Raw genomic sequence first — 57,671 nt, forward strand, 5'->3', positions numbered from 1 at the left:
CCTCGGTGGCGATCGACAGCGCCGTGTCGTGGCCGAAGGTGACGTCGGTGCAGTCGATGTCGTTGTCGATGGTCTTGGGCACGCCGACCACCGGCACGCCCTCCTCGGCCAGCCAGCTGGCCGCGGTGAGGGTGCCTTCGCCGCCGATCGGGATCAGGGCCTCGATGCCGTTGTCGTCGAGGGTCTGCTGGATGCGTGGCAGCCCGGCGCGCAGAACGTCGGGATTGGTGCGGGCGGTACCGAGCATGGTGCCGCCCTTGGTGAGCAGCCGGTCGGTGCGGTCGTCGTTGTGGATGCGGATCTTGCGGTCCTCGAGTAGGCCTCGCCAACCGTCCTGGAATCCGACGATCGCGTCGCCGTAGCGGCCGTTCGCGGTTCGGACCACCGCCCGGATCACCGCGTTCAGCCCTGGACAGTCTCCGCCTCCGGTCAAGACTCCGATGCGCATGGCGTTCATCTTGCCCCACCAGCGCGGATCAGGGGCAGTGGCCTCCGGCGAGCTCGTCGAGGTGGCCCGAGAGCAGGGTCGCCATCTTGTCGAGCATGGTCATACCGTCGGCGAAAGCGCCCGAATCGGGTTTGGCCGCAAAGGCAACCGCGATGCGGCCCGAGGGCGAATCGATCAGCCCGAACTGACGGACCAGGTACTTTCCGGACGTATCCGGCCCCCACCCGCCCTTGAACTCGGCGCTGGTGAATGCCCCGAGGCCCCAGCGGTGGCTGACGATGATCTGCTGCATCAAACCGACCACCCGCTCACTCTGCGGCAGGCACGGCAGCTGGGCGGCGAACCGGACCTGATCGGCCAGCGCCCACTCGGCCTGGCCGTAGATGGAGGCGTCGGAGCGGGTACGCACGGTCGGCACGGTGGTCGTGGCGTCGCCGCCTTCGCGCAGGACCCCTTCCACCGCGGCGGCCGCGTCGGCGTTGTCGCCGAAGGTCGACCACAGCGCGTCGGCGGCGGCGTTGTCGGAGGCGGTGATGGCGGCGTTCACCGACGAGTTGTAGGCGCTGCTGCGACGCGAGACCGCGATGGCGAGCGGCACCTTGATCGTCGACCAGGCCGGGCCGGTCGTCCAGTCGCCGAAGGTGACCATCTTCGTCCCGGCGACCGGCATGATCGCCATTCCCACGGACCCCCGGATGCCGCGCTGCAGATCGGCGAAGTCGGCGGCCAGGCTGCCGGGCACCGCGACGGAGACCTCAGCTGTCACCGGCCCGCCCGGCAACGTTGCCGGAGTTCTGGTGGTGACCTGCGGTGCGGCGGGGCTGCTGTCGGAACCACAGCCCGCGGTGACCAATACGGCAACGCCCAGCAGTGCTGACAGCGCCACCCGTATCGGGTGGCGTCGGTTGTTCGTCATGATGTGAAGCATTTTCGTTTGTGAACTCCCCCGGGCTTTCGGTGCTGGGTAGCCGTGTCCGACACCGTACTGGGCTGTATGGCCCAACGCCCACTTCGTCCGTAAACCGTCAGGTCACACGGTTTTCACCCGAGTAGATGTTCATCGATTCGCCACGGACGAATCCCAGTAACGTCGATCCGGACTCCACGGCGAGGTCGACGGCGAGGGCACTCGGCGCCGATACCGCGGCCAGGATCGGGATGCCCGCCATCACGGCCTTCTGGACCAATTCGAAGGAGGCTCGGCTGCTCACCACCAGCACCAGGTCATGCCCGGGGATCCGGTTCTCGCGCACCGCCCAGCCGATCACCTTGTCGACGGCGTTGTGCCTGCCGATGTCCTCGCGCAGGGCGAGCAGGGTGCCGTCGGTCGTGAACAGGCCCGCCGCGTGCAGGCCGCCGGTGGCGTCGAAGAGTTTCTGGCCTTCGCGCAGCAGGCCGGGCATCCGCGTCAGCACCTCGGTCCCGACGGCCGGGACCGCGGGCGGCAGCGGGAAGCGGGTGTGGGTGCGCACCTCGTCGAGGGCGCTCTTGCCGCACAGGCCGCAGCCGCCGGTGGTGACGAGGTTGCGCGGGTGCAGCGGTACGGGATCGCGCAGCCGCACGTCGAGCACGTTGTAGGTGTTGCGGCCCTCGCTGTCGGTGCCCGCGCAGTAGCGGGCGGTGACGATGTCGTCGGCGGTGCCGATGATGTTCTCACCGAGCAGGAAGCCGTGCACCAGGTCGATGTCGTTGCCCGGTGTCCGCATGGTGACCGAGAGCGACTGCCCGTCGACCCTGATCTCGAGCGGTTCCTCGACTGCGAGGGTGTCGGGGCGCTCGACCCGCCCGGCCGGTGACAGCCGGACGGTTTTGCGTCGTGCGGTGACTCTGCTCATCAGGTGTGCCGATCAGTCGGTGACGAGTGGTGCTCGTCGTCGCCGGAACGACGGTAGGCGAACCGGCCGGGTCTAGTCGTCTTCGTCGTCGGCGGCCTTGTTGCGTGCCCGCGCGATCTCGAGCGCCCGCTCGGCCGTCGCCTGGTCCGGGTACGGCCCCATCCGGTCGCCGTACCAGCAGGACTTGCCCTGCTCGGCCTTGTGATGCTTGAGGCAGTAGTACCACTGGTCGTCATCAGCCATACCGACAGTATGCAACGATTCGCATATCTGCGTCCGCAGGTCGGCGCGGCGTGGTGCCGAGCCGGTGGTCAGTACACGTAGACGACCGCGTTCTCGCCGCCGGTGCAGGTGACGAGTTTGCCCGCCGGCGTGCAGGTCATCGTGTAGGTGCGTCCGGTCACCGGGCTGGTCGCCACCACCTCGCGGGCACCGCTCGCGCTGCCACCGCCCGCGTACGCCTCGCGGACCGCCTGCGCGAACGGGCAGCTGGTGACGGTGTTGCCGACCGCCGCCTTACTGAAACTGCCACTGCCCGAACCGGAATCGCACGGTTGCGCCCCCGCGGGCAGGGTGACCGGGCCTGCCGAGGTGGTCGGGGCGGCCGTGGTCGCCCGTGGTGCGGTGGTGCCGGTCGGTCCGGCGGGCACCAGCGAGGTCGACGGCGCGCCCGCGGTGTCGGTGGAGTCGGTGGCCGCCATCAGCCGCCAGCCGATCGCCCCGCCGATGGCGACGACGATGACGGCGAGCACGCCGACGAGGATCGGCAGCAGCATGGATCGGCGGTTCGAGTCCTGGTGGGACCAGGCGGGTTCCGGGGCATAGGCCGGTTCGGGACCGTAGGGGCCGTCGTTGTCGCGGTAGGCGTGGTCGCCGTAGGCCTGCTGGTCGTCGTACTGGGAGTAGGCGGCCTGATCGTTGTACGGATTCGCCGGGTCGACGGCATTGTGCGCACCGAAGGGCGCTGCGCCACCACGGTATTGGTGGGTGGGCTGGGAACGCTGCGGGTCCGGGTCGTCGAACCCGTAGTGCTCGGTCGGAGCGGAGCGGCGCGCCTCCGGGCCACCGGGGTAGTGCTCGGTGGGTGCGGAGCGTGGGGCGTCCGGGTAGTGCCGGGTCTGCGCGGACCGCTGGTCGCCGATGTTCGCCGGGTCGAATTGTTCGGTGGGCGAGCTGAATTGATCGTTCTGCCCGTAGTGCTCGGTGGGCGCCGACCGCCGATGCTCCGGACCGAACACCTCGGTGGGCGGGGCGAAGTGGTTGCCGCTGCTCGGCTGGGCCGGGTCTCGACGGTCGTCGGGCCGATCTTCTCGCTGGTCGTCGGCGGACCGTGGGTCGTACTGCTCGGTCGGCGGACCGAAGGCATCGGGACGCCGCGAAGCCGAGTCCTCGTCGGCCGGGAACCGGTCACCACCGTCCGGACCGAACCGATCACCACCGTGCGCCGAACTCGCCTCCGCCGCATACGGACCGAACGGATTGGCTGCGCCAGCGGACCGGGAATCCGGTGTGTGACCAGGCCCCGGGAATCGCTCGTCGTCGAATTGCCCGGCAGCAGGGCCGAATCGATCCGCATCGAACTTCTGAGTCGCGGGCGCGGGCGTGTTCGCGCCCGGTCGCGGCCCGTACGGCTGACCCGGACGTGGTTCCGGGCCGTTCTCAGCACCGAAAGGTTCTGCGGGAGAGCCGAATCCGGGGTTGCGCGCGGGCAGGTCGGTGCCGGGCAGCGGGTTCGGTCCGGTGCCACCGGGGACCGGCGGGGAGACCAACCGGGCGGATGGAGCCGGACGGTCACCCGGGTTCTGACGGGAACCGAGATCAGCGGGCGGCTGCCCACCCGGCGCCGGGTACTCCCCGGAGTAGCGCTGGGTCGGGGCACTGCGTGGCGGCACCAGCGGGCCACGCTGGGCGTCGCCGGGACCACCGAATTGCGGCACAGGCGAGGAGGTTTCGCCGGGACGACCGCCGCCGTATGCGGGACCGCCGGGACGACCGCCGCCGTATGCGGGACCGCCGGGATGAGAGCCGCCGGGTTGCGGGACCGGCGACGAAGTCTCGCCCGGCAGACCACCGCCATACGCGGGACCACCGGGATGAGAGCCCCTCGCGGCGCCGGGTTGCGGTACAGGCGAAGAAGTTTCACCCGGCCGACCACCGCCGTACGCCAGACCACCGGGATGAGCACCGCCCGGTTGCGGTACAGGCGAGGAAGTTTCGCCCGGCCGACCGACGCCGTACGCGAGGCCGCCGGGGTGCGGGGCGCTGGGTTGCGGGACGGGCGAGGAGGTTTCGCCCGCTTGGTTGTCGCCGTAGAGGTGGGCGTCGGGGAACGGGCGCATCCGTGGGAGCCCCTGGTCGGGGGTGTAGGCGGGAGGTGGTGTGGGGACGACCGGTTCGGGGGTGGCGTCGTCGGCCGGGAGGGGCGCGAAGTAGGTGTCGGCGGGGTGGATTTCGGTGGGGCCGGTGGGCTGGATGACGGCGGGGATGGACACCTCGCCGCTTCCCTCGACCGGAACGCGGTGGAAGCCCGCGGTGTCGGTGCGTGCCTCGGGCGGGCGGATGATCAGCGTCGGCTGGGCGCCGGTCGCGGAGGTCTGGCTGCGGGAGGTCTCGATGCCGCCGGTCGCGGTCACCGCACCGACCACCCGGAACTCCCCCGTCGGCGTCGGCTTGGGCTGCTCCTGCGCCTCGTCGTCCCGCTCGCGCGGCACGTTCGAGCCACGGCCCGTGCCTGGTCTTGCGGCGGCATCGGTGCCCCGCGCCCCGGTTCCTGGCGCGGCCGCAGCGGCACCACCGATGATTCCGCCTGCGGCATTACCGAATCCGGCCGCCGCGGGCACCCCGTGGCCGGGCGCGTTGACCGGCCCACGGCCGACGATCGGCGCAGATCCGGGTGCGCTGGCCAAGGCCTGCCTGGCGGCCGACGCCAGCGCACCGGCACTCGGGTACCGCTCGGCGGGATCCTTCGCCATCCCGACGGCGATGACGTCGTCGAATGCGGCGGGCAATCCGGCGATCACGGTGCTCGGGCGCGGCGGTTCCTCGGTCAGGTGGGAGCGGATGAGCACGCTCATGCTCGCGCTGGGGAAAGGGGATGCGCCGGTGAGGCATTCGTGCAGCACGCAGGCCAGCGAGTAGATGTCGGCGCGGTGCGAGATGGGGGCGGCGTCGAACCGTTCGGGCGCCATGTAGATGTAGGAGCCCATGGCCATGCCGGCCTGGGTGAGCGCGCTGTCGCCTTCGGTGTGGGCGATGCCGAAGTCGGCGAGGTAGGCGAAGTCGGCGGGGGTGACGAGGATGTTGGCCGGTTTCACGTCGCGGTGCACGAGCCCGCCCGCGTGCGCGGCGTCGAGGGCGGCGGCGATCTGCTCGACCACGGCGACCGCGCGTTCCGGGTGCAGCGGCCCCCCGGCGCGCAGCACGCTCCGCAGGTCGGTGCCGGGCACCAGCCGCATGTCGATGAACAGCACCCCGTCGATGACGCCCCAGTCGTGGATCGGGATGACGTGCGGTTCGGCCAGTTTCGCCGCGGCCTGGGATTCGCGCCGGAACCGGACCTGGTAGGCGGGGTCCTGGGCGAGTTCGGCGGCCAGCAACTTCAGGGCGACTACCCGGTCCTTGCCGGTGTCGTAGGCCTCGTAGACCTCCCCCATGCCGCCTTTGCCCAGCATCGACCGCAACTCGTACGGGCCGAATCTGCTCCCCGTCCGTGACCCAGGTGCCTGCACCGGTGTCCGCCTCCCACGTCTTGCGGGCCGTGGGACCCGCGTCTCAGAACGACGATTCTCCCGGTGTCACTATGCCGTGGTCAAACGCGAACACGATGGCGGCGGCGCGATCGCGCAGGTCGAGCTTGCCGAATATGTGTCCGACATGGCTTTTCACAGTTACTTCCGAGATGCCCAGTTCGGTGGCGATCTCGCCGTTGACCCGGCCGCGTCCGATCAGTTCGAGCACCTCGTACTCGCGGGCGGTGAGGTCGCCGAGGCGGCGGTCGGTGCGGGTACCGGTGTGTTTCACGGTCCGGTAGGCGGTGAGCACCCGACCGGTTACCGACGGATCGAGCCAGGCGCCGCCCGCCGCGACGGTACGGACGGCGCGGATGAGGTCCTCGGCGGGCGAGTCCTTGAGGAGGAAGCCCGCCGCACCCGCGCGCAGGGCGCCCGACAGCAGTTGGTCGTCGTCGAAGGTGGTCAGGACGAGGACCGGTGGCGCGTCGGACCGCGCGCGCAGCAAACGGGTCGCATCGATGCCGCCGACCCGTTTCATGCGCAGGTCCATCAGCACCACGTCGGGCCGTTCGGCGGCGACGGCGGCCGCCACCTCGTCACCGTCGGCGCATTCACTGACGACGAACCCGTCGCGACGGCGCAGGATGCGGCGCAGTCCACCGCGCACCAGTTCCTGGTCGTCGACGACGAGCACGGAGACGGGGTTGTCGATCGGCGCGGCGGCCGTCACTGGTCCTCCTGGGTTTTCGGCCGGAGCAAGCCGGGCAGCATGGTGGACAGTGTTCCGCAGGAGCCCGATTTCAGCGGAAACTGGGCGTGCACGGTCCAGCCGTCGTCGTCGATTCCGGCCCTGATGGTTCCGCCGAGCAGTTCGGTGCGTTTGCGCATGCCGCGCAAGCCCATTCCGGTGCCGAGGCGTGGTGGCGGGCCGAGAGGCAGGGCATTGCGCACCTCGAGGGCGGCGAGTTCCGGTGTCACGTCGAGCCGCACCGTCGCCGCGGCACCCGGTGCGTGTTTGGCGACATTGGCCAGCGATTCCTGCCCGATGCGGTACAGCGCGTGGCCCACCGCGCCGGTAACGACCGACAGCTCGCCTGTGCGCTGGTAATCGACGGTGAGCCCGGCGCGCCGGAAGTCACCGACCAGTTCGTCGATATCGGCGGCGCCGGGTTCCGGCTTCGGCTGGGCGGGGCTGGTGTCGAGCATGCCGACGGTGCGACGGATATCGGCCATGGCCTGGCGGCCGAGGCGTTCCGCGTCGACGAGCGCCTCCACCGCCTCGGTGACGTCCTCGTCGGTTTGCAGCGCGCGGCGCGCGGCGGTGAGGTGCAGCAGGGTGATCGAGAGCGAATGGGCGATCACGTCGTGTACTTCGCGCGCGATCCTGCGTCGTTCCTCGTCGGCGGCCTGACCGGCTCGGATGGCCTGGTTCTCGCGTTCCTGGTACAGGAACCGGCGCTGGTACTGCAGCATCATCCCGACGAAGGTGCCGAGCACGATGCCGAGCACGTACATCGGCAGACCTTCCAGCCGTTCGCCACCCCACTCCAGATGTCCGGCCAGGTCGAAGGCGATCAGTTCGGCGATCGCGAGCAGGGTGAAACCGAGCGTCATCCCCCGGGTCGTCACCGCGGCCACCTCGCCCGCGACGACGACGAGGACGAAGGGGGCGAAGTCGGCGGGGACGGGTTGCAGCAGGAACAGCGCGCAGGCCAGCAGCCCGCTGGACTTCAGCAGGACGGGATAGGGCTTGATGTCGAACAGCGCGTACAGCGGGACCGGCAGGAACGCCGCGAACATGGCGAGCAGCGGCAGCACGGTCGGGAAGTACTCGTGGCGCTGGATGATCGCGGCGCCGGTGACCGCGAGCAATGCCACGTCGGCCGACACGATCAGGGCGGGCGGATAGTCGTAGGGCAGCGAGGCGAGCCGCGTCCGCACGGACTCGGTGAACCGGTGCGCCACCGCGCGCAGCCGGGCCGTCGGCCTCGGCCGCCGTGCCGCAACGGTGTCGATCACCTCCATCCTGTCAGGCTAGCCGCCTGGGCAGCCTGCGACATCGTGCCGGGAACGGTCGGCGTCTCCTACCTGGGTAGGAGGAGAAGTCGCGTCTGCGGCACGACGAATCGCCGCGTCGCGCTCCGTAGCGTTGGCTGCACCCGCTCACGGAAGGTGAAGTTCATGACCTGGACCGAGCTGCATCAACGCACCGACATCGTGCACACCGTTCTCGCCAGGGCGCAGGTCGACCCGAACGACCCGGGTCTCTTCGCCGGTCTGCCGGATCTGGACCGTCTCTTCGGCGGCGTCGACGGCCTGCTCCGGGCGCTGGCGAACCGCTGGGACAACCACCTGCGCGTCAAAGTCGAGCAGGCCGAGTTCGACGGCAAAACCCTGGTCGAGGCCTATCTCGAGCTCGCGGCCGAACAGCCCGCGCTGCGTGCTCTTCTCGACGCGCACACCGCGATCGGGCAGACTACCCGCGACCGCGCCCTGGCGCGCTGAGACCCGCCACCCGAATACCCTTGGGGGACAACACATGACCGATAACGGCACACCGCAACCTCCGATGCTGGAATTGACCGGCGTCGTCAAGCGGTATCGCGTAGGTGACCAGCAGGTCCGCGCGCTCGACGACGTGAGCTTGCGCATCGAGACCGGGCAGTTCACCTCGATCATCGGTCCGTCCGGCTCGGGCAAGTCCACCCTGCTGCACCTGCTCGGCGCACTCGACCGGCCCGACGAGGGTTCGATTCGCTTCCGCGGCACCGAGATCGGCGATCTCGACGAAGACCGGCAGGCCGCGTTCCGGCTCGAGCAGGTGGGTTTCGTCTTCCAGTTCTTCAACCTGCTGCCCACGCTGTCGGCCTGGGAGAACGTGGCCGTGCCGAAACTGCTGGACGGCACCGGATTACGCAAGGCCAAGCCACGCGCGCTGGAACTGCTCGACCTCGTCGGGCTCGGTGACCGCGCGCAGCACCGACCCGCCGAGCTCTCAGGCGGCCAGATGCAGCGGGTGGCGGTCGCGCGCGCACTCATCATGGACCCGCCGCTGATCCTGGCCGACGAACCCACGGGCAACCTGGACTCCAAGACCGGTGAGTCGATCCTTGGCCTGCTCGGTGACATCACCGCGCAGGGCAATTCGGTGGTGATGGTCACCCACGACATGGGTGCCGTTGCCTACTGCGATCGCGTGATCACGTTGCGCGACGGGCAGATCGGGGCCGACGACCAGGTGCCCACGCGGGTGCGCGCATGATCGCGGCGCTGGATCGATTGCGGCTGTTCAATCTCGGTGACCTCGTCCGGCACCCGGGCCGCACCGTCATGTCGACCGCGGTGATGGCGGTCTCGGCGGCGCTGCTGGTCGCGGTGCTGAGCATCTCCGGTTCGGTGACCGGGTCGGTCGACCGGCTCACCAAGGGGCTGGCGGGTAACGCGGTCCTCGAGATCACCGGGATCACCGACGCGGGCTTCGAACAGGCTCTGCTGCCTGCCATTTCGGCCACACCAGGCGTAGCGACCGCGGCCCCGATGCTGCGCGGCACGCTCGGAGCGGGCCCCGACCGGATGCTGCTGATCGGCGCCGATCAGACCATCGGCGCGCTCGGCAGCGACCTGACCGGGCCGATGTCGCAGTACACCACCAAGCTCGTCAGCACGCCACGCGGTGTATTGGTCGGTGCGACAACCGGTTACCGCGAAGGTGACTCGATCCCGATCGGTGGCGGTACGGCGACGGTCGCGGCGGTGCTGGACCCAGCGGCCACCGATCGCCTCAACGGCGGCCACATCGTCGCCGCGCCGTTGCCACTGGCCCAGTTCCTCACCGACCGGGTCGGCAGGCTCGATTCGGTGCAGATCATGGCGAAGCCCGGCACCGATGTCGACGAACTGCGCGCGGCCCTCACCGCGGCGGTCGACGGGCGGGCGGTGGTCGCCGAACCGAGTCTGCGGACCGCGCAGGCCGGTGGCGCCATCCAGATCATGCGGTACTCGACGCTGATGTCCTCGGCGGCGGCGCTGATCGTGGCGGCGTTCCTGATCTACAACGCGATGAGTATGGCTGTGGCACAACGCAGACCGATGTTGTCGCTGCTGCGCGCGATCGGTGGCCAGCGTGGGCCGATGGTGCGCGACCTGCTCGTGGAGGCGGCCCTGCTCGGGCTCGTCGGCGGCGCGATCGGGTCCGCGATCGGTGCGGTGATGGGGCGGTTCTCGATCGGGCAACTTCCCGCCGCGATGGTGCAGTCGGTAGAGGCGCGGACCGAGTTCATGGTCCCGAATTACGCGGTGCCCGTCGCGATCACCGCGTGCGTGGTGGCCACCGTCTTGGCGGCGGCCATCGCGGCGCGGCAGGTGTACCGGGTCGCGCCGGTCGAGGCGCTCGCCCCGGTCGAGGCGGGCGATGTCGCCGCCGCGGGGCGCGGGCTGCGGTGGGTCGCGCTGATCGGCGGTCTCGCCCTCGTCGGCGCGGCCATCGCGCTGGCCTACATCGATCTCGGCCGGCTCTCGCTGGCGGCGATCACTGTGTCGTTCACCGCCACGGTGGTGTTGTGCTTCGCCGCGACCGGGCCGATCGTGCGGGCGGCCGGGTCGATCGCCCGCTGGTTCGGTGCGCCAGGCGCGCTCGGGGCGACCACGTTGGAACGCGCGCCGCGGCGCGTGTGGGCCACGGCGATGACGGTGACGATCGGGGTGGCGGCAGTGGTCGCACTGGGTGGCGCGTCACGGAACATGGTCGATTCGGCGACCGCCTCGTTCCAGAGTCTCGGTGAGGCCGACCTGTATGTGAGTCCGAGCCCGGCCGAGGAGTTCCCCACCGGACCCGTCCTCCCCTCGGATCTGTCGGACAAGGTCACCGCCGTGCCGGGGGTCGAGTATGTGAGCCCGGGGCAGATGGCGTTCGCGACCATCGGCAGTGGGCGGGTGATGTTGCAGGGGTACCCGCCCAGGGTCGAGGACAGCAGGCTCGGCGCTGTCGACCCGGCCGTGATCGACCGGATGGCCCGTGGGGAAGGTGTGGTCGTCACCCGTGATGTGGCCCGTTCGCTCGATCTCGAGGTCGGCGATCGGATCACCATGCCCACCCCGTCGGGTGAACACACAGCCACTGTGCTGCAGGTGATTCCGTACTTCACCGCCGTCTCGGGTGTGGTGATGATGAGCCTGGATCAGATGCGGGAGTGGTATCAGCGGCCTGGCGAGACCGTGCTGGCGGTGCACTTCGAACCGGGTGCGGACTCGGCGGCGGTGCAGGCGGCGGTACGGGCGGTGGTGCCCGAGCAGATCCATGTCGACACCGGTGCCGCCCAGGTCGCGGCGGTCTCGTCCAGTGTGGAGCAGGGTGCGGCGATGAGCACGATGATCCTGTGGATCGTGGTGCTGGTGGCCACGGTGGCACTGTTGAACACGCTGATGCTGTCGGTGCTGGAGCGGCGCCGGGAACTCGGCGTGCTGCGTGCCATGGGCACCAATCGCAAGTTCCTGCTGCGCTCGGTCCTCGCCGAGGCGGCGGGGATCGGGATCGTCGGTGCGGCGATCGGCATGGTCACCGGTGCGGCGGTCCAGTACCTGGGCACCGTGGCGATCGGGCACGCCATGACCATCGACATCGCCTACGCGCCGAGCCCGCTGCTCATCGTCTACGGCATCGTCGCGCTGGGGCTCGCGCTACTCGGCTCCATCCCACCCGCCGTGCGCGCGTCCCGCATGCCGATCGTCGCGGCGCTGGCCGTCGACTGAGGTCACAGCGGCACCTCCGCCCACCAGGCGATCACCTCGTCCTGGGCGGAGGGCCGCGGTGCGCCGCCGGTCCCGCTGCTGCCCCGGCGGCTCACCACGACGAGATAGTTGTCGCGGTCCGGGTCGCCGGGGAAGCCGATCACCTGGTGCGCGGTCTGGACGCGGCTGGTGGCCGGATCGGGCACCACCCAGCGCCGCACCGTCACCGGCACACCGTCCTTCTCCGCCCCGAAGCGGACGGCGGCGGGGAATGCGTCCATGGCGGAGCGGGCCTGCGCGGAGTTCGCGTACTCGAGGACGAGATAGCTCACGGCACCGAGCCCGTTGTCCACCCGCTCACACTGCCACCCCGCGCTGATCGGGTTCCACTGCAGCGCAGGCTCTTTCCACTCCAATTCGCTCACCTGCCGAACCCCGACACAATTCGCCCCGCGATACCCCTGCCCCTCGATCCCCGTGCCCTGCGGAACCAGCGTCGGGAACACCCGCCTGCTTGCCAGGAACGAATCGGTCGCCTCGGCCACGGCACTCGACGGCCCCGTCACCACCCCTCCGATGGCCCCCTCGTCGTCGTCTCCATCCGGCAGGACCACCACGACCAGCGCCAGAACCACCGTCACCAACACCACAACCAGCGCCGCGAGCACCACCCACCCGAGCCGCTGCAACCCCGACACCGGCCGAGACACCGCCGACTGCCGACGATAGGGAACCGGCCAAGGATGCCGTCCTTGCGGCGGCCGTCCAGGACCGCCCATTCCCGGCCCTCCCCCCGGCGGTTGCATCGGCGTCCCTGCCGACGCGACCGGTGTGGCCGCGACCTGCGAAGGCACCGCCCGGACATCGTGCCCGCGCTCACCGCCACCCGAACCATCCCGGTGCGCACCGAAATCCGGGACGTCGGAGCCTTCTCCGCCCTGCGCCGCCTCCCCAGCAGCCGGGGGCGACGCCACGTTCGCACCACCGTCCGGCCCCGGCACGCCGCCGAGCGCAAACGGCCGGTCCACCGCCGCGGCACCTGTTACGGGGTCGCCGGCAGGGGAAGCACCATGATCCGACTCATCTCTCAGATCCGGCGCAACGGAATCGCCCCGATCGGGCAGTTCTTCAGCGCCGCCATCGGTGTCCGACTCGGCATCGGCGTTGTGTTCCCCAGCACCCGAAACCGCTGAAGCGTCAGGCATATCGACGTGCGTGCGTGCGTTCCCGACTTCCGCGCTGCCGGCTGCTGGGGTTTCACTTCCGGTCGACGTCGGCCGCGCGCTCGCCGCCGCTCCATCTCCCCAGGCGGTTTCTGCGCGCGGGGCCGCCGGCTCGGCAGCTTCCACAGCCGAACTGGCGGCACTTTCTCCGTCGGCCTCGGTGACCGGCGAGTCCGCTTCCGCACCGCCGGTCGTCGTGTGCGTCGCACCACCCGCTGCTCCCGGTGCGCTGTCCCGCCTAGTCGCGGCCATGCCAGGAACAGCAGTGACTTCCGTTTGTGCCGAGGTATTTTCGGAGTCCGAGCGATCCTGGTTCGGCATACCGAGGACATCGGTCGCAGCGGTGCTCGACACCTCCTCTGCGACGGGTTCGGCGGGCACGACTGCACTGCCGACCGACGACGAACCGTCTGCCGCAGCGGCTTTCGCTGCACCCGGAGCACCACCCGGCGGTGGCGCCGGCTGCTGCTGAGCGGGCTGGGCTGGTGACTGCTCGACCGGAGGCTGCTGCGCGACAGACTGAGCCGGTGGTCGCTGGGCAGACGGTTGGGCCGCAGGCTGGTGAGACACAGGCGGCGCGAGCAGTTGAGGCGGCGGCTGAGGCGCGAGCTGCTGTGCGGGCGGTTGAACCCCAGGCTGTTGTGGAAGCGGCGGCGGGGCCAGACCCTGCTGCACCGGCGGTTGAGCCACAGGCTGCTGTACCGGCGGCTGGCCGACGTAGGGCTGCCCGGCGGGCGGGCCGGCCGGTGCCACTGGAGGTGCCGCCGGGTGCCAATGCGGTTGGGGGGCAGCGGGTAACGGTGGCGCATAACCAGGGGCCGGCATGGATGCCAGCTGCCCCGGGACAGGTTGCGGCGAGTACGACGCAGGAAGAACAGGCGGCTTGGTCGACGTGAGGGCCCGGCGGGCCGCCTTGGCGAAAGCGGTGCACGACTCGTAGCGGGCCGCGGGATGTTTGGCCATGGCGGCGGCGAGAACCGCGTCCATGGCGGGAGGTAGGCCCGTTCGGCGCAGGGCGAGCGGGGGTGGCGGTGCGTAGAGAGTGCCCTGGATGATCTCGTTGGGGTCGGGTGAGTCGAAGGGTGCCAGGCCGGTGAACAGCCAATACAGGGTGCAGGCCAGGGAGTACTGGTCGGAGCGGTGATCGAGCTCGGCGCCGGTCATCTGTTCAGGCGAGGCGTAGGCCAGAGTGGCGGTGAACATGCCCTGCTGGGTGAGGTGGGTGGAGTCGGCGCGCAGACGGGCGATCCCGAAGTCGGTGAGGAATACCCGCTCCCCCTGCCCGCCGCCGGATCGCGCCAGCAAGATGTTGGCCGGTTTCACGTCCCGGTGCAGCACGCCGTGCCCGTGCGCGTAATCCAGTGCGTCGGCGACACCTTCGATGATCTGCACCGCGCGCTGCGGTGGCAGAGTACGCGGATCGACGGTGGCCGCGTCGATCCCGTCGACGTACTGCATGCTGATCCACAGCTGTTCGTCCTCCGCGCCCCGATCGAACACGGTGACGATGCCGGGATGATCCAGCGCCGCGGCCAGATCCGCTTCCCGCTCGAACCTGGCCCGAATCCGCGCGTCCGCGAACAGATCCCGGTTGAGCAGCTTCAACGCGGTCAGCCGGTCCAGGCGCGGGTGCCGGGCCAGATACACCGTCCCCATACCGCCCTGGCCAAGCATCCGTTCGATGGTGAACCCGGCGAACACATCACCGATCTCGTGCACCACGACCCCCTTTCAGCGCCCGTCGCCGGACAGCGCGACCGTCCCGGCATATGCGAAACTTATTGGCATACGCCCGAGATCGTCCGGGCGCGCTAGACGAGTAGTTTGCACCGCCGGAGCACAGCGCCCCCGCGCAACCGGTGGTGGGGAGGGTTTTCAGGTGGCTGGCTCTACTGTGAAGGCTGCCTGTCGCGGTCTCGTGTCCGGTGTGCTGTTGATGTCGGCGGCGCTGACCGGCTCGTGCGCGGTGCCCGGCAACCCGACCGCCGCGACGGCGCCGACGGTCCAGCGCGACGAAGGCGAGGCCTGGCGTCCCGGCCAGTCGGTGATCCTGCCCGACTCGCTCGCCGCCGAATTCACCCAGCTGCAGGCGACCCTGCCCGGCCAGGTGGGGATGGCGTTGATGCCGGTCGGCGGCGGACGGATGACGATCTACGGCGACTGGACCACCGGCATCGCCTGGTCCACCATCAAGGTTCCGCTCGCCGTCGCCGCCCTGCGGCACGACCACGACCAGTCCATCTTCGAGATGGTGCAGGCCGCGATCACGGTGTCGGACAACGACGCCGCCTACGGCCTGTGGCAGTCCCTCGGCGACGGCACGGCGGCGGCCGAGGCGGTGCAGCAGGTGCTCGACGAGGCCGGTGAGGTGAACACCGACAAGCCGGGGATGCGTACCGAACTCGACTACACGGCCTTCGGTGTCACCGAATGGTCGCTGGCCAACCAGGTGCGCTTCGCCTCCAAGCTGCCGTGTCTGCCCGACACCGAGGTCGTGATGCGGTTGATGGGTGAGATCACCCCCGAGCAGGGCTGGGGTCTCGGCCTGCTCGACCACGCGGAGTTCAAGGGCGGCTGGGGTCCCGACGACGACACCGGCATGTACACGGTCCGCCAGTTCGGGCTGATCCCCGTCGGCAGCGGCCAATTGGCGGTCGCCCTTGCCGCCCAGGCGGATTCGGGCAGCTTCGAGGACACCACGGCCCTGCTCGACCGGATGGCGCTGCTGCTGGCACGTCATCTGCCCGACCTGCGGGGCGGAGTGTGCCCGCGCTGAGCGGGCCCGCTCAGCCGGGAACGACCAGACCGGATTCATAGGCGAGGACGACCGCTTGGGCCCGGTCGCGCAGGCCGAGCTTGGAAAAGACTTTGGACACATGCGTTTTCACGGTCTGCTCGGCCACGAACAGTTCGCTCGCGATCTCGGTGTTGGACAGGCCCTTGGCCACCAGCTCGAGTACTTCGCGTTCACGCGGTGTCAGCGTCGACAGGGCGGGTGAGGGCGCGGTGCGCACGGTATTGCGCCGCCGGGTCACGTCCGCGATCAAGCGGCGGGTGATCGTCGGTGCGAGCAGGGCCTGTCCGTCGGCGACCACCCGCACCGCGCGCACCAGTTCCTCGGCGGGTGCGTCCTTGAGCAGGAATCCGCTGGCGCCGAGGCTCAGTGCCTCGTACACGTAGTCGTCGATGTCGAAGGTCGTGAGCATGAGCACCCGCACGGGCGGGTCGAAACCGGCGGCGAGGATGGCGCGGGCGGCGTCGAGCCCGTTCATCTCGGGCATGCGCACATCCATCAGCACGACGTCGGGGCGAAGCCGTTTGGCTTCGGCGACCGCCACGTTGCCGTCGGGGGCGTCGCCGACGACGCTGATGTCGGGTTGGGCACCGAGCAGAGCACCGAAGCCCTGCCGGACCATCGCCTGGTCGTCGGCGATCAAGACGGTAATAGCCACGCGACCACCTTACGGGGTCGGCAGCGTCACCGAGACCTCGAATCCGCCGGTCGCAGTGGGTCCGGCGAGCAGTTGGCCGCCGACCGCCGCCACCCGGGTGCGCATGCCGTCGATGCCGTGACCGCCGCCCGTGCTCTTGCTCGGCACACCGGTGGCGGGGTCGTTGTGGACCGTCACCGTCACCGACCCCGGCACCACGCCGACCGCGACGCGCACGGGTGCACCGGGTGCGTGCCGCGCGCAGTTGGCCATCGATTCCTGGACGACGCGGTACACGACCAGCCCGGTGGTCTCGGGCACGGCCGACAGGTCACCGTCGACGGTCCACTCGACGGGCAGACCGGCACGCGCGGCCGACTCGCACAGCGCGGGCACGTCGGCGGCGCGCGGTTGCGGTGCGTGTTCGGGCAGCTGCCCGTCGCTGCGCAGCACCCCGAGCATGCCGCGGATCTCGTTGAGCGCGGTGCGCGCGGTGGCGCCGATGGATTCGAATTCCGCCGCGGCGGCCGGGTGCAGATCGGTGATCCGGTAGGGCGCGGTCTGGGCCTGCACCACCACCATCGACATGTGGTGGGCGACCACATCGTGCAGGTCGCGGGCGATGCGCGCCTTCTCCTCGAGGATGGCGCGGCGCGCGCGTTCCACCTCGGTCACCTCGGCCTGTTCCTCGAGTTTGGCCCGCGAGGTGCCGAGGGTCTGCAGCAGGTAGCCGAGCAGCGCGAGCGCACCGAACCCGACCGGCCACCCCCACAGCGGACCGTCGGCCGAACCGGGCATGGTCGTGGCGAACAGCATCGATTGCCCCGCCCACGCGACGACCACCACGGGCAGCGGCGCGCGCAACGCCACCGCGAACAGCAGCACGAACAGCACGATGACGTGCACCACCTGGAACGGCAGGTCGCTGTCGGCGGTCGGCGAGATCACCAGCGAGATGAGCAGCGCCGACCCCGCGGAGACGGCCCAGCCGAGGGCGGGGTTGAGCCGGACGAGCAGGAGCGGGAACACCGCGAGCCCCGAGATCAGCGGTGCGACAGCGGCGGGCACCTGGTGGGTGACGAACAGCGTGGGCCACGCGATGCTGTACAGAATGAGCGCTACCAGCACGGTCGCCAGGTCGAACCAGGTGGTCGCGTCGATCCGGCGCACGGTGGTACGCAGTTGTCCGGTCATGGTCCTGAGCCTAGGAAACCGGTCACCGACCCACCTCATACCCACGAACCAACTGCGACCCCCTACCCTGGTGTGACCCCGGCGCCGGGACACCACCCGCGCGCCTCGTGAAACCGGTCCACAGCGGGATGCCCGCCGTACGACCCGCTCCTTACTGTCGGAGGCCATGAAAACCCCGCTTCGCCCGGCACCCGCCGCTCGCCGTGCCCGTGCCACAGGTTCCGCGTCGCCCGCCGACACCACCACTCCCCATCGCCGCCGCAGCGGCATCGCGCTGTGCACCGCCGGGCTCGCGATGGCCTCCGCGGTCGTGATGTCGGCACCGGGTGCGATGGGTACCACCCCGGGCAGCGGGGTCGAGAACGCGGCCGCCACCGCCGTGGTGCGCTCCCTCACCGACGACGACCCGGACGCGCCCGCGCTGATCCCCCGCGATTTCGGTTTCAAGTTCGGGTACGACCCGGCCGAGCAGGACGGCATGCTGGTGAACCCGAACGGCGGCTGCTCCTCCCCGGTGACCTTGCCGGGCGAGTTCGAGGCCGCCTGCAAGGCCCACGACCTCGGCTACGACATGCTGCGCTACGCCGAACGGGTCGACGAGCCACTCGGCCCGTGGGCACGGCGCTCGGTGGACGCGGCCCTGAACCGGCGCATCCACGCCGCCTGTGAGCTGCGCGACGACGAGTTCTCCCGCGCGCGCTGCGGTGTGATGGCCGATATCGCCTTCACCGCCGTCGACGTGAACTCGCGCAGGCAGGACTACGCCGCACCGGTGGTGGAGAACGTCTTCGCCGAGACCGACCCCGCCGACCGGCCCAACCTGTGGCCGTTGGCGCGCACGGTGCTGGGGTTGTTCGCGGTGACGGCCGCCTGCGCGGTGATCATCGACGCGCTGCGCAAACGTCGCCGCGTGATCTGACCGCATTGCCGATTTCTAGAACTTGTTCTAGCTTTCACGCATGACTCTGGTGATCGACGAGACGGTCGAGATCGATGCCCCCGCCGCGAAAGTCTGGCAGGTGCTCACCGATTTCGCACACTACGGCGAGTGGAATACCTTCTGCTACGAGGCCTCGAGCACCCTGGTGCCCGGCGAGCCGATCGACATGATGGTGAATCTCGGCGGCAACAAGCGCGCCCAGCGCGAGTGGATCCGCACCCACACGCCCGGCGTCGAGTTCAGCTACGCGATGAAGCCGGTGCCGCTGGGCGCGCTGCACAGCCTGCGCTCGCACACCGTGGTGCCGCTCGGCGAGGACCGCTGCCGCTACGAATCGCGCTTCACCCTGGCCGGCTGGCTCAGCCCCGTGGTCACCTTGGCGCTCGGCAAGCACCTGCGTGCCGGGTTCAATGCCATGACGGCCGGGGTCGCCGCTCGCGCCGTCTCGTAACGTCGCCCGCGCGCTGGACTCGGCGCGATGACCGCCCGGCCGCGAACCGGCCTCGCTGCCCTCGCCTACGAAAAGCGGGGCCCGTCAAGGATTCTCATCCTCGACGAGCCCCGCTCGGTACGAACTCTCAGACCGCGCCCGGGGTGGGCAGCGGACCACGGGCCGCCTCGTAGGCCGCACCGACCCGGTACAGGCGGTCGTCGGCCAGCGCGGGCGCCATGATCTGCAGACCCACCGGCAGGTTGTCGTCGGCCGACAGCCCCGACGGCACCGACATGCCGGGGTGCCCGGCGAGGTTGGTCGGCAGGGTGCACAGGTCCGACAGGTACATGGCGAGCGGGTCGCCGACCTTCTCGCCCAGCTTCCACGGGGTGAACGGGCTGGTCGGCGAGACGAGCACGTCGACCTGTTCGTACGCGGCGTCGAAGTCGCGCGCGATCATGGTGCGCACCTTCAGAGCCTGGCCGTAGTAGGCGTCGTAGTAGCCGGCCGACAGCGCGTAGGTGCCGATGATGATGCGGCGCTTGACCTCCGGGCCGAATCCGGCCTCACGGGTCAGCGACATCACCTGGTCGGCGCTGTGGCTGCCGTCGTCACCGACGCGCAGGCCGTAGCGCATGGCATCGAAGCGCGCCAGGTTCGACGACACCTCCGACGGCATCACCAGGTAGTACGAGGACAGCGCGTACTCGAAGCTCGGGCACGACACCTCGATCACCTCGGCGCCCAGTTCCTTCAACACCGCGACGGCGGCGTCGAAGGAGGCGATCACGCCGGGTTGGTAACTGTCGGAATGCAATTCGCGCACCACACCCACGCGCACACCGGTCAGGTCACCGTTAGCGCCCTGGCGCGCGGCCTCGACCACCGGGGCGACCGGCACCTTGCGCGAGGTGGAGTCGCGCGGGTCGTGCCCGGCGATCACCTCGTGCAGCAGCGCGGTGTCGAGCACGGTGCGACCACACGGTCCACCCTGGTCGAGCGACGACGCGCACGCGACCAGGCCGTACCGCGACACGGTGCCGTAGGTCGGTTTGACGCCCACGGTCGCGGTGACCGCGGCGGGCTGACGGATCGACCCACCGGTATCGGTGCCGATGGCCAGCGGCGCCTGGAACGAGGCCAGCGCGGCCGCCGAACCACCGCCGGAACCGCCCGGGATGCGGGTGGTGTCCCACGGGTTGCGGGTGGGACCGTACGCGGAGTTCTCGGTGGACGAACCCATGGCGAACTCGTCCATGTTGGTCTTGCCGAGAATCGGGATGCCTGCCGCGCGCAACCGGGTGGTCACGGTGGCGTCATAGGGCGACATCCACCCCTCGAGCACCTTCGACGCACACGTGGTCGGCATGTCGGTGGTGGTGAAAACATCCTTGAGCGCCAACGGAACTCCCGCCAGCGGCGAGGCGGGCTGCTCCCCCGCGGCGATCGCGGCGTCCACCACGGCGGCCGCGGCCAGCGCCTGCTCGCTCGCGACATGCAGGAAGGCGTTGAGCTCGCCGTCGACCTTGCCGATGCGGTCCAGGTGCGCCTGGGTGACCTCGGTGGAGGACACCTCGCCGCCGTGGATCTTGCTCGCCAGCTCGGCCGCCGACAGTTGAGTCAGCTCGCTCATTCGCCCTCTCCCAGAATCTGCGGGACCAGGAAACGCTGTTCTTCCACGGCGGGCGCCTGGTCCAGCGCCTGCTCGGGGGTGAGGCCGGGCACGACTACGTCGGGCCTGGTCACATTGGTCGTCGGGTTCGGCGATGCGGTGGCGGGGACGTCGGCGGCGACCTCGGAGATGGTCCGGACATGGCTGAGGATCGAATCCAGCTGACCGGCGAACTGGTCGAGTTCGGCGTCGGTCAACGCCAGCCGGGACAGCCGGGCGAGGTGAGCGACCTCGTCGCGGGAGATTGCGGGCACCGCGGGACCCCTTTCGGCTTCGGGTGGGAAGAACTTCCGGTACAGCCTAACGAGGTGGGCGAACAGCCCCGGACGCACCCGCCTCGCACGAAAGTTCGCCCTCCTCGGCTCGATGGGGTCATACTCGAGTCGAGATCCCCCGGTTGGGGGTGTAAGTATTGCTTCACCGGGTATTCGTTCTCGAACAGCCTCGGCCGTCAAGGAAAGGAACGCACGTGTCATACCTGCTCCGCGTGCAACTTCCGGATCGACCGGGAAGCCTCGGTTCCCTCGCATTGGCACTCGGCGGAGTGGGCGCGGACATCCTCTCGCTCGACGTCGTCGAGCGCGGCGCGGGATTCGCCATCGACGATCTGGTCGTCGAAGTGCCAACCGGCGCACTGCCCGACACCCTCATCACCGCCGCCGAATCCGTGCGCGATGTGAGTGTCGACTCCATCCGCCCGTACTCCGGCGTCCTCGACACCCATCGCGAACTCGAGCTGATCGATCAGGTCGCCGGCGCGCGCGACGACCGCATGCAGGTCCTCGTCGACGGGGTGCCACGGGTGTTACGGGCGGGCTGGTCGACCATCATCGCACTCGGCCCCTCGGGCGCCTACCGGGTGGTCGGCAGCCCGAGTGCCCCTGAGACACAAGCGGGTTCGGCTCCGTGGATGCCCATCGAGAAGCCGATGTGGCTCGACGGCGAAGCCGAATGGGTGCCGCAGATCTGGCGCGACATGGACACCAAGCTGGCGGCCGCACCGCTCGGCGGGTCAGGTAAGGCGCTGCTGCTCGGTCGCCCGGGCGGCCCCGATTTCCGCCCGTCCGAGGTCGCGCGGCTCGGCTACCTCGCGGGCATCGTGGCGACCGTGCTCAACTGAGCGCCAACCGCATCACGAACAGCGGCAGCCCGTCGTCGGTGCTCCAATTGCGTTCGGGCACAGCGACGAAGCCGAGACGCTCGTAGATGCGATGCGCGTCGACCATGGTGGACATGGTCGTCAGCGCCACCGCCTCGTAGCCGCCCGCCTTCGCCTCCTCGATCACGGTGCGCACCAACGCCGTTCCCACCCCGAGGCCACGCGCCCGCTTCGACACCGCGAGCATCCGGAACTCGAGTTCGCCGGGGCGGGCGATCTCGGCGTAGGGACTGCCTGGTTCGGCGATGGTGAGCGAACCGACGACCTGCCCTTCGTGCAGGGCGACGAGCACCTGTGCGTGCGCGGCCCGGTGCGCCGCGTCACCCAGTTCCCGCGTGTAGTCGTTGTCGGCGGGCACGTACCCGTCGCCGACGTACACGTCGACGGTGAGGGCGGAGATGGCGTCGTATTCGTCGGGCTGCGCGGTCCGGATCTGCGGACCGCTCACTGTTGCGTGGTTGTTGCCGTGCATTCCCGCATGATCGCACCCGGGCGGCTGTGAGCTTCGACGCACCCGTCCCGGCTACCGGGACCGTCTCAGCTACCGAGATATGGGCGCAGGCCCGGGTGCTGTGCGGACCAGCGGTCGGGGTTGCGCGGTGAGTAGACCACATCGAGCTGGTCGCCGATCGACGGCCACTGCGTCGCGTCCCACGCGAACCGCCCGTACACGACCTTCGCGGGCACCGACGGGCCGGTGATGGTTCCGGTGATGGTCACGTAGTGCTCGCCGGTCATGGCGGGCAGCGGGCTCACCCCGGTCACCGACAGCGACCCGTGCTCGACCTGAACTCCGCCACCGCCGCCACGCCTGGTCAGGAGGGCGCCGATCATGACCACGAGCATCGTCACCATGGCCGCCGCCATCACCACTTCGAGCATGACCCCATGGTAGGCCGACTACAGACCGACGAGTTCGCTGACGCCCTGCGTCCGCCGCACCTGCCACACCGCCGTCCTGGTGCGCTGGGACCGGCCGTTGTTACGGTCGATGAGCGCGCGATTCGCGGTGGTGTAGATCAGCTGGGCGCCGCGGGCGTTGGTCTCCGGGTTCTGGAACAGCTGCACCAGACGGTCGGTCTCCTCCACCGGCAGGCCCGCACCGAGATCGTCGACGGCGAGGACACCGCCGGTGTCGAGCGCCTCGAGCATCGCGGGCAGCACCCGCAGCAGTGCGCGGGTCGCGGTCGATTCGTCGGCCAGGTCGAACGCGATGTCGATGCCTTCGTGCACCAGGCTCAGGCCGGGGCCGCGCCGGTCGACCATGCGGCGGTACAGGGTGTCACGGGCGGCACGCAGCGTGCTCAGCTCCCGTTCCACCAGCACGGCATCGGCGCCACCCTGGTCGAGTTTTGCTGTGAGCGAGGCGATTCCGGCATCCATGTCACGCAGGTAGTCGGCGTACATCGGGTCGTGCTCGGCGATCAGCAGATCCTCGATACCCAGATCGGCTGTGCGCAACAGCATCAGCAGGCGCGCGGCGTTGTCGGGCGAACGAGAGATGTGGCTGCCGAGCTCGTACGCCAACGCCTCCACACCGATATCACCCTGCTGCACTTGCAGATTCGCCGCGAACCAGCGATAGGCGGGTACCAGGGCCTCCGCGTACAACTGACCGGCCAGGCTCAGCAGCAACGCGTTCGGCCGCAGCAACGGCACCAGCGCCGTCACCCCGTACCGGGCCGCCTCGAACATCGGGCCGATCTTGACCTGATCCCCGTTGCGCTCGAACACGATTCGCTTCCGCGAACGCGGATGGGTGTAGAGCCACTCGGCGATCACATCGGCACTGTCGAGGCGGAAGCCGTAGGTATACGGAACGCCCTCCGCCACGAAGCCGGCCACGAATTCGGTCGGCCGGTCGGCGAATCCGAGATGCGGCCGACGCACCGGACCCGCGTACGGATCCCACCCGCTCACCGAATTCAAGACGGCATCACGCATCTGCGCGAGCGCGTCGACCACACTCGTCTTCCCCGACGCCGCGACGCCGTACACCGCCGTCACCGGCACCGCGAGCGGTCCACCGGCCCCCTTGGTCAGCCGCAATTGCTGCGCCTCGGCCAAAGACCCATGATTGGCCACCTGAAAACTCCGCAACAAGTGCTCTTCCGCCTCTCTATTCCGCCTCCCCGAGAATCTAGGCCAGATTCAGGTGGGGGGAGACTCCCGTTGGCGGCCAGACCATGTAGCAGGTCACCGTCGCCCGTCCCCGGTGAGTTACCCATGTTCTCACCTGTCTCTCGACGCGGCAGTCGATGCCCGAGGCCTCGAACAGACGTCAGAAGAACTGCGTGGACCGACGGTAGCAGGCGTCATCGGCACCCCTGGGCGGCTGAGAGTCGCTGGGTCTCGGGGAAGTGTCCAGGTTTGCGATCGTGTGCATGTCGCGCGCGGGGGTGTGGGTCTGGCGTAGTCTGGCCGAAAATCGGTGAGAGGCGGAGCTGCAGTGATGATTCGTGGGCTGGTTGTTGCGGCGTTGGGGGCCGGGGCCGTGGTTCCGGTGCTGATGGTGGGTGCGCCGACCGCGGCGGCCGATCCCTGTCCGGACGGGACCGCACGGGTGTTCCTGGGAAACTCGACGAACAGTTGCCAGGGGGCCGGGACCGTCAGCTACACCGAGGCGCCGGTGTCGAAGGTCTGCTCGATGACCGGTAGCGACGTCGTCGTCGACATCGAAGGCAACTCGAAGAAGACGCACCGGCACGTGGAGCTCACCAACGGCCAGTGCGCCCAGTTCGACATCCGCACGCAGATGGCGAACACGGTCACCGTCACCCCGAGCTGAGCTGAACCCGGCCCGGGGGTCGCTACTCGGCTTCTGATTCGGCCGGGGCGCTGACCGCTTCCGGCCCTTGCTCGAGCAGCAGGCGGAAACCGTCCTCGTCGAGGATCGGGACACCCAGTTCTTCGGCCTTGGCCGCCTTGGAACCGGGCGAATCGCCGATCACGACGAACGCGGTCTTCTTCGACACCGAGCTCGCCGCCTTGCCGCCGCGGACCAGGATCGCCTCCTTGGCACCGTCGCGGGTGAAGGTCTGCAGCGAGCCGGTGACCACGATCGACAACCCCTCTAGGGTGCGTTCGATCGAGGCGTCGCGCTCGTCCTCCATGCGCACACCGGCGGCCCGCCACTTGTCGACGATGGCGCGATGCCAGTCGACGGTGAACCACTCCACCACGGCCGCGGCGATCGTCGGGCCCACACCGTCGGTCGACGAAAGTTCTTCCCCCGTCGCGGATTCGATGCGCTCGAGGCTGCCGAACTCGGCGGCCAGCGCGCGGGCGGCGGTCGGGCCGACGTGCCGGATGGACAACGCGACCAGCACCCGCCACAGCGGCCGGTCCTTCACCGCCTGCAGGTTTTCCAGCAGCCGCCTGCCGTTGGCGGACAAGCCGCCTTCCTTGTTGGTGAACAGCGGAACCGACAGCAGTTTCTGCTCGTCGAGATCGAACAGATCACCTTCGTCGGTGATGGCGCCGGAGCGCAGCAACGCGTCGGCCGCTTTGTCGCCGAGCGCCTCGATGTCGAAGGCGCCGCGCCCGGCGAGATGGAACACTCGCTCGCGCAGCTGAGCGGGGCAGAACTGCTGGTTGGGGCAGCGGATGTCGGCGTCGCCCTCTTTCGCGGGCGCCAGTTCGGTGCCGCAATTGGGACAGTGAGTGGGCATCACGAACTCGCGTTCGTCGCCGGTGCGGGCGTCGACCACCGGGCCGAGCACCTCGGGGATCACGTCACCGGCCTTGCGGATGGTGACAGTGTCGCCGATCAGCACACCCTTGCGCTTCACCTCCGAGGCGTTGTGCAGGGTGGCCATCGCGACCGTCGACCCCGCGATGGTGACGGGTTCCATCACGGCGAACGGGGTGACTCGCCCGGTGCGGCCGACGTTCACCTCGATGTTGAGCAGCGTGGTGGTCGCCTCTTCCGGTGGGTACTTGTAGGCGATGGCCCAGCGCGGGGCACGGGAGGTGGAGCCGAGCCGCCGCTGCAATGCCATCTCGTCGACCTTGATGACCTGCCCGTCGAGCTCGTGCTCGATGTCGTGGCGGTGCTCGCCCCAGTAGGCGACCCGTTCGATCACCGCGTCGACGCCCTGCACCAGCCGGGTGTGCTCCGACACCGGCAGTCCCCACGCGGCGAGTGCCTGATAGGCCTCGTGCATGGAGGTGGGGCGGTAACCGTCGATGCGGCCGAAGCCGTGGCAGATCATCCGCAGCCTGCGCTGGGCGGTGATCGCGGGGTTCTTCTGGCGCAGCGAGCCGGCGGCGGTATTGCGCGGGTTGGCGTAGGGCGGTTTGCCTTCCGCGACGATCTGGGCGTTGAGCGTCTGGAAATCCTCGAGGCGGAAGTACACCTCGCCGCGCACCTCGAGCAGTTCCGGGATGGGGAACTGTTCGGTGGCGGTGAGTTCGGTGGGGATGTCGTCGATGGTGCGGGCGTTGAGGGTGACGTCCTCGCCGGTTCGCCCGTCGCCGCGGGTGGCGGCGCGCACCAGTCTGCCGTTCTCGTACACCAGGTTCAGGGCCACGCCGTCGATCTTCACTTCGCACAGGTAGTGCAGGTCGGGACCGGTTTCGGCCTCCACTCGGGCAGCCCAGGCGCGCAGTTCGTCGAAGTCGAACACATTGTCCAGCGACAGCATGCGCTCGAGGTGGTCGACCGCGGTGAACTCGGTGGCGAATCCGCCGCCGACCAGCTGGGTCGGCGAATCGGGTGTGCGCAGATCGGGGTGCGCCTCCTCCATCGCCTGCAGTTCACGCAGGAGCGCGTCGAACTCGCCGTCGGTGATGATCGGCGAGTCCCGCACGTAGTAGCGGAACTGGTGCTCACGCACCTCGTCGGCCAACTGCTGCCACCGCACCCGCTGCTCGGGGGTGGCACCTTCGGCACTCACGGAAACCGCGCTGTCGCTCTCACTCACACCAAGCACATTAGTGGAGGCCACCGACACTTTCGGCGACCGTCCGGGCCCGTCGCCGACCCGTCTTCCACTGAGGTCCGAACCCCCGGATGCCGAAGCACCCCACCTGGCTACGCACCGGACAGGCGACCGCTACTCGACGTTCAACGACTCCGGTTCCTCGGCGAAAGCGCGCGCCACCTCGGTGCTGAGCGCGAGCGCACGGCGGGACCATTCGAGGGAGGCACCGGCCAGCCCACAGGCGGGGGTCACCAGGATCTGGGTGGCCAGGGTCGTGCGAGGGAAGCCGAGCCGGTCGACCAGGCGGACGGCGGGTTCGGCGATCTCGCGCCAGGTGATCGGCGCGGCCGGCTGCTCGGCCGGGGTGAGGCCGAGGGCGATCTTCTTACCCCGGTCGACGATGTCGCCGAGGGCGTCGAGGTCGGCGGTGCTGATGGTCGCGGCGTCGAAGGAGATGCCTGCGGCGGCGGTGCGGCCGATGGTGGCCAGGGCGGGACGAGATGCGCAGGTGTGCAACAGGACCGGCGCGTTCTGTGCCGCGATCACGGTGTCGAGAATGCGCAGGGCGTCGGGTTCGGGAAGCGCGCGAATGGTGTTGAGGATGCTCGGTCCCTGCAACGTACCTTCGAGCACCGTGGAGAGCTGCGGTTCGTCCAGCTGGATGACCACCTGGGCCCCCAACCGCCTGCGCAGCTCGTCCGCGTGCCGCGCCAAACCTTCGGCGAGAGACTCCGAAAGATCGCGCACCGCACCGGGATCGGTGAGAATCCGATGCCCACCGGGCAGTTCCACTTCGGCGGCCAGAGTGAGCGGTCCCGCCGACTGCAGCTTCACGACACGGCCGGTTCCGACCGAACCCGCTGTCTCCCAGGCTTCTTCGATCGCATCGAGATCGAACTGGAGCAGGTCACGTGCCCGGCGGGACACCGAGCCCGGGCGAGCGGCCAGCCGGTAACCGCGCGTGGTGGAATCGAAGCGCAGATCCACCAGCAGCGCCGACACCCGGCCGATCATGTCGGCGCCGATCCCGCGCTGCGGCAGTTCGACCAGGTGCGCGAGGTCGGGCAGTTCACCGATGATCGTCGCGGCGGCTTCCCTCGGATCGGTACCCGGCCACGACCCGATGCCCGTGGCGATGCCGCCGACGAGCAGGTCCGCGGGCGCGCTCTCCTCGGAGCTCTCGCTTCGCGACAATGTCACGTACACAACACCTTTCGTGTCGTCGAACGGCGCGCTCCTCAGGCGGAAGCGTCGGTGATCCCCGCGTCGACCACGGCACGATCGGTGCCGTTGATGGTGCCGCTGCCGACCACGGTGTCGCCACCGTCGGCATCGGGCAGGTAGAGCACGATGGCCTGACCCTTCGCGACGCCGCTGAGCGGTTCACGCAGCCGCGCGACCAGCCCGTCACCCACCGGTTCGACGACGGCGGGCGCGGTGCCACCGTGGGCGCGCACCTGCACCACACACTCGACCGGTTCGGTCGGGCGCACGCCGGAGGTCCAGATGGCGCGGTCGGCGGTGATGACGTCGACCTGCAGGTCTTCCACCGAACCGACCTTCACCGTGCCGGAATCGGGGTCGATCCCGGTGACGTAGCGAGGCTTGCCGTCGGCGGCGGTGTGGCTCAGGCCGAGGCCCTTGCGCTGACCGACGGTGAACCCGTGCACGCCTTCATGGGTGCCGAGCACGGTGCCGTCGGAATCGACGAGCGCACCGGGGCGGATGCCGATCTTGGCGCCGAGGAACGCCCGGGTGTCGCCGGAGGGGATGAAGCAGATGTCGTGACTGTCGGGCTTGTTCGCCACGGCGAGACCGCGCTCGGCCGCTTCCTCACGGATACGCGGCTTCGGGGTGTCGCCGACCGGGAACATGGCCCGGGACAGCTGCTCGGCGGTGAGGACCGCGAGCACATAGGACTGGTCCTTGTCGGCGTCGACCGCGCGGCGCAGCACACCGTCTTCGAGGCGGGCGTAGTGCCCGGTGACCACGGCGTCGAAGCCGAGGGCCTGCGCCCGGTCGGCCAGGGCGGAGAACTTGATCTTCTCGTTGCAGCGCAGGCACGGGTTCGGGGTCTCGCCCGCGGCGTAGGCGGCGACGAAATCGTCGATCACGTCTTCTTTGAAGCGGTCGGCGAAATCCCACACGTAGAACGGGATGCCGAGCACATCGGCGGCGCGCCGGGCGTCACCGGCGTCTTCCTTGGAGCAGCAGCCACGCGAGCCGGTGCGCAGGGTGCCCGGCGACGCCGACAGCGCCAGGTGCACCCCGACCACCTCGTGACCGGCGTCCACGGCCCGCGCCGCGGCCACCGCCGAATCGACTCCACCACTCATGGCGGCAAGTACTCGCATCAGGCACCTCCTCTAGCGCCGGCCAGACCCGCGGCCCTGGCCCTTTCGATGACCTGCGGCAGCACGGTCAGCAATGTGTCGATATCGGATTCGGTCGAGGTGTGGCCCAGTGAGAACCGCAGCGAACTGCGCGCCTGCCACGGCTCGACACCCATGGCGATCAGGACATGACTCGGCGAGGCCACCCCCGCGTTGCACGCCGATCCGGTCGAGCATTCGATACCGGCGGCGTCGAGCAGCATCAGCAGGGAGTCGCCCTCGCAACCGGGGAAGGTGAAGTGGGCGTTGCCGGGGAGTCTGCGGTCATCGGCCGGACCGTTGAGCACAGCGTCCGGTTCCAGCGCGAGTACACCGGCGATCAGCTTGTCTCGCAAGGCTTTCAGGCTGTGCACGGCCTCGACGGAGGCGGCGCGCAGGGCGGCGGCGAAGCCGATGGCGGCCGCCACGTCGGAGGTTCCCGAACGCAGGTCGCGTTCGTGCCCGCCACCGTGGATCAGCGGCACACAGGGCACCTGCCGACCGAGCAACAGCACGCCGATCCCGTGCGGACCCCCGACCTTGTGCCCCGCGACGCTCAGCGCGGCCAGCCCGCTCGCCCCGAAATCGACCGGAACCTGGGTCACCGCCTGGATCGCGTCGCTGTGCATCGGAATATCGAATTCCTGTGCGACGGCAGCCAATTCGGCGATCGGCTGGACGGTGCCGACCTCGTTGTTGGCCCACATCACGCTCACCAGCGCCACTTCGTCACCGTGCGCCTCGAGCACTTCGCGCAGCGCGTGCGGCGACACCACACCCTCGCCGTCGACGGGCAACCAGCTCACCTGCGCACCCTCGTGCTGCTCGAGCCACTCCACCGCGTCGAGCACCGCGTGATGCTCGACGGAGCTCACCACCAGCCGGGTCCGGCGCGGATCGGCAGCCCGCCGCCCCCAGAAAATCCCCTTGATCGCGAGATTGTCGCTCTCGGTGCCCCCGGAGGTGAAGATCACTTCCGACGGCCGCGCCCCCAACTCAGCGGCGATCGACTCCCGCGCCTCCTCGAGCGTCCGCCGCGCCGCCCGCCCCGACCCGTGCAGCGACGAGGCGTTCCCCACCATCCCCAAGGCAGCCGTCATCGCCTCGACAGCGGCAGGCAACATCGGAGTGGTCGCCGCATGATCGAGGTAGACCGTCTTGGGCGCACCCGAATAAGCCGACTTCATGACCGACAAAGCCTATACCACCGCTGACCTGGTCATCTTCGGGGTCCACCCCTGCTTCCTATGATTTTTCTACGATTCACCCAGGACTCTCAACACGTGTATCACCCAACTTCATTCCCGCTTCGGCGAAGAGCAGGCCAGGGAGACGGTCGAAACAGCTCGGTGCGAAACACCTGAGCCGGCAGACACCAGCGGTCCGGCGACTCGGCAGACAGATGAATACGAGATTCCGCGCGCGCAGATGCTTCTTGTACGGCCAGCAGCCGCCCGCGACGCATTCGCCCGCTGGGCCGGGGCGGGAGCGCAGCGGCCGACACCGGCCGCTAGGGGCGCCGCTACCGTGACAAACCCCATATTCCGCAGGACATGCCCGGGGCCGCCACTGGTGCGTGCACGGGGCTTGTTCGAGATCGCTGGACGCACCTGTCGTCCGTGTTCGTCACCATCCGGCCGCGGGAACCGTTCCACGATCTCGCGGCGCTACCTGGGATTGGCAGGCAGACGCTGCGGATCCTGGTTGCTGAGGGAGGCAGCGCTACACCCGCGCGCATCAAGGACCTCACCGGCGCGAAGAGCCTTTCGGGCGTGAAATCCGCACAGCGGCATGCGTTCCGGTCGATGCTGCCGCGGCCGCGGCAGCCTGGATGGCTCATCGAGAGGAAGCACCTCGACAACCGCCAAGAGGCCGCGATCGAGCGGTACTTTTGTCCGTGTGAACCTGCTGTCCTTGGTTCGCGAGGTACTTGACCAGATCGACAGAGAGCACCGGTGACAGTCCGGCCGACACCGAGCCGACTTCACGGAATACCCAGGGGGAGAACAGAACAATGACGGCTGACCCGACACCTTTCGGAGGCGGCAGTGGCGGCGGGCCTACCGGCCCCGACTGGCCGAAGATCAGCGGGATAGCCGCGGTCGTCGCAATCCCGATCGCGATCCTCGCGATCGTCGTGCAGTGCGCCACCAACTCGACTCCGGTGACCAACTCGCATCCCGCACCCCCGACCTCGTCGACCACGCCTCCTGGACAGGAGCTGTGTGACGGTCCGAATAATCTGCGAATCTGCGTGATGAAGGACCACTCCGGCAGTCTCAGCTATTGGGCCACCACGAATGTCTCGGACGACTGCACCATCACGATTGGTCTGTACGACGACGACAGCGACTACCTGGGGCCGGTGTTCGAGCCGACTAAGGAACCGTGTGAGCGGGCCCAGTCGTATCGCCCACCGGACCTGGGCGACCCGACCACGGGCCGCAGGTACCACTCCGAGCTGGCGGTGGAATGGAGCGACGGCAGAGTCGAGGTCTACAAGAGTCCAACTCTCGTGTGGTGATCCGACCGGCGGTGACATGGCCAGCCCTCTGAGCGCGATAGGCGGCATTCGCGGACGTTCATATCGGCTTTACCGGAGGCTGACGAGGAACGGGTCGAGTAGCTCGAGCAGGACTCTTGATCGGACCCAGAGCAGTCCACAACCCCCGACCGTCACCATCACCCGAAAACCCCTGGCTGCGATCGAACCGATCCCTCTAGCCTCACACCGGTGCAGCTCGAGATCAATGTCCACCGTGGACGGCTAGGACCGGACGAATACCGCTGCACCCTTCCGATGGTCAGCTGGATCAGCGCGGCCAAGGGATCTATCTGATCCGGTGGAGCTGAGGCTCAGCCGGCAAAGAGCAGCGGCGACCGCATGGTTCGACGCACGACATCGGTCCAGTTCGCCTGGAGGAAGTATTTCCAGATCTCGCCAATGAGGTCGCCGAGTGCTCAGCGGGAGAAACGGACGTTGTCTGCCGCAGCGCGTCCGAGCCGCTCACATCCCTTCGGCGAAGACCAGCCGCACGGTGACACCGGACTTCCGGACTTCACGAGCGGTGCGGTATTCCGGTGAGTCGTACCAGGCCCTGACCTGATCGAGATCGGGAAACTCGAGCACAACCACACGCCCCGGCCAGTCGCCCTCCCGAACCTCGGGCTTGGCGGCCACGAGATATCGGCCGCCGTACTGGCGAATCGAGGGCTCAGCCAGCTTCCAGTACGCCAAGCCAACCTGCTCGTCGTGAACATCGGCCTCGACTACGACGTAGGCTGCCATCCGTAACTCCTGTCGCCGCGCAGACGGATTCGATGTATCGATCGTGTTCTCGCCGAAGGTACTTCACGCGAGCAGACCGGCCGCGCAGGTGTCCTGAAATCGGCACGTGCGGACGTTCTCGACGCGCGGGCTGTGACTTGCTGAGCGCTAGCCGGCCTGGCGCGGACCAGTCGGGCGTCGAATACGTCAGCTCCAGCTGACCGGAATCACCGCTGGTACAGGTCGTGTTCCCCGCTAGTCGATCACGCACCGGCTCCTTCGCGTGCGATCTGGGCGGTGGCCTCGGCCTCGATCCGCTCGAACTGCTCGCCCATGCGTGCCGCGAGTGCCTGCGCGGCCGACAGCGGACGCACCATCACCATGAAGTCATCGATGCGGCCGTCGGCATCGAAGTGCAGGAAGTCGCAGCCGGTGATCTGCTTGCCATCCACACTCGCCTCGAAGACCAACGCGTGATCGCGACCGTCCGGGGACACGATCTCGCGGACATAGCGGAAGTCCTCGAATACGCGCATCACCGCGCGCAGAATGGCCGCGGTGATCGCCTTGCCCGGGTACGGCTTGAACGCCACCGGGCTGGTGAACACCACGTTCTCAGCGAGCGCGGCTTCGATCGCGGCCTCGTCGCGGGCCTCCACGGCTACTCGGAAGGGATGCATTCCGTCACCTCTCATAGTGAATTTTTTGAGTACGCTCCGTTTACGGTATCGAGGTTATACCCCTGAGTCCATCCACATATGGACAATTATTTGATTATTCGCCTGAACTGGTAAATTGTCGGGATGGCGCTACGGAACGCGGTATTGGCCGCCCTGCTCGACGGCGAGGCTTCCGGCTACGAGCTGGCCAAGACCTTCGACGCCTCGGTCGCGAACTTCTGGATGGCCACTCCCCAGCAGCTCTACAAGGAACTCGAGCGCATGGCGGCCGACGGGCTCATCGAGACCCGCGTGGTGCAGCAGGAACGCCGCCCCAACAAACGGCTGCACACCATCACCCCGGCCGGGCGTGCCGCACTGCACGAATTCATCGCCTCGGCGGCCAAGCCGACCGCGATCCGCGACGAGATGATGGTCAAGGTCCAGGGCATGGACGTCGAGGACACCGCGGCGGCGCGGGCGGCGATCACCGAGCGGATGGCATGGGCGAGAGCGAAACTGGCTCGCTACGAACGCCTTCGGAACAGACTGCTCGACGGCCGCAGCGAACAGGCCTACCTCGCCGAGGCCGAGCGCATCGGTCCCTATCTCACCCTGCTGCGCGGAATCTCCTTCGAACAGGAGAACATTCGCTGGGCGGAGTTCGCCTTGGCGGCGATCGATCGACGCGTCACCTCGAACATCTAGCGTCACGCACACGCCCGAGGTGGGAAATGGACGGCCGGTAATCGGGTGTGGTGGTGCTGGCACTACCACCCCGGGGCAGTAGGCGGGACCCGGTATTCGGGTGCGCGTGGCATGGGCAGGCGGGTTGTCGATTCCTAGGCTCGAAATCGTCGGAAACGCACCGATGATTTCCGGCTCGAACAGGAGAAAAGACACTGCTCATGAACCGATTTCGGTGGAACTCCGGCAAAGCGGGCCTTTCAGTTGTTGTGGTGGGTGCGGTGCTCGCGGTGGCCGCGTGCGGGGGTGGGACGTCGGTGGTGGCATCGGACGAGGTGGTGACGATGCCGCCGCCCGCGGTGGCCGCCGCGATGGACGCGGTGGTTCGCCAGGGATTCCCGGGTGTCCAGGTGGTGATCGACGGGCCCGGCGGACATCGGACGTTCAGTGCGGGCGTCGGTGATCTGGGCACCGGCACACCGTTCCCGGACGACGCGCGCGTCCGGATCGGGAGCAACACCAAGACCTATGTGACCACCGTGATCATGCAGTTGGTCGCCGAGGGCAAGGTCGACCTGGACGCGGCGATCGAGCGCTACTTGCCCGGGGTGGTGCGCGGCAGCGGCAACGACGGCAACCGGATCACCGTGCGGCAGGTGTTGCAGCACACCAGTGGGGTGCCCGACTACCTCGGTCGTGGCTCCGGCGACGGCATCACAGCCCAGAACTCCGAACAGCTCGACCCGGACGAGGAGGCGCTGCGGTGGCAGCACTTCGAGATGACCGAGCTGGTCCGGCGGGCGATGACGACACCACCGCAGTTCGAACCGGGCGCGAAATCGGTGTACACGAACACCAACTACCTGCTGGCCGGTCTGCTGATCGAGCGGGTGACGGGCAATCCGGCCGCCGACGAGATCGGGCGCCGGATCCTCGAGCCGCTCGGTCTGCGCGACACCTATGTGCCCGCTTCGCGCGAAACCGGCATCCGTGGCCCGCATGCCCGTGGCTACCACCGGGTCGACGGTGAGCCGGTCGATTTCACCGACTTCGACCCGTCCTGGGCCGCCACCGCCGGTGACATGGTCGCCACCGCGACCGACCTGAACCGCTTCTTCATCGCGTTGCTGTCCGGAAAGCTTTTGCCGCCCGCGCAATTGGCCGACATGCAGCGCACTGTGCCGTTCGACCGGATGCCGGGCGCGGACTACGGACTCGCTCTGATCCACCGGACCGCGCCGTGCGGTGCGCAGGTGTGGGGGCACGGCGGCAGCATTCCCGGCTTCGAGACCCGCAACGGTGTGACGGCCGAGGGCACCGCGGTGACCGTCACGGTCAACCAGTTGCCGACCACCGACGAAGAGGCCGACGCGGTGAACAGCGTGCTGGACGCCGCCCTGTGCGCCTCATGATCACCTGTCACCAAGGGCTGTGCGGCCGAACAACTTACGAGGAGAAACAGTGAAACGCGCGAAAGGGCTGACGGTCGCCGTGACCGGCCTGATGGCCTGTGCCGCCCTGATCGGCTGTGCCGGTCCCGAGGCGGAGGCGGGCCCACACACCGCGGTGCCGGACCGGTTCACCGGTCAGCAGCTCGAGTGGAAAGACTGCGGGGTTCCGAAACTGGACGAGGCGGGGGCGCAGTGCGCCGATGTCACGGTGCCGGTGAACTACGCCGACCCACAAGGTCCGACGCTGACGGTGGCGATCTCCCGGATCGCCGGTACCGACCCCCAGCGTGGCGTCATGCTGTCCAATTCCGGCGGTCCCGGTGGTGAAGGTCTGGACTTCATGGTCGATGTCGGCAAGGCGATGACGCCCGAGGTGCGGGCTCGTTACGACCTGATCGGGATGGACCCGCGTGGTGTCGGGCGATCGTCGGCTGTCGACTGCGAGTGGCCGGTCGGCTTCGGGTTGCATTCGGCGGGACTCGACGCGGTCGGCTTCGCGGAATCCGTTGCGATGCAAGGCGATCTGGCCGCCCGTTGTGCCGCGACCGAAGGGGCGCGGCTGCCCCACATCACCACCCGCAACACCGCACGGGACATGGACGTCATCCGCGGCCTTCTCGGCGCGGAGAAGATCAGTTACTTCGGCACCTCGTACGGCACCTACCTCGGTGCGGTGTACATGCAGATGTTCCCCGACCGCAGCGACCGGATGGTGCTCGACAGCGCGGCCGACCCGGACGAGTACGGGCCGGTCGGCATGATGCAGGCCATGGGCCCGCTCAACGAGGCCGCGTTCGACCTGTGGGCGGATTGGGTCGCGGTGCGCGACGCGGAATACCACTTCGGCACCAGCCGCGCCCAGGTTCGCGAGGCCGTTCGAGCGCTGATCGGACAGGCCGCCGTCACGCCGATCCGATTGGGCGAGTACGAGATCGACGAACACTGGCTGCCGGTGGTGTTGTTCGTCGGGTTGGACAGCCCCGACCAGTACGAGATGGTGGCCCGACAGATCCGGACCATCGCCGACGCCGCCGCGGGCAAACCCGCCCAGCCCGACGAGACACTGGATTCCACCCTCGGATTCGCCTTGAAGGCACGGCCGAAAGACAATTCGTCGCAGATGGCGATCATGTGCGGTGACGTGGCCACGCCGCGCGATCCCGAGTTCTACCGGCGCAATATCGAGGCCGCCCGCGCCACCCAGCCGCTGTTCGCCGGGTTCACCAACAACATCACTCCGTGCGCGTTCTGGGCGCCGCCCGTCGAACCGGCGACCGTGGTGCGCAACTCGGTGCCTGCCCTGATCGTGCAGTCCACCGGTGACACCAGGACCACCTACGACGGGGCGGTCGCCCTGCACGAGGATCTGAGCGCTTCCCGCATGGTCACCCTGCAGGATGTGCCGATCCACTGGATCTTCGGGCGATACCCGAACTCCTGCGTGTACTCGGCGGTGAACACCTACTTCCGCGACGGCACACTGCCCGCCGACGACATGACCTGTCGAGCCGACTGACCGGACCGTGTGCGGCCCTGAATCCCCCACGGGTTCAGGGCTTCACGCGTTCAAGTAGGCAAGCACGGCGAGAACCCGACGATGGCCGACGTCCTCGGCAGACAGCCCCAGCTTCGCGAAGATGCTCCGAATATGTTTGTGCACAGCGCCTTCGCTGACCACCAACCGCTCGGCGATGGTCGCGTTGTTGTGGCCCTCCGCCATCAGCGCGAGCACCTCGCGCTCGCGAGCGGTCAGCGCGGCCATCGGGTCGTCGGCCTTGCGGCGCACCAGGAGTTGGGAGATCACCTCGGGGTCCATGGCGGTGCCACCGGCCGCGACCCGGCGCAGCGAATCGAGGAAGCGATCGACCTTGCCGACCCGCTCCTTGAGCAGATAGCCGACACCGCCCATCCCGTCGCCGAGCAGTTCCGCGGCGTAGCTGTCCTCCACCCAGGACGACAGCACCAGCACGGGCAGTCCGGGGTGCAGTTTGCGTGCGCTGACGGCCGCGCGTAAGCCGTCGTCGGTGAATGTGGGCGGCAGGCGCACATCGACGACCACCGCGTCCGGGCGATCAGCCGCCACCGCCGTGAGGAAGTCGTCGGCGTTGTCCACGGCGGCGACCACCTCGATACCCGCGGTGCTCAGCAGCAGCACCAGCCCCTCGCGCAGCAGGGCATTGTCCTCGGCGATCATGACCCGCACGGCAACTCCACCCGCACTACAGTAGGGCCACCGGGTGGACTGGTCAGCGTCATCCGGCCGTCGAGTGCCTCGGCCCTGCGCCGGATTCCGGCCAGTCCGCCGTCGTAGGTTTCCACGGCGCCGCCCACGCCGTCGTCGCGGATCTCGATCGTCAACAGCTCGGGCGCACCGCCCAGCACCAACGAGATGCCCGTGGCACCGGAATGCTTGGTGGCGTTGGTGAGTGCCTCGGTGATGACGAAGTACGCCGCCGCCTCCACCGCGGCGGGTCGCCTGCCCACCTCGTGGAGGTCGAGCGTGCAGGGAATCGGGTTGCGGGCGGCCACCGCCGCGACGGCACTGGCCAGCCCGCGATCGGTGAGCACCGGCGGGTACACATTGCGCACCACATCACGCAGCTCGGCGAGCGCGGCCGTGGCGGTGTCCTGTGCCTTGCGCACGAGCTCGCGCGCGGTGTCCGGGTCCTGGTCGCGCAGCTGGTCGGCCAGTCCGAGCTGCATGATCACCGCCGCGAGGCGGGCCTGCGCGCCGTCGTGCAGGTCGCGTTCGATGCGGCGCAGCTCGGCGCCGTGCGCGTCGAGCGCGGCGGCGCGGGTGGCGGTGAGGGCCGCGACCCGGTCGGCCAGCAGGGCGCCCTCTGGCGGTTTCAGCAGGGCGCGGGTGGCCATCGCCTGCCAGCGCGCGGCGACGGGGAGTTGCAGGGTCACCAAGGCCACCGGGATCGCGAGGACGAAGCTCAGTATCGCCCTGGGCCACGAGTCGACCGTGAATCCGAAACTGGCGAACTCCTCCCCCGGCGGCATCAGCTGCCAGAATGCGGGGATCGTCAGCTGGATGAGGGTGCTGAGCGGGAGGGCGAGGGCGAATACGGCGAGGTAGAGGCCGGTCAGCGCGTGGGCGACCAGCCAGCCGAAGTCCCGGCGGTTCGCCGGATCGGTGAACACCGTCGCGACTCGCTGCCGCAGGCCACCGGTGAACGGCTGATAGGCCCGCACCGCGGGTTCATCGAGGTAGCGTGCCGCTCGGCGCCGATCGAACGACACCAACGGGCGGACCAGCCGAACAGCCTCGGGCAGTGCCGGTATCCCGACCCCGATCAGGCAGAAGGCGCCGACGAGCAGCAGGCCGACCACCGCGAACAGCGCGAGCAGAGCGGTGACGCCACCGACCGCCAGGTACCAGACAGCGCCCGGCAACCGCCGTGCTTTGTCTCGCGCCGAGCGCAGGGCCTTCATCACCTCGCCATGCTGTCAGAACAGGACGCGACCGTGCCGGGCCGGTGCGCCGTCGGCATCGACTCCGAACCCTTGACCCCAAGTCGAGTTGAGGTCTTAACGTGACGTTCGTCGATCACCACGCGAGAGGACATGTTCATGATTCTGGTTACCGGGGCCACCGGAAATATCGGCGGCCCGTTGCTGAAAGAGTTGCGGGCGTTCAGCTCCGAGCCGATCAGGGCACTCACCCGTGATCTCGCCGGCGCTGCCTTCCCGGCGGGGGTCGAGGCGGTCGAGGGCGACCTGGCCGACCCCGCCTCGGTGGCGACGGCGCTGGAGGGGGTGCGGTCGATGTTCCTCGTGCCGGGGATCGGGCCGGACGCCGAGATCATCGATCGCGCCCGTCGAGCCGGTGTCGAGCATGTGGTTCTGGTGTCGTCGATCACCGTGGAGACCCACCCTCACCTCGGTCCCGCAGTCGACAAGGCGTCGGTGGAGAAGATTCTCGAGGCCAGTGGGATGGATTGGACGATCCTGCGGCCGACGCAGTTCGCGTCCAATGCGCTCATGTGGGCGCCGACCATCCAGGCGGGGCAGCCCGTCCAGCTGCCCTACGCCGACGTCGGGCTCCCCACGATTCATCCCGCCGATATCGCCTCGGTGGTCCGGGTCGCGCTGACCGAACCCGGGCACCGAGGGCAACGGTATGCGCTCACCGGTCCCGCACCGGTGAGCGCGCGTCAGCAGGTGACGACCATCGCCGGGCTGCTGCACCGCGACGTCGAGGTCACCGAGATCACCCGCGAGGAAGCCCGGGCAGGGATGGTCGCGGTCTTCGGGGAGGACGCCGCCGATGCCGTCCTGGATGTGACGGGTGGCGATGTCGACGACGCGCTGCTGCGGGTGCGTGACACCGTCACGCGGGTGACGGGGTCGACGGCCAGGACCTTCGAGCAGTGGGCCGAGGAGAACATCGAGTCCTTCCGGTGAGGGTCACCGGTTGGGGAACGAACCGACGAGTCCGCCGTCGATGACGAGGTCCTGCCCGGTGATGTAGGAGGCGTCATCGGAAGCCAGAAAAGCCACCGCCGCAGCGACTTCCGCGCCGTGACCGACCGCGCCCAGCGGTACCTGTGCGGCGTTGCGTGCGTCGGCCTCCGGATCGGTGGTGGCGTCGCGGTACATCTGCGTGTCGATGAAGCCGGGACTCACCGAGTTGACGCGGATACCGCGCGGCGCGAGATCCGAGCCGAGGGTGCGGGCCAGGTTGTGGACCGCGGCCTTGGTCGCGGAGTACACCGAGGCGACCGGTAGGCCGCGGTACAGCGTCCACGAGGCATTGAGGACGATCGCGGAACCCTCCCTCAGGAGCGGGAGGGCCTTCTGCACGGTGAAGAACACGCCCTTGAAGTTGATGTCGACGGACTGGTCGACGTCGGCCTCGGTGAGCTCCGAGGTGGGTTTGAATATTCCGGTACCGGCGTTGGCGAAGACGGCGTCGAGGTGGCCGCGCCAGCGCTGGATGGAGCGCATCAGGGCATCGAGGTCGTCGAGGTTCGCCACGTCGGCGCGAACAGTCAGCACCCGTTGGCCCGCATCGAGTTCGGCTGCGGCACTGCGCAATCGGGCATCGTCACGTCCCGTGACGACGACATAGGCGCCTTCGTCTAGAAGGCGACGCGCGGTGGCCAGGCCCATGCCCGAGGTACCGCCGGTGATGAGAACGGTGCGGTTGGCAAAACGATTCATACCGACGATCCTGTGGGCGGCTCCGGTGTTTCAGCAGTGCCGGACGAACATGGGTCTGCCACCACCACCCACGGCCGGCCGACGTTCATGGCTTCCCGAACTATCGCGCGGCCGCCCCGAGCAAACTGTCCAACCGCAGTTGTGTCGGGGTGTCGGCGGCCGGGGTGTGCAGCAGCAGGCGATGGCCGGGCAGGTCGGGCAACAGCAAAGTGGTGTAGTCGAAGACGAGTTCACCGGCCTCCGGGTGCAGGAGCACCTTCCTGCCCGAACACCACCTCGGCCGCACGGTTGACCACCACCAGATTCCAATGCCGATCCAGTAGGTACGCCGGGCGCGGCAGCCAGGAATCGATGACCTGGCGCAAACCTTCCGGAACCGGGCGCGCCGACGGCGCCTGCCGGGGTGGATTGAGCCCGGCCAGCAGGTAGAGATGTTCCCGCTCGACCGAGTCCAACCGAAGCACCCGGCCGATCGCGTTCAGCACCTCACCGGACACGTTGATGTCCCGCCCCTGCTCGAGCCAGGTGTACCAAGACACCCCGACCCCGGCGAGCACCGCGACCTCCTCGCGACGCAAGCCAGGAGTGCGTCGGCTCCGAGCTTCGCCTACGGCCAAACCGGCATCCTCGGGGCTCACTCGGGCCCGCCGAGATCGCAAGAACTCCTTCATCTCGGCGCTCCGTCTGGCCCGGGCTTGCGCGGACAGCTTGGTCGAACTCATGGCGATGATGGTATGCACCGCGCGATCGCGGATTCGGTGCGGCGATGCACCCTACGATGAACCGCATGGCAGTCAGCATGAGCAATGTCGGCATCGTCGTCGAGGATCTCGGGGTGGCGATCGAGTTCTTCCAGGAGCTCGGTCTGGAGCTCGAGGGGCGGGCCGTGGTGGCTGGCGAGTGGGCCGGGCGGGTGACCGGGCTCGGGGACCAGCGGGTCGAGATCGCCATGATGCGGACGCCGGATGGGCACAGTCGGCTCGAACTCTCGCGCTTTCTCGCGCCCGAGGTGGTCGCCGATCACCGCACGGCGCCGGTGAACGCGCTGGGCTATCTGCGGGTCATGTTCCAGGTGGACGACCTCGACGACACCCTCGAACGCTTGCGCGAGCACGGTGCGCGGGTGGTCGACGAGGTGGTGCGGTACGAGGATGTCTATCGGCTCTGCTACGTGCGCGGTCCCGAAGGGTTGCTGATCGGGCTGGCCGAAGAATTGGGGTAGGCCTGCGATGAGTTCCGCCGGATCTGCTCGCGAAGAATATCGCCGTGGCCTGCGTGTCTGGCGAACTCCTCGATCATGGCGAGCAGTGTCCAGCGCATGCTGACCCTCCCCTCGCCGGGGATGTCGAGGGTGTCGTCGAGGTCGAAGCGGGCGGCGATGTCGCGGGAGCGGCGACTCGCGCGTTCGAACTCGGCGATGACGTCGTCCAGCGATTCGTCGTCGGACACGGCGAACGTACCTTCGTCGCGGCGGGAGTAGCCGTCGCATTCGGACTCCGCGAGCCCGGCCCAGAACCGCTGAAACCAGATCCGTTCCGCACCCGCGGCGTGCTTGAGGAGCGAGATCGGTGTGGTGAGCGATGGGACGAGACGTCGGCGCGCGTCGGTTTCCGACAACCCGCGCGCGGTGTCGATGAGCGCTTCGCGGTTGCGGTCGAGCATATTCTCGAGGAGCATCCGCTCCCCGCCATCGGTAATCCGTTCGGTCTTCATCTCTTTCACTCCATTTCCGTTGTGCCAGAATGCGCGGATGGCCATCAAGTTCGATGCTGTCGACGCCGCGTTGCTCGCCGAGCTGGCGCGGGACCCCCGGGCGCCGATTCTCGAGCTGGCGCAGCGGCTCGGGATCGCGCGGAACACGGTGCAGGCGCGGATGAAGCGGCTCGAGTCCTCGGGGGCGGTGCGGGGGTATCCGCCGGATATCGATGTGGCGGCGATCGGGTTCGCGGTGCACGCGTTTCTCGGAATCGAGCTCGATCAGAACAAGATGGACCCGATCATCGAGCGGTTGCGCGACTTCCCGCATGTGCTCGAGGTGCACGCGACGACCGGTCGCGCCGATCTGCTGGTCCGGGTGGCCGCGCGCTCACAGCAGGATCTGCTGGAGATCATTCAGCGGGTGCACGCCATCGACGGGGTCAACCATACCGAGACGATGCTCGCGCTGGCTACACCGATCGGGTATCGGAGCCTGCCGCTGGTCGAGGATCTGACCGCACGTCGATCCGACGACGATGTGAGCTAGGTCTCTCGGCTCGAGCAGATTGACTCATCCGCATCAGTGTCCTAGATCACTTTTGAGCAGTCTGATCAACTTTTCGTGTGACTGTTGACACAGTTCACCCATTCACGGCACATTTCGCAGCACGGGTAGCAGTTTTCCTTCGTGCAGTGAGGTGTTCATGACCAGCGTCGTCTGTTCCACCGCCCGACCGCTGGCCGAACCGGCCGCGTCCTACGATCTGGCCGACCGGTATCGGTCCGGCGCGGGTCCGGTCCTGCTCACCGGCGTCCAGGCCATCGCCCGGCTGCTGGTGGAACAGCATGTGCGTGACATCCGCGCCGGGCGCCGGGTCGCGACCTTCGTCTCGGGATACCAGGGCAGCCCGCTGGGTGGCGTCGACAAGATGCTGCTCGGCATGCCGGAGGTGCTCACCGAACACGACATCACCTTCGTGCCGGGACTCAACGAGGAACTGGCCGCCACCTCGGTGTGGGGCAGCCAGGCCGACCTGCCCGCCGGGCGCCCGACCCACGATGGCGTGGTGGGGGTCTGGTACGGCAAGGGCCCCGGTGTGGACCGGGCGACCGACGCCATCCGCCACGCCAACATGTACGGGGTGAACCCGCGTGGCGGGGTGTTGCTGCTGGTCGGTGACGATCCGTCGTCGAAGTCGTCGACCGTGCCCGCCGTGAGTGAACGTTCGCTGGCCGCGATGGGTGTGCCGGTGTTGTTCCCGCGCAATGCCGAGGAGATCATCACCCTCGGCATGCAGGGCATCGCGCTGTCGCGGGCCTCGGGGTGTGTGGTGGCGTTGAAGATCGTCGCCGATGTCGCCGACGGCGCGTGGACGGTCGACGCCGACGTGGCCGACCTCGCCGTGACGGTGCCCGAGGTGCAGTGGGAGGGAAGGCCTTTCACGTATCGGCAGCGCCCGATGGCCGCTCCGACCGACAGCCTGCTCGCCGAGGCGGACCTGTACGGCCCGCGTTGGGCGATGGTGCACGCCTACGGCGCGGCCAATGCCATCGACAGCATCGAGGTCGACCCGCCGGAGGCGAAGGTCGGCATCGCCGCCACCGGAACGACATTCGACGCCGTGCGCCAAGCACTGCTCGAGCTCGGCGTCGACGAGGCCGCGATGCACCGGGCCGGAATCCGGTTGCTGCGCATCGGCATGCCCTATCCGATCGGCCCGGCCAAGGTCACCGAGTTCGCCCGTGGACTCGAGGAACTGATCGTGGTCGAGGACAAGACCGCCTTCATCGAGACCCAGATCCGCGAGATCCTCTACGGCACCGAGCACACGCCTCGTATCCTCGGCAAGCACGACCAGCGCGGTGCCCGGCTGATGCCGGTCGACGGTGAACTCGACGCCGGTCGGCTGCTCGCCCCGCTGCGCCGGGTGCTTCGCGAGCGCGTCGAGCTGAAAAGAGCTGCGCCGCCAGCACTTCCGCTGGAAGTACTCAGCACCAAGCGCACGCCGTACTTCTGCAGCGGCTGCCCGCACAACCGGTCCACCGCCCTGCCCGAGGGCTCGATCGGCGGCGGCGGAATCGGCTGTCACACGCTGGTCACCATGTCGGGCCGCGCCGACAGCGCCGTCACCGGGCTGACGCAGATGGGTGGCGAGGGCAGTCAGTGGATCGGTCAGGCACCGTTCACCGATGTGCCGCACCTGTTCCAGAACATCGGCGACGGAACGTTCTTCCATTCCGGGCAGCTGGCCGTGCAGGCGTGCGTGGCGGCGGGGGTGAACATCACCTACAAGCTGCTCTACAACGAGGTCGTCGCGATGACCGGGGCGCAGGAAGTGGGTGGCATGCTCACCGTCGCGCAGCTCACCCACAAACTCACCGTCGAGGGCGTGAAGCAGATTATCGTCTGCGCCGACGAGCCGAAGCGGCACAGCAAGCGGGCGCTGGCCGAGGGGACGCTGCTGTGGCATCGTGACCGGCTCGACGAAGCCCAGCGGATGCTGCGCGAGATCGAGGGCGTCACCGTGCTGATCTACGACCAGCACTGCGCCGCCGACGCCCGCAGGCAGCGCAAACGCGGCACACTGCCGGTGCGCAACACCCGCGTGGTGATCAACGAGGCCGTCTGCGAGGGCTGCGGCGATTGCGGCACCAAGTCGAACTGCCTGTCCGTGCAACCCGTCGACACCGAATTCGGGCGCAAGACCCGCATCGATCAGACCTCCTGCAACACCGACTACAGCTGCCTGGACGGCGACTGCCCGTCGTTCGTGACGGTCGAGGTGTCACCCGACAAGCGTGCCGGCCGCAAAACCCTCGAGCCGCCCGCCGTTCCGGATCCGGCACCGGGCGTGCCGCAGCGCACCCAGAACGTGCTCATCGCGGGCATCGGCGGCACCGGCATCGTCACGGTGAACCAGGTGCTGGCCACCGCCGCCCTGCGTGCCGGGTACGAGGTGGAGACGCTCGATCAGATCGGCCTGAGTCAGAAGGCCGGGCCCGTGGTGTCGCACCTGCGGTTCTCGGGCTCGGAGCTGGAACCGGCCAACCGGCTCACCCCGGGCAGCGCGGACTGTCTGCTCGCGGTCGACCTGCTGACCGCCACCGATCCCCGGTACCTGCGCTACGGCAATGCGGCGAGCACGGTGGCTGTGGCGTCGACGAGCAAGACACCGACCGGCGACATGGTGTACGACAAGTCGACGTCCTACCCCGAGACCAGCACGCTGCTGGATCGCCTTGCGGCGGTGACGCGTTCGATCGACCACTTCGACGCACTCGCCGCCGCGGAAACCCTGTTCGGCAACACCGCGGCCGCCAACTTCCTCATCGTCGGCGCGGCGGTGCAGGCGGGCGGGTTGCGGTTGCCGGTGGCGGCGATCGAGGAAGCCATCGGGATCAACGGGGTCGCCGTGTCGGCCACCCTGGCCGCATTCCGCTGGGGCCGTGTCGCCGTCGCTGATCCGGCGGCCTTCGCCGCGGCTGTCGATGAGGGGCAGCCGCGGCGGATTCCGCCGACCGCACCGGCTGAGCTGTTGGCCCACACCGGCTTCGAAGGCGAGGTACGACGGATCGTGGAACGGCGAGCCGGTGAGCTGGTCGGCTACCAGAACACGAAGGTGGCGCGGAGCTACATCGATACCGTCGAAACTATCTGGGCCGCAGAACGTTCCGTCACCGAACGGACCGAGTTCAGCGAGGCTGTCGCACGCGGGCTCTACAAGTTCACCGCGTACAAGGACGAGTACGAAGTGGCGCGGCTACTGGTCGACCCGGCGTTCCTCACCGAGGTACAGGCCCAGGTGCCGGGTGGCGAGAAGCTCACCTACAAACTGCATCCACCCGTCCTGCGCGCCATGGGCCGGAAGAAGAAGATCGGGCTCGCACCGAAATCCCATGTGGCGCTGAAGGTCCTCGCCAAGGGCAAGTTCCTGCGTGGCACGAAACTCGACCCCTTCGGCTACGCCCACGTGCGCAAGGTCGAGCGCGAACTGCTGGCCCACTACACCGCCATGGTGACGCGACTCGCCGCCGAGCTGACCGAAGAGAACTACGAGACAGCCACTGCGGCAGCCGCTCTCGCCGACGTCGTGCGCGGCTACGAGGACATCAAACTCGCCAATGTCGAGCTGTACCGCGCCGGGCTGCGCGATCTCGGCATCGACTTCTGAGTGATCACGGCGCCGAATACATCGGCGCCCAACAGCACAACATCAGGCCGCAGACCCGCGGCACGAACGAACCACCCGGACACGACCCGTGGTGGAGGCAACCGGAAAGGATCGACAGTGACCGTCGCACACCCCGAAGCAGGAGTTTTCGGACGATCGCACGAGTTGAGTGCCCGCGCCCACGAACAGGTGGTGTTCTGCGAGGACCACAGGTCCGGGCTGAAGGCGATCATCGCCATCCACTCCACGGCGCTCGGCCCCGCGCTCGGCGGCACCCGCTTCTACCCCTACGCCGACGAATCCGCGGCGTTGCAGGACGTGCTGCGACTGTCCTGGGGCATGACCTACAAGGCCGCCGCCGCGGGTGTCGACCTCGGCGGCGGCAAGGCCGTCATCATCGGTGACCCGGCGACGATGAAGAGCGAGGAGCTGCTCGCCGCCTACGCGTGTTTCGTCGACACCCTCGGCGGCCGCTACATCACCGCGGGCGACGTGGGCACCACCACCGACGACCTCGACATCATCGGCAGGCACACCCGCTATGTCACCGGCCGCAGCGTCGCCGCGGGCGGCAGCGGTGACAGCGCCCGGCTCACCGCGCTCGGCGTGTTCCAGGCCATGCGCGCGGGTGCCGAATCCGTCTGGGGCACACCGACACTGGCCGGGCGCACCGTCGGCGTGGAAGGCGTCGGCAAGGTCGGCCGCGAGCTCACCGCCCTGCTGCTCGCCGACGGCGCCGAGGTCTGCGTGACGGATGTGAACGAAGCGGCACTGCGCCGCATCGCCGCCGAGCACCCCGAGGTCCGGCTGCTGTCCACGGTCTCGACCGCACCGGTCGACGTGTACGCCCCCTGTGCGCTCGGCGCCACCCTCACCGCGTCGACCGCCGCGACGATCGAGGCCAAACTCGTCTGCGGCGCGGCCAACAACCAGCTCGCCACCCCCGAGGTGGAGCAGGCACTCACCGAACGCGGCATCACCTGGGTCCCCGACTTCGTCGCCAACAGCGGCGGACTCATCCAGGTGGCAGGCGAATTGCGCGCCGCCCCACCCGCCGAGGTGGAAGCCGAGGTCACCGACATCTTCCCGCGCTGCCGCGAGATCATCGCCGCGGCGAAAGCCGACGGTATCGCCACCGGTGCCGCTGCCAATCGGTTCGCCGAACGCCGTCTCGACGCCATCCCCCGCTCGCTCTGAGCGCGCCCGAGTTTCAAGGAGGAGACACAATGGCGATCACGAGCGGGTTGTTCCGCACGAAATCTGTCGAGCAATCGATCCGGGACACCGACGATCCCGATGCCAAGCTGCGCAAGGACCTGACGGCGAAGGACCTCACGATCTTCGGTGTCGCGGTGGTGATCGGTGCGGGCATCTTCACCCTCACCGCCCGCACCGCGGGCACGGTGGCCGGGCCCGCGGTCTCGCTCGCGTTCGTCTTCGCGGCGATCGCGTGCGGGCTCACCGCCCTCTGCTACGCCGAGTTCGCCTCGACCGTTCCGGTGGCCGGCAGCGCGTACACCTTCGCCTACGCCACCTTCGGTGAGGTGATCGCCTGGATCATCGGCTGGGATCTGATCCTGGAATTCGCGCTCGCGGTCTCCGTGGTCGCCAAGGGCTGGTCGCAATATCTCGGTGACGTGCTCGGCTCGTCGGCACCGGTGGTGCACATCGGGTCGGTGAGTTTCGACTGGGGTGCGGTGGTGATCATCGCGGTGGTCGGCGTGCTGCTGGCCACCGGGACGAAGCTGTCGTCGCGGGTCTCGGCCATCGCCGTCGCCATCAAGCTCGGCGTGATCGCGCTGGTGCTGGTGGTCGGCGCGACCTACTTCAAGCCGTCGAACCTGTCGCCCTACATTCCACCCGCCGAGCCGTCGGAGAAGGCCGAGGGGCTGCGGCAGTCGCTGTTCGCCTTCGTCACCGGGTCCGGCGGCACCAGCTACGGCTGGTACGGCCTGCTCGCCGCCGCCAGCCTGGTGTTCTTCGCCTTCATCGGCTTCGATGTCGTCGCCACCACCGCCGAGGAGACCCGCAACCCGCAGCGCGACATCCCGCGCGGCATCCTCGGTTCGCTGGCCATCGTGACCGTGCTCTACATCGCGGTGTCGCTGGTCCTCACCGGCATGGTCTCCTACACCCAGCTCGCCGACGGAAATGCCACCCTCGCAACAGCTTTCGCCATCCACGGCGCCACCTGGGTGAAGAACATCATCGCCATCGGCGCCCTGGCCGGACTCTCGACGGTGGTCATGGTGATGTTCCTCGGGCAGACCCGGGTGCTGTTCGCCATGGCCCGCGACGGACTGCTCCCCCGCAGCTTGGCCCAGACCGGCAAGAAGGGAACACCCGTCCGGTTGACCGTCATCGTCGGCATGGTCTGCGCCCTGCTGGCAGGTTTCGTCGACTTCGGCACGCTCGAGGAAATGGTCAATATCGGCACGCTGGTCGCCTTCGTGCTGGTGGCGGTGGGCGTGCTGGTCCTGCGCCGCACCCGCCCCGACCTGCCGCGCGGGTTCCGCGTGCCGTTCGTCCCGGTTGTTCCCGTGCTCGGCGCGCTGGCCTGCCTGTGGCTGATGGTCAACCTCTCCATCGAGACCTGGCTGCGCTTCGTGATCTGGATGGCACTCGGTGTCGTCGTCTACTTCGCCTACGGCCGCAGGCATTCCGTGCTCGGTCGCCGACGACCGGATCCGGACAAGCCGGAATTGACACCAGTGGGATAGGCCACGTTCCACCTCCCCTGGCACTGAGTGCCAGGGGAGGTGAAATAATCGCCGGGACAGCCAGGGAAACGCGATGTTGGGAGTTCTGCAGTGGAGTTGATCGGTGTAATCGGTGGCGGCACGATGGGTGCGGGTATCGCCGAGGTGTGTGCCAAGGCGGGCAGCTCGGTGCTCGTGCTCGAGACCAAGCAGGAGTTCGCCGATGCCGCGCAGCAGCGCATCGCCACCTCGATCAGCAAGGGTGTGGCGCGCGGCAAGATCTCCCAGGAAGACGCCGACGCGGCCATCGCCCGCGTGCGGGTGACCCTGGACATGGACGAGTTCGCCGACCGCGACCTGGTGATCGAGGCCGCCCCGGAGATCGAGTCGCTGAAGTACGAGATCTTCGGCAAGCTGGACAAGATCGTCAAGCCCGAGGGCATCCTGGCCACCAACACCTCCTCGATCCCGGTGATCAAGGTGGCCGGCGCCACCCAGCGTCCCGAGCGCGTGGTCGGCGTGCACTTCTTCAACCCGGTGCCGGTGATGCCGCTGGTCGAGATCATCTCCACCCTGGTCACCGCGCCGGAAGCGGCCGAGGCCGTCACCGACTACGCCAAGAACACCCTCGGCAAGCTGACCGTGCAGGCCGGTGACCGTTCCGGCTTCATCGTCAACGCGCTGCTCATCCCGTACCTGTGCTCCGCGATCCGGATGCTCGAGTCGGGTTACGCCACCGCTGAGGACATCGACACCGCCATGAAGGGCGGCTGCGGTTACCCGATGGGCCCGCTGACGCTGCTCGACACCGTCGGCCTCGACATCGCACTCGCCGCCGCCGAGTCGCTGTACGCCGAGTTCGCCGAGCCGCACTACGCCCCGCCTGCCCTGCTGCGCCGCATGGTCGACGCGGGCCGCCTCGGCCGCAAGACCGGTCGCGGTTTCTACGACTACGCCAAGTGAGAACCTGGTCCCGCGCCCGCCCGGGCGCGGGACCGGCTCAGGCCACGCCCGCCGGGGCCGGGAAGAACCCGGTCTCGATGTAGTGGTCGAAATAGCGGGCGATGACGGACGCGTCGACCGCCGGAATATCGATGGGCAGAGTTTCGGCCGACTCGACGCTGCTCGACTCGACCGCGCCGAGCACCGAGCTCGCCCCCGCCGCCGCGACCGCCGCCACATAGTTGCCGCTCAGTGCCGACGCGCGCGCCAGCCTTGGATCGACCCCCGGCTGTTCGGCGGCTGTGGTGAGGATCTGCCCGAACTCCATCGGATCGATGAAGTCGAAACGGTAACCGCGCCGCACGATCTCGTCGTAGACGATGCCGAGCGGCACCTCCGGACCCGCCGCCCGGAACACCTGACCCAACGCCGAATCGTCACATGACCGCCGCACGATGCCCGCCGCGACGTAGTCGACCGGCGCCATCCCGATCGCGACCGAGCGCACGTCGACGGCCGTGCCGAGCACGAGCATCGAGCGAAGCATTGTCCACCAGGCGTCCTCGGCCGGTGCGACGCCGGTGCGGGAATCACCGGTGATGAGGCCGGGCCGGTACACCGCGATCGGCACACCGCGCTGGGCCGCCGTGTGCATCAGCTGTTCGGCGACCCACTTGGTGAGCGCGTAGCCCGGAAGCCCGGCAGGCACGCCGTCGGCCTGCGGAATGCCCGCGAGCACCGACGTCGTCGACACGTAGTGCACCGCTTTGACGCGGGTGGTGGTGGCCAGGCGCAGCACCTCGGTGGTTCCACCGACATTGGCCTCGCGCATCCGCCCGTACGGCTCGAGATGATTCACCAGGGCGCCGTTGTGGTAGATCACGTCGATCCGGTCGGCCAGTTCGGCGAAGCGGCGCGGGTCGATGCCGAGCTGCGGCCGGGCCAGATCGCCTGGGACACCGGCCAATCGGGCCCGGTCCACCTCGATGCCGTAACCGGCCGCCGTGGCGACCACCCGATCGAGTGCGGTGTCGGCGTCGGCGGCGCGCACCAGGCAGTGAACGGTCGCGGTGGTGTGCTCGAGCAGTTCGCGCAGCAGGAAGCTGCCGAGGAATCCGGTGGCGCCGGTGAGCAGGATGTTCGCCGGTTCGCCCGAGCGCGGTGGGACGCACCCGTCGAGCGTGATCGACGGATCGAGCACCCGGTCGAGCGCCGGATCGGGGCCGGTCGAGGAGGCCGCCTTCTCGTCGCGCAGAGCCAGCGCCAGGTCGCTGACCAGCGGATAGCTGAACAGCAGCCGCAATGCGACCTCGATGCCGAGCCGTTCGGCCAAACTCGCACGCACCCGGATCGCCGACAGCGAGGTACCGCCGAGGACGAAGAAGTCGTCGTCGCGGCCCACCCGCTCCAGCTCGAGCACGCTCGCGAACACCTCCGCGACAACTTGTTCGTCGTTGGTGACCGGTGCCTGGTACTCACGGATCTCGCGCGCGGGTGCGGGCAGCGCCTTGCGATCGAGCTTGCCGGTCGCGCCGAGCGGGAACTCGTCGAGCGCGAGCACCCGGTACGGGATCATGTACGGCGGCAACAGGGTTCGCGCGGTGGCCAGCACCTCGGTGACATCGACGCCGGACGGCGTGACGTAACCGACGAGCTGTTCGTGGTGCACCGTCACCGCCGCACCGGCCACCGACGGATGCGCGCGCAGTGCCGCCTCGATCTCACCGGGTTCGATGCGCAGGCCGTGCAGTTTGAGCTGCACGTCGGTGCGGCCGAGGTAGGTCAGTTCGCCGGTGGGCAGGCGGCGCACCAGGTCACCGGTGCGGTACATGCGTTCGCCGACCGGACCGTAGGGGTCGGCGACGAACCGCTCCGTCGTGCGACCGGGGCTCCCCAGGTATCCGCGGGCCAGCTGCGCACCGGCCAGGTACAGCTCGCCGGGTGTGCCGAGGGGCACCGGCCGCAGCCGGGCGTCGAGCACATAGGCGCGAGAATTCCAGTGCGGCAACCCGATCGGGACGACGCCGTCACCCACCTCGGTGACGTCGGCGGCGGTGATCGACACGGTCGCCTCGGTCGGCCCGTACAGGTTGTGCAACCGGCCGGAGGTGAGGGCCGCGAAACGGGCGATGGTCGCGTTCGGCAGCGCCTCACCGCCCACCCAGACCGCACGCAGCGACCGCAGTGCGCCCGCGGGCGCGGCATCGAGGAGCATCTGCAGCACCGACGGCACGATGGTCGTGCCGGTAACACCGTGGCGCGCGATGATATCCGCCAGGTAGGCGGGGTCGGTGAGTCCGTGCGCGGCGGCGACGACCATGTGGGCCCCGGCGCGCAACGGCGTCGCGAAACCGATCATCGAGGCGTCGAAGGTGAACGGAATCGACTGCAGCACAACATCGGCGGCGCCGACCGCGTACTCGCCGACCATGTACGCGGCCTGGTTCACGATCGCCGAATGCGGTACCCCGACACCCTTGGGTTTACCGGTGGAGCCCGAGGTGAAGATCACGTAGGCCAGGTCGAGGGTCCGCAGCGGACGCAGCCGGTCGGCGTCGGTGAGCCAAGTGTCCGAGAAGGCGTTCAGCGCACCGGAATTCGCGACCAGGTCGACCGAGATCACGGGCAGGTCGTCGACCTCGACGGTGTCGGCGACCGTGCTGAGCACGCAGACCGGGCGCGCGGCGGTCAGGATGTCGGCGCGGCGTTCGGCGGGCGACTCCGGGTCGATCGGCACATACGCGCCGCCCGCCGCGAAGACCGCGTACATGGCGACGACCAGGTCGAGCGACGGCCGGATCGCCACCCCGACGGTGCTGCCCGGCCCGACGCCGGTCGCCACGAGCAACCGGGCCAGCCGGTTGACCCGGCTCGCGAGCTCGCGGTAGGTCAGGGTTCGATCGGCGAACGTCACCGCGGGCGCCTCCGGCGTGCGCGACGCCCGCGTGCGGAACTCGTCGAGCAGCGTCACGTCGGGAACCAGCCGCAGCTCACCGGCCGGTTCGGTCCGCTCGAACTCGGTGAGCAACGGCAGATCACCCACGGCGCGGTCCGGGTGGGCCACGGCGGCCGCGAGCAGCGCGCCGAGGCGGGCACCGAGTGCCGCCATGGTCGACTCGTCGAACAGCGCGGTGGCGTAACGCCACGAACACCGCAGCCCGGCCGGTCCGTCCCCGTCTTCCTGGGGAACCACCGTCAACTGCAGGTCGACCGGGGCCACCTCGTCGCCCAGATCGACTGCCGCCACACTCAATTCGGGCAGTTCCAGGCGTGCGGCACCGAAGTTCTGGAACGACAACGCCACCTGGTACAGCGGATGATGCGCCTGGGTGCGGGGCGGATCCAGTTCAGCCACAAGACGTTCGAACGGCACGTCGGCGTGCCCGAAGGCCGCCAGATCGCTCTCGCGGACCCGGTCGAGCAGGGCGGCGAAGGGTTCCCCCGCCGCGATCCGGGTGCGCAGCACGACGGTGTTGACGAACATGCCGACCAGGTCGTCGAGTTCGGGCTCACCACGACCGGCGACCGGGGCGCCGAGGGTGACGTCGTCGGCGCCCGCCATCCGGGCCAGCAGTACGGCCAGTGCAGTGCGCACCACCATGAACAGCGAGGCATTGTGTTCGCGGGCAAGGGTTTCCAGCGACCGATGCAAGCCCGCGTCGAGGGCGAAGTGGTGCGCGGCGCCCCTGGTGCTCGCGATCGGTGGGCGCGGACGGTCGGTGGGCAGCTCGAGCAGGGCGGGCGCGCCCGCCAGCGCGGTGCGCCAGAAGTCGAGCTGGCGGGCCAGCAGCGAGGCGGGATCGTCTGCGGCGCCGAGCAGTTCGTGCTGCCACAGGGTGTAGTCGGCGTACTGCACCGGCAGCGGTGACCAGGCGGGGGCGTGCCCCTCGGTGCGGGCGATGTAGGCCGTCATCAGGTCGCGGGTGAGCGGGCCGAGGGAGAAGCCGTCGGTGGCGATGTGGTGCACCACCACGGCCAGGACGTGTTCGGTCGCCGAGAGCTGGAAGACGGTGGCGCGCACGGGAACCCGCGCGCACACATCGAACCCGCCGAAGGTGAGCCTGGCGAGCTCACCGCGCAGGTCGGACTCCTCGATCGCGGTCACCGCCACCTCGAGACCGGCCGCGGCCACCGGGAGGACCTGCTGGTAGCCCTGGCCGTCGTGTTCGGGGTAGACGGTCCGCAGCACTTCGTGGCGTTCGAGCACATCGTCGAGGGCGGCGGTGAGGGCGGCGGTGTCGAGCGGACCGGACAGGCGAAGCGCGACCGGAATGTTGTAGGTGCTCGCGTCGGGGTCGAGGCGGGCCATGAACCACATGCGCTGCTGGGCCAGCGACAACGGAATCCGCGCACCACGCTCGCGGCGGGTCAACGGCACACGGGTGTCGGCGACGAGGTCGGCCAACGCGGTCGCCAGCGCGGCCACACTCGCGTGCTCGAACACGGTGCGCGCGGGCACCCTGACGCCGGTGAGCGCGCCCAGGCGCCCGGCCAGGCGGGTGGCGAGCAGGGAGTTGCCGCCGAGCGCGAAGAAGTCGTCGTCGCGGCCCACCCGGTCGGTGCCGAGCAGATCGGCGAAGACCTCGGCGACGGTGCGTTCGGCGTCGGTTCGCGGCTCGGCGAATTCGCGTGTGGTCAGTTCGGGGTCGGGCAGGGCGCGGTGGTCGAGTTTGCCGACCGGAGTCAGTGGCAGTTCCTCGAGCACCACGATGGCCGTCGGCACGGCGTGCTGCGGCAACCGCTGCTCGGCGAGCCGGGTCAGTGCCGCCGGATCGACGGTCGCGCCGGGCGCGGCCACTACATAGGCGACGAGGGCGTCGACCCCGCTGGGCAGCGTCCTGATCAGCGTCGCGGCGAAGTGCACCGAGTCGTCGGCCGAGAGCACGGCGTCGATCTCGCCCAGTTCGATGCGGAAACCGCGCAGCTTCACCTGCGCGTCGGTGCGGCCGAGGAATTTCAGGCCCATCCCACCGGGCACCGGTTCCCATTGCACCAGGTCACCGGTGCGGTATAGCCTGCCGCCGGTCACCGGGTCGGCGACGAATCGGCTCGCGGTGAGCCCGGCGCGATCGTGGTAGCAGCGGGCGAGCCCGGCGCCTGCCAGGTACAGCTCGCCCGGGACGCGGTCGGGCACCGGATGCAGCCGGGCGTCGAGGACCACCGCCTTCATGCCGGGGATCGTGTCACCGATCGTCACCACGTCGCCGGGGTCGAGCCGGTCGCTCATGGCGCAGACGATGGTGGTTTCGGTCGGGCCGTAGACGTTGAAGAAGGAGCGACCCGGCGCCCACTGCGCGATCAGCTCCGGCGGGTAGGCCTCGCCGCCGACGGCGAGCACACGCAGCTCGGGCAGCGCGGTGGCGTCGAGACCGGCCAGCGCGGCGGGAGTGATGAACGCGTGGGTCACCCCTTCGGTACGCAGCAGTTCGGTGAGCTCGTCGCCGCCGTACACGTCCGGCGGCGCGATCACCATCGTGGCGCTCGCACCCACCGCGAGCAGCAGTTCGAGCATGCTCGCATCGAAGCTCGGCGAGGCGAAATGCACTGTGCGCGAGCCGGTGTCGATACCGAAACGACGAACCTGCTCGGCGCACAGACCGGCGAGACCGGTGTGGGTGACCGAGACGCCCTTGGGCACACCGGTGGAACCGGAGGTATAGATGATGTAGGCCAGCTCGTCGGGACGCAGTTGCGCGGTGCGCTCCCCCGCACACACGGGTTCGTCCGACGCGGCGGCGAGTTCGGCCTGGTAGCCGGCGGAATCGATGGCGAGCCAGCGGATTCCGGTGTCGAAGCGGGCGGCGTCGTCGGCCATGGCGAGGCCGAAGCCCGCGCCGGAGTCGCCGAGCATGTGGGCGACGCGTTCGGCCGGGTAGCGCGGGTCGACCGGCACGAAGGTGGCGCCGCACTTGGCCGCCGCCCACACCGCGACCACCGATTCGATCGAGCGGGTGAGCGCGAGGACGATGCGGTCACCGGGTCCGAGCCCGCGGGCGATGAGCACACGGGCCAGCCGGGAGGACCACTGGTCCAGCTCGGTGTAGGTGAGCGAGCGGCCGGCGAACCGCAGCGCGGTGGCCTCGGGGGCACGCTCGACAGCTGCCATGAGCAGCCGGGGCAGGGTGGCGGACGTCGATACTCGTCCACGTCGAACGGGGCGGGGTCGACGAACGCCAGAAACTTGCTCGGTCACCGGAAACGCTTCCCTTCACCATGGATCAACCCATGCGTTCGCACTGCTCACACGCCGCCGGGCGACGACTACACCCGGCGTATCGGGAAAATCCTGCGTGACGGTACCGCAAATATCTCATTTAGTTCATGGCATAGCCAATTCACAGGTTTCACTTCGCAGCGAAGTGGGTAAAGGGGACTCTTCGGTCAGCGACGCAGGTCACGCGGTGATCAGGGCAGCATCGCACGCGCACGCTGCGGTAGCGCCCTTTTCACATTTGCGGGCAGCACCCGCTCGGCGGCAGGACGAATACCGGTAGCGGAGGCCGCGCTCGCGACCTCCGCTACCGGCACAAGACCGGGAGGGTTACCAGGCAGTAGCTCCGGTGGACACCGGCTCCTGCTGCGTCACCGAGGGATCCTGCACGCGCGTATTGCCCGATTCGATCCATTCCGTGTCGAGCACACCGTGGCGCGAGCGGTCGGCGCCGCGAATGGCGCGCTCACACCGGCGTGCCAGATCACGGCGGTCGGTGCCGGGGTGCTCGCGCGGTTCCAGCACGATCTCGACGGTCATGCCTTTGCTGCGCAGCACCCGCTTCGCCGAGTCGGCGAAAGTGTCGTCACCGACGAAACCCGGTACGGTGCACGGCATTCCGTCGCGGTCGAGGTAGCGCAACCGCACCGGCTGCACCGGGGTGGCGGTGTCGACGGCGGCCTGGAACATCGCCGGGCGCAGCGAACCGTAGGCCCGGCCACACCAGGTGGTGCCCTCGGGGAACACCACGATCCGGTTGCCCGCACTCAGCCGTTGCGCGACTTGCCCGACCACACCCGGCAATTCGCGCAACCGGGCGCGCTCGATCGGGATCACGCGGGTGAGCTGGGCCAGCTTGCCCAGCAGCGGCCACTCGACCATGTCGGCACGCGCCACGAAACTCACCGGCTGTACGGCGGCCAGCGCGACCACGTCGGCCCAGCCGATGTGCCCGGCCACCACCATCATCGGCGTGCCCGGATCGGCGAACCCCGCCGCCGAGGCGTCGGCTCCGCGGTTGTCGATGACGCGCAGTCGCATCCCCAAGCAGCGCAACGCCGCTCGGGCGTACCGGCGCTGCATGTCCTCGCGACGCGCCTTCGGGGTGGCGACGGTGAGGACCGGGAAACCGAGCACCAGTCCGGCCACCCCGGCCAGCCTGGTCAGCATTCTGGCAGTACCGACCTGGTCGATCGGTTCGATACAGCCGGAACCACAGGGGCTCGACGGCATCCACGAGTGCGAGTGGGGGGCGGGCGGCGCGTCGAACACCATGGCGGTTACTTCCCGTCGAAATTGGCGGCCGCGCTCTGCAGCCGCTCCAGGTACCGGGTGTTGATGGTTTCCATACCGAGCAGCGCGACGAAGTCGGCGACCGCGAAATCGGGGTCGTGCGCCGGTTCGCCGCAGATCTCGGCGCCCAGGCGCAGGTAGCCGCGTAACAGCGGCGGTAGCTTCGGGCGGCTCGGCGGGGTCAGCTGGTCGAGGGACAGTCCGTCGACGACGACCGGGTTGTACGGCTCCACGTAGCGTTCCGGGTCGCAGGAGTGGCGGCCCAGCAACATGTCGCGCACGCCGCGCACGTTCACCCCGGCGGGGTCCTGCGGGCTGTCCTGCATGGGCAC

At 68.9% G+C, this 57,671-nt stretch carries 49 protein-coding genes (1 of these 49 running past the window's edge); 19 read left to right on the top strand and 30 right to left on the bottom strand.

Annotation, left to right across the window (positions count from 1 at the left end; all coding sequences use genetic code 11):
* From ACSVDM_RS25520 to ACSVDM_RS25550, 7 genes are all read right to left on the bottom strand, one after another.
* On the bottom strand, positions 1-448 hold a 448-nt coding region (locus ACSVDM_RS25520), incomplete at its 3' end, for a 6-phosphofructokinase (RefSeq protein ID WP_439268395.1).
* Positions 449-476: 28 nt separating this feature from the next.
* Complete coding sequence (locus tag ACSVDM_RS25525) at positions 477-1,364, bottom strand: hypothetical protein (RefSeq protein ID WP_439268396.1); 888 nt, start codon at positions 1,362-1,364, stop codon at positions 477-479.
* Positions 1,365-1,473: 109 nt separating this feature from the next.
* The gene (fdhD, locus tag ACSVDM_RS25530) at positions 1,474-2,283 is read right to left on the bottom strand and encodes a formate dehydrogenase accessory sulfurtransferase FdhD (RefSeq protein WP_439268397.1); all 810 of its coding nucleotides are present in this window, start codon (positions 2,281-2,283) and stop codon (positions 1,474-1,476) included.
* A gap of 72 nt (positions 2,284-2,355) precedes the next feature.
* On the bottom strand, positions 2,356-2,526 hold the full coding sequence (locus ACSVDM_RS25535) for a hypothetical protein (protein ID WP_166655716.1): 171 nt from the start codon (positions 2,524-2,526) through the stop codon (positions 2,356-2,358).
* 68 nt (positions 2,527-2,594) lie between these two features.
* Complete coding sequence (locus ACSVDM_RS25540; RefSeq protein ID WP_439268398.1) at positions 2,595-5,954, bottom strand: protein kinase domain-containing protein; 3,360 nt, start codon at positions 5,952-5,954, stop codon at positions 2,595-2,597.
* A 100-nt stretch (positions 5,955-6,054) separates the two neighbouring features.
* Complete coding sequence (locus ACSVDM_RS25545; protein WP_174550293.1) at positions 6,055-6,744, bottom strand: response regulator; 690 nt, start codon at positions 6,742-6,744, stop codon at positions 6,055-6,057.
* Positions 6,741-8,039 (bottom strand): sensor histidine kinase, encoded by a 1,299-nt coding sequence (locus ACSVDM_RS25550; protein WP_439268399.1) that lies wholly within the window; start codon positions 8,037-8,039, stop codon positions 6,741-6,743. The genes ACSVDM_RS25545 and ACSVDM_RS25550 overlap by 4 nt, the downstream gene beginning before the upstream one ends.
* A 156-nt stretch (positions 8,040-8,195) precedes the next feature.
* Here ACSVDM_RS25550 and ACSVDM_RS25555 point away from each other — a divergent pair, with 156 nt between their 5' ends.
* From ACSVDM_RS25555 to ACSVDM_RS25565, 3 genes are read left to right on the top strand one after another with little or no spacing between them, the layout of a single operon-like run.
* Positions 8,196-8,519 carry a hypothetical protein gene (locus ACSVDM_RS25555; protein WP_067493456.1) on the top strand — a complete coding sequence of 108 codons (324 nt, stop codon included), beginning with the start codon at positions 8,196-8,198 and terminating at the stop codon, positions 8,517-8,519.
* A 34-nt stretch (positions 8,520-8,553) separates the two neighbouring features.
* On the top strand, positions 8,554-9,276 hold the full coding sequence (locus ACSVDM_RS25560) for an ABC transporter ATP-binding protein (RefSeq protein ID WP_439268400.1): 723 nt from the start codon (positions 8,554-8,556) through the stop codon (positions 9,274-9,276).
* Complete coding sequence (locus ACSVDM_RS25565; RefSeq protein ID WP_439268401.1) at positions 9,273-11,762, top strand: FtsX-like permease family protein; 2,490 nt, start codon at positions 9,273-9,275, stop codon at positions 11,760-11,762. Before ACSVDM_RS25560 ends, ACSVDM_RS25565 begins: the two co-directional genes overlap by 4 nt.
* A 2-nt stretch (positions 11,763-11,764) precedes the next feature.
* Here ACSVDM_RS25565 and ACSVDM_RS25570 read toward each other — a convergent pair whose 3' ends face one another.
* Positions 11,765-14,683, bottom strand: coding sequence for a protein kinase domain-containing protein (locus tag ACSVDM_RS25570; protein WP_439268402.1), 2,919 nt, complete (start codon positions 14,681-14,683; stop codon positions 11,765-11,767).
* A gap of 160 nt (positions 14,684-14,843) precedes the next feature.
* On the opposite strand from ACSVDM_RS25570, the gene ACSVDM_RS25575 reads away from it, so the two are divergent.
* Positions 14,844-15,740: a hypothetical protein gene (locus ACSVDM_RS25575; RefSeq protein ID WP_439268403.1), complete on the top strand. Its 897-nt coding sequence runs from the start codon at positions 14,844-14,846 to the stop codon at positions 15,738-15,740.
* A 10-nt stretch (positions 15,741-15,750) separates the two neighbouring features.
* On the opposite strand, the gene ACSVDM_RS25580 is transcribed toward ACSVDM_RS25575, so the two are convergent.
* Together ACSVDM_RS25580 and ACSVDM_RS25585 are read right to left on the bottom strand one after the other, a co-directional pair.
* Positions 15,751-16,416, bottom strand: a complete 666-nt coding sequence (locus ACSVDM_RS25580) for a response regulator (protein ID WP_439268404.1) — start codon at positions 16,414-16,416, stop codon at positions 15,751-15,753.
* Positions 16,417-16,425: 9 nt separating this feature from the next.
* The gene (locus ACSVDM_RS25585; RefSeq protein WP_439268405.1) at positions 16,426-17,589 is read right to left on the bottom strand and encodes a sensor histidine kinase; all 1,164 of its coding nucleotides are present in this window, start codon (positions 17,587-17,589) and stop codon (positions 16,426-16,428) included.
* A 166-nt stretch (positions 17,590-17,755) separates the two neighbouring features.
* Between ACSVDM_RS25585 and ACSVDM_RS25590 the strand changes: the two genes are divergently transcribed.
* Both ACSVDM_RS25590 and ACSVDM_RS25595 read left to right on the top strand, forming a co-directional pair.
* Complete coding sequence (locus ACSVDM_RS25590; protein WP_067636922.1) at positions 17,756-18,508, top strand: hypothetical protein; 753 nt, start codon at positions 17,756-17,758, stop codon at positions 18,506-18,508.
* 40 nt (positions 18,509-18,548) lie between these two features.
* Positions 18,549-18,980, top strand: coding sequence for an SRPBCC family protein (locus tag ACSVDM_RS25595; protein ID WP_439268406.1), 432 nt, complete (start codon positions 18,549-18,551; stop codon positions 18,978-18,980).
* A 127-nt stretch (positions 18,981-19,107) separates the two neighbouring features.
* On the opposite strand, the gene gatA is transcribed toward ACSVDM_RS25595, so the two are convergent.
* Together gatA and gatC are read right to left on the bottom strand one after the other, a co-directional pair.
* Positions 19,108-20,595: an Asp-tRNA(Asn)/Glu-tRNA(Gln) amidotransferase subunit GatA gene (gene gatA, locus ACSVDM_RS25600; protein ID WP_439268407.1), complete on the bottom strand. Its 1,488-nt coding sequence runs from the start codon at positions 20,593-20,595 to the stop codon at positions 19,108-19,110.
* Positions 20,592-20,888 carry an Asp-tRNA(Asn)/Glu-tRNA(Gln) amidotransferase subunit GatC gene (gene gatC / locus ACSVDM_RS25605; protein ID WP_067493225.1) on the bottom strand — a complete coding sequence of 99 codons (297 nt, stop codon included), beginning with the start codon at positions 20,886-20,888 and terminating at the stop codon, positions 20,592-20,594. Before gatC ends, gatA begins: the two co-directional genes overlap by 4 nt.
* Before the next feature lie 215 nt (positions 20,889-21,103).
* On the opposite strand from gatC, the gene ACSVDM_RS25610 reads away from it, so the two are divergent.
* Positions 21,104-21,754 carry an amino acid-binding protein gene (locus ACSVDM_RS25610; RefSeq protein WP_067493223.1) on the top strand — a complete coding sequence of 217 codons (651 nt, stop codon included), beginning with the start codon at positions 21,104-21,106 and terminating at the stop codon, positions 21,752-21,754.
* Here the strand turns inward: ACSVDM_RS25610 and ACSVDM_RS25615 are convergent.
* From ACSVDM_RS25615 to ACSVDM_RS25625, 3 genes are all read right to left on the bottom strand, one after another.
* The gene (locus ACSVDM_RS25615; RefSeq protein WP_067636926.1) at positions 21,747-22,265 is read right to left on the bottom strand and encodes a GNAT family N-acetyltransferase; all 519 of its coding nucleotides are present in this window, start codon (positions 22,263-22,265) and stop codon (positions 21,747-21,749) included. The two genes, ACSVDM_RS25610 and ACSVDM_RS25615, sit on opposite strands and share 8 nt — an antisense overlap.
* Positions 22,266-22,330: 65 nt before the next feature.
* Positions 22,331-22,675: a hypothetical protein gene (locus ACSVDM_RS25620; RefSeq protein ID WP_439268408.1), complete on the bottom strand. Its 345-nt coding sequence runs from the start codon at positions 22,673-22,675 to the stop codon at positions 22,331-22,333.
* Positions 22,676-22,693: 18 nt separating this feature from the next.
* Positions 22,694-23,878 (bottom strand): AAA family ATPase, encoded by a 1,185-nt coding sequence (locus ACSVDM_RS25625; protein ID WP_439268409.1) that lies wholly within the window; start codon positions 23,876-23,878, stop codon positions 22,694-22,696.
* A gap of 367 nt (positions 23,879-24,245) precedes the next feature.
* Between ACSVDM_RS25625 and ACSVDM_RS25630 the strand changes: the two genes are divergently transcribed.
* Complete coding sequence (locus tag ACSVDM_RS25630) at positions 24,246-24,581, top strand: hypothetical protein (RefSeq protein ID WP_067636928.1); 336 nt, start codon at positions 24,246-24,248, stop codon at positions 24,579-24,581.
* A 22-nt stretch (positions 24,582-24,603) separates the two neighbouring features.
* Here the strand turns inward: ACSVDM_RS25630 and ligA are convergent, their stop codons facing one another.
* The 4 genes from ligA to ACSVDM_RS25650 form a co-directional block, all read right to left on the bottom strand.
* Entirely contained in the window at positions 24,604-26,718 is a 2,115-nt protein-coding gene (ligA, locus tag ACSVDM_RS25635) for an NAD-dependent DNA ligase LigA (RefSeq protein ID WP_439268410.1), read from the bottom strand.
* Positions 26,719-26,850: 132 nt separating this feature from the next.
* On the bottom strand, positions 26,851-27,918 hold the full coding sequence (locus tag ACSVDM_RS25640) for a methionine synthase (protein ID WP_439268411.1): 1,068 nt from the start codon (positions 27,916-27,918) through the stop codon (positions 26,851-26,853).
* Between the two features lie 38 nt (positions 27,919-27,956).
* The gene (mnmA, locus tag ACSVDM_RS25645; RefSeq protein WP_439268412.1) at positions 27,957-29,072 is read right to left on the bottom strand and encodes a tRNA 2-thiouridine(34) synthase MnmA; all 1,116 of its coding nucleotides are present in this window, start codon (positions 29,070-29,072) and stop codon (positions 27,957-27,959) included.
* Positions 29,072-30,277: a cysteine desulfurase family protein gene (locus tag ACSVDM_RS25650; protein ID WP_439268413.1), complete on the bottom strand. Its 1,206-nt coding sequence runs from the start codon at positions 30,275-30,277 to the stop codon at positions 29,072-29,074. Before ACSVDM_RS25650 ends, mnmA begins: the two co-directional genes overlap by 1 nt.
* Positions 30,278-31,104: 827 nt before the next feature.
* Here ACSVDM_RS25650 and ACSVDM_RS25655 point away from each other — a divergent pair.
* The gene (locus ACSVDM_RS25655; protein WP_439268414.1) at positions 31,105-31,614 is read left to right on the top strand and encodes a hypothetical protein; all 510 of its coding nucleotides are present in this window, start codon (positions 31,105-31,107) and stop codon (positions 31,612-31,614) included.
* A gap of 483 nt (positions 31,615-32,097) precedes the next feature.
* Here the strand turns inward: ACSVDM_RS25655 and ACSVDM_RS25660 are convergent, their stop codons facing one another.
* Both ACSVDM_RS25660 and ACSVDM_RS25665 read right to left on the bottom strand, forming a co-directional pair.
* Positions 32,098-32,379, bottom strand: coding sequence for a DUF1330 domain-containing protein (locus ACSVDM_RS25660; protein WP_439268415.1), 282 nt, complete (start codon positions 32,377-32,379; stop codon positions 32,098-32,100).
* A gap of 242 nt (positions 32,380-32,621) precedes the next feature.
* Positions 32,622-33,038, bottom strand: coding sequence for a nuclear transport factor 2 family protein (locus ACSVDM_RS25665; RefSeq protein WP_439268416.1), 417 nt, complete (start codon positions 33,036-33,038; stop codon positions 32,622-32,624).
* 123 nt (positions 33,039-33,161) lie between these two features.
* On the opposite strand from ACSVDM_RS25665, the gene ACSVDM_RS25670 reads away from it, so the two are divergent.
* The 3 genes from ACSVDM_RS25670 to ACSVDM_RS25680 all read left to right on the top strand — a co-directional run bounded on the left by ACSVDM_RS25670 (position 33,162) and on the right by ACSVDM_RS25680 (position 36,671).
* Complete coding sequence (locus tag ACSVDM_RS25670; RefSeq protein ID WP_439268417.1) at positions 33,162-33,725, top strand: PadR family transcriptional regulator; 564 nt, start codon at positions 33,162-33,164, stop codon at positions 33,723-33,725.
* A gap of 200 nt (positions 33,726-33,925) precedes the next feature.
* Positions 33,926-35,116 (top strand): serine hydrolase domain-containing protein, encoded by a 1,191-nt coding sequence (locus ACSVDM_RS25675; protein WP_439268418.1) that lies wholly within the window; start codon positions 33,926-33,928, stop codon positions 35,114-35,116.
* Positions 35,117-35,165: 49 nt separating this feature from the next.
* Positions 35,166-36,671, top strand: a complete 1,506-nt coding sequence (locus tag ACSVDM_RS25680) for an alpha/beta fold hydrolase (protein ID WP_439268419.1) — start codon at positions 35,166-35,168, stop codon at positions 36,669-36,671.
* A 42-nt stretch (positions 36,672-36,713) separates the two neighbouring features.
* On the opposite strand, the gene ACSVDM_RS25685 is transcribed toward ACSVDM_RS25680, so the two are convergent.
* Together ACSVDM_RS25685 and ACSVDM_RS25690 are read right to left on the bottom strand one after the other, a co-directional pair.
* The gene (locus tag ACSVDM_RS25685) at positions 36,714-37,358 is read right to left on the bottom strand and encodes a response regulator (RefSeq protein ID WP_067493207.1); all 645 of its coding nucleotides are present in this window, start codon (positions 37,356-37,358) and stop codon (positions 36,714-36,716) included.
* Positions 37,346-38,593 carry a sensor histidine kinase gene (locus ACSVDM_RS25690; RefSeq protein ID WP_439268443.1) on the bottom strand — a complete coding sequence of 416 codons (1,248 nt, stop codon included), beginning with the start codon at positions 38,591-38,593 and terminating at the stop codon, positions 37,346-37,348. Before ACSVDM_RS25690 ends, ACSVDM_RS25685 begins: the two co-directional genes overlap by 13 nt.
* 138 nt (positions 38,594-38,731) lie before the next feature.
* On the opposite strand from ACSVDM_RS25690, the gene ACSVDM_RS25695 reads away from it, so the two are divergent.
* Positions 38,732-39,565, top strand: coding sequence for an SDR family oxidoreductase (locus tag ACSVDM_RS25695; protein ID WP_439268420.1), 834 nt, complete (start codon positions 38,732-38,734; stop codon positions 39,563-39,565).
* 3 nt (positions 39,566-39,568) lie between these two features.
* Here the strand turns inward: ACSVDM_RS25695 and ACSVDM_RS25700 are convergent, their stop codons facing one another.
* The 3 genes from ACSVDM_RS25700 to ACSVDM_RS25710 form a co-directional block, all read right to left on the bottom strand.
* Positions 39,569-40,324, bottom strand: a complete 756-nt coding sequence (locus ACSVDM_RS25700) for an SDR family NAD(P)-dependent oxidoreductase (RefSeq protein WP_357395539.1) — start codon at positions 40,322-40,324, stop codon at positions 39,569-39,571.
* Positions 40,325-40,424: 100 nt separating this feature from the next.
* On the bottom strand, positions 40,425-40,580 hold the full coding sequence (locus ACSVDM_RS25705) for an MmyB family transcriptional regulator (RefSeq protein ID WP_439268421.1): 156 nt from the start codon (positions 40,578-40,580) through the stop codon (positions 40,425-40,427).
* Positions 40,555-41,046, bottom strand: a complete 492-nt coding sequence (locus ACSVDM_RS25710; protein ID WP_439268422.1) for a helix-turn-helix domain-containing protein — start codon at positions 41,044-41,046, stop codon at positions 40,555-40,557. The genes ACSVDM_RS25705 and ACSVDM_RS25710 overlap by 26 nt, the downstream gene beginning before the upstream one ends.
* A gap of 65 nt (positions 41,047-41,111) precedes the next feature.
* Between ACSVDM_RS25710 and ACSVDM_RS25715 the strand changes: the two genes are divergently transcribed.
* The gene (locus ACSVDM_RS25715; protein WP_439268423.1) at positions 41,112-41,546 is read left to right on the top strand and encodes a VOC family protein; all 435 of its coding nucleotides are present in this window, start codon (positions 41,112-41,114) and stop codon (positions 41,544-41,546) included.
* On the opposite strand, the gene ACSVDM_RS25720 is transcribed toward ACSVDM_RS25715, so the two are convergent.
* Positions 41,492-42,037, bottom strand: a complete 546-nt coding sequence (locus ACSVDM_RS25720) for a DinB family protein (RefSeq protein WP_439268424.1) — start codon at positions 42,035-42,037, stop codon at positions 41,492-41,494. The two genes, ACSVDM_RS25715 and ACSVDM_RS25720, sit on opposite strands and share 55 nt — an antisense overlap.
* A 37-nt stretch (positions 42,038-42,074) precedes the next feature.
* On the opposite strand from ACSVDM_RS25720, the gene ACSVDM_RS25725 reads away from it, so the two are divergent.
* From ACSVDM_RS25725 to ACSVDM_RS25745, 5 genes are all read left to right on the top strand, one after another.
* On the top strand, positions 42,075-42,569 hold the full coding sequence (locus tag ACSVDM_RS25725; RefSeq protein WP_067493199.1) for an Lrp/AsnC family transcriptional regulator: 495 nt from the start codon (positions 42,075-42,077) through the stop codon (positions 42,567-42,569).
* Between the two features lie 157 nt (positions 42,570-42,726).
* Positions 42,727-46,194 (top strand): indolepyruvate ferredoxin oxidoreductase family protein, encoded by a 3,468-nt coding sequence (locus ACSVDM_RS25730; RefSeq protein WP_439268425.1) that lies wholly within the window; start codon positions 42,727-42,729, stop codon positions 46,192-46,194.
* Between the two features lie 117 nt (positions 46,195-46,311).
* Positions 46,312-47,391: a Glu/Leu/Phe/Val dehydrogenase dimerization domain-containing protein gene (locus tag ACSVDM_RS25735; protein ID WP_439268426.1), complete on the top strand. Its 1,080-nt coding sequence runs from the start codon at positions 46,312-46,314 to the stop codon at positions 47,389-47,391.
* A 29-nt stretch (positions 47,392-47,420) separates the two neighbouring features.
* Positions 47,421-48,914, top strand: a complete 1,494-nt coding sequence (locus ACSVDM_RS25740) for an amino acid permease (protein ID WP_439268427.1) — start codon at positions 47,421-47,423, stop codon at positions 48,912-48,914.
* Positions 48,915-49,004: 90 nt separating this feature from the next.
* A complete protein-coding gene (locus ACSVDM_RS25745) occupies positions 49,005-49,856 on the top strand; it encodes a 3-hydroxybutyryl-CoA dehydrogenase (protein ID WP_067493193.1) in 852 nt (283 codons plus the stop codon).
* Between the two features lie 37 nt (positions 49,857-49,893).
* Here the strand turns inward: ACSVDM_RS25745 and ACSVDM_RS25750 are convergent, their stop codons facing one another.
* From ACSVDM_RS25750 to ACSVDM_RS25760, 3 genes are all read right to left on the bottom strand, one after another.
* Positions 49,894-55,941: an amino acid adenylation domain-containing protein gene (locus tag ACSVDM_RS25750; RefSeq protein WP_439268428.1), complete on the bottom strand. Its 6,048-nt coding sequence runs from the start codon at positions 55,939-55,941 to the stop codon at positions 49,894-49,896.
* A 435-nt stretch (positions 55,942-56,376) separates the two neighbouring features.
* Complete coding sequence (locus tag ACSVDM_RS25755) at positions 56,377-57,216, bottom strand: lysophospholipid acyltransferase family protein (protein WP_439268429.1); 840 nt, start codon at positions 57,214-57,216, stop codon at positions 56,377-56,379.
* A gap of 110 nt (positions 57,217-57,326) precedes the next feature.
* Positions 57,327-57,671, bottom strand: the 3' end of a protein-coding gene (locus ACSVDM_RS25760) for a GNAT family N-acetyltransferase (RefSeq protein ID WP_067636974.1). The gene runs 474 nt beyond the window's last position; only the last 345 of its 819 coding nucleotides appear in the window; its start codon lies off the right edge, out of view — the gene reads right to left on this strand; it ends in the stop codon at positions 57,327-57,329.

Origin of the sequence: Nocardia sp. JW2 (genome assembly GCF_051843015.1) — a bacterium.
Lineage (GTDB): Bacteria > Actinomycetota > Actinomycetes > Mycobacteriales > Mycobacteriaceae > Nocardia > Nocardia coubleae.

Bases quoted from the DNA above. Each gene is read 5' to 3' on its own strand.
- ACSVDM_RS25525 (WP_439268396.1), bottom strand. From the start codon at position 1,364: ATGACGAACAACCGACGCCACCCGATACGGGTGGCGCTGTCAGCACTG.
- fdhD (WP_439268397.1), bottom strand. From the start codon at position 2,283: ATGAGCAGAGTCACCGCACGACGCAAAACCGTCCGGCTGTCACCGGCC.
- ACSVDM_RS25535 (WP_166655716.1), bottom strand. From the start codon at position 2,526: ATGGCTGATGACGACCAGTGGTACTACTGCCTCAAGCATCACAAGGCC.
- ACSVDM_RS25540 (WP_439268398.1), bottom strand. From the start codon at position 5,954: ATGCTGGGCAAAGGCGGCATGGGGGAGGTCTACGAGGCCTACGACACC.
- ACSVDM_RS25550 (WP_439268399.1), bottom strand. From the start codon at position 8,039: ATGGAGGTGATCGACACCGTTGCGGCACGGCGGCCGAGGCCGACGGCC.
- ACSVDM_RS25555 (WP_067493456.1), top strand. From the start codon at position 8,196: ATGACCTGGACCGAGCTGCATCAACGCACCGACATCGTGCACACCGTT.
- ACSVDM_RS25560 (WP_439268400.1), top strand. From the start codon at position 8,554: ATGACCGATAACGGCACACCGCAACCTCCGATGCTGGAATTGACCGGC.
- ACSVDM_RS25565 (WP_439268401.1), top strand. From the start codon at position 9,273: ATGATCGCGGCGCTGGATCGATTGCGGCTGTTCAATCTCGGTGACCTC.
- ACSVDM_RS25585 (WP_439268405.1), bottom strand. From the start codon at position 17,589: ATGACCGGACAACTGCGTACCACCGTGCGCCGGATCGACGCGACCACC.
- ACSVDM_RS25590 (WP_067636922.1), top strand. From the start codon at position 17,756: ATGAAAACCCCGCTTCGCCCGGCACCCGCCGCTCGCCGTGCCCGTGCC.
- ACSVDM_RS25595 (WP_439268406.1), top strand. From the start codon at position 18,549: ATGACTCTGGTGATCGACGAGACGGTCGAGATCGATGCCCCCGCCGCG.
- gatA (WP_439268407.1), bottom strand. From the start codon at position 20,595: ATGAGCGAGCTGACTCAACTGTCGGCGGCCGAGCTGGCGAGCAAGATC.
- ACSVDM_RS25615 (WP_067636926.1), bottom strand. From the start codon at position 22,265: ATGCACGGCAACAACCACGCAACAGTGAGCGGTCCGCAGATCCGGACC.
- ACSVDM_RS25620 (WP_439268408.1), bottom strand. From the start codon at position 22,675: ATGCTCGAAGTGGTGATGGCGGCGGCCATGGTGACGATGCTCGTGGTC.
- ACSVDM_RS25630 (WP_067636928.1), top strand. From the start codon at position 24,246: ATGATTCGTGGGCTGGTTGTTGCGGCGTTGGGGGCCGGGGCCGTGGTT.
- mnmA (WP_439268412.1), bottom strand. From the start codon at position 29,072: ATGCGAGTACTTGCCGCCATGAGTGGTGGAGTCGATTCGGCGGTGGCC.
- ACSVDM_RS25650 (WP_439268413.1), bottom strand. From the start codon at position 30,277: ATGAAGTCGGCTTATTCGGGTGCGCCCAAGACGGTCTACCTCGATCAT.
- ACSVDM_RS25655 (WP_439268414.1), top strand. From the start codon at position 31,105: ATGACGGCTGACCCGACACCTTTCGGAGGCGGCAGTGGCGGCGGGCCT.
- ACSVDM_RS25660 (WP_439268415.1), bottom strand. From the start codon at position 32,379: ATGGCAGCCTACGTCGTAGTCGAGGCCGATGTTCACGACGAGCAGGTT.
- ACSVDM_RS25665 (WP_439268416.1), bottom strand. From the start codon at position 33,038: ATGCATCCCTTCCGAGTAGCCGTGGAGGCCCGCGACGAGGCCGCGATC.
- ACSVDM_RS25670 (WP_439268417.1), top strand. From the start codon at position 33,162: ATGGCGCTACGGAACGCGGTATTGGCCGCCCTGCTCGACGGCGAGGCT.
- ACSVDM_RS25675 (WP_439268418.1), top strand. From the start codon at position 33,926: ATGAACCGATTTCGGTGGAACTCCGGCAAAGCGGGCCTTTCAGTTGTT.
- ACSVDM_RS25690 (WP_439268443.1), bottom strand. From the start codon at position 38,593: ATGAAGGCCCTGCGCTCGGCGCGAGACAAAGCACGGCGGTTGCCGGGC.
- ACSVDM_RS25695 (WP_439268420.1), top strand. From the start codon at position 38,732: ATGATTCTGGTTACCGGGGCCACCGGAAATATCGGCGGCCCGTTGCTG.
- ACSVDM_RS25700 (WP_357395539.1), bottom strand. From the start codon at position 40,324: ATGAATCGTTTTGCCAACCGCACCGTTCTCATCACCGGCGGTACCTCG.
- ACSVDM_RS25710 (WP_439268422.1), bottom strand. From the start codon at position 41,046: ATGAGTTCGACCAAGCTGTCCGCGCAAGCCCGGGCCAGACGGAGCGCC.
- ACSVDM_RS25715 (WP_439268423.1), top strand. From the start codon at position 41,112: ATGGCAGTCAGCATGAGCAATGTCGGCATCGTCGTCGAGGATCTCGGG.
- ACSVDM_RS25720 (WP_439268424.1), bottom strand. From the start codon at position 42,037: ATGAAGACCGAACGGATTACCGATGGCGGGGAGCGGATGCTCCTCGAG.
- ACSVDM_RS25725 (WP_067493199.1), top strand. From the start codon at position 42,075: ATGGCCATCAAGTTCGATGCTGTCGACGCCGCGTTGCTCGCCGAGCTG.
- ACSVDM_RS25730 (WP_439268425.1), top strand. From the start codon at position 42,727: ATGACCAGCGTCGTCTGTTCCACCGCCCGACCGCTGGCCGAACCGGCC.
- ACSVDM_RS25740 (WP_439268427.1), top strand. From the start codon at position 47,421: ATGGCGATCACGAGCGGGTTGTTCCGCACGAAATCTGTCGAGCAATCG.
- ACSVDM_RS25750 (WP_439268428.1), bottom strand. From the start codon at position 55,941: ATGGCAGCTGTCGAGCGTGCCCCCGAGGCCACCGCGCTGCGGTTCGCC.
- ACSVDM_RS25755 (WP_439268429.1), bottom strand. From the start codon at position 57,216: ATGCTGACCAGGCTGGCCGGGGTGGCCGGACTGGTGCTCGGTTTCCCG.